Below are 57138 nucleotides of genomic sequence, written 5' to 3' on the forward strand. Positions count from 1 at the left end.
TTTGAGCAGGAACGGATTTGGCGCCGCCCATGGAGTCGTAGAGGAAGATGCCCGCAGCGATGTACGGGCGCTCCCACACTCGATGCGTCAACGGAAAGAGGAACTTCAGCGGTTTGACCAGATGTGGCGCGAGTGTGGAGAGCGAGAGCTCGCGCTCGTGCAACGCTTCGCGAACCAAGCCGAACTCGAGCTGTTCGAGGTAGCGCAGTCCGCCGTGGAACATCTTCGACGACCGGCTGGAGGTTCCCGAGGCGAAATCCCGGGCCTCGACGAGAGCCACCTTGAGACCACGCGTCGCCGCGTCGAGAGCTACGCCCGCACCGACGACACCGCCGCCGACCACTACCACGTCGAACTGCTCGGCCGAAAGCCTCTCCCACGCTGCTACGCGCGCCTGCGGACCCAGGAATGTGGTGTTCGATCGGTTGCTCAAGAGCTCACTCCCCATTCGGATCATTCGAAAGATCGTTCCTCGACGCTCGGTCAAGGCTACCGTTCGAGCGCGTGAGCCGCTCTCAACCGGCGAACCGCCTCCGCCAGAGCCGGGGTGGGCGAGCTTGCGAAGCACAGTCGCGCCGAGCTCGCGTGCAGTGCGTTGTCGGCAAACGCCCGTCCGGGTACGAAGGCGACACCGTGATCGAGCGCACGTGGGAGCAAGGCGGTGGTGTCCGTTCCGTCCCCGAACGTCATCCACACGAACATGCCACCGTCTGCGGACGACAGCTGTGCACGATCACCGAAGGCGTCGACGAACTCGTGGCAAAGGGCGCGAGCACGGTTGCCGTATTCGGCTCGCACAGTGTTCAGATGCGCGTCGAGCCACACGGAATCGGCCAGCATCTGCGTCGCCATCTGCTGTGTCAGGGTCGATCCACAGAGGTCTGCGCCTTGCTTGAGCAGTTCGACGGCCTTGCACACCGGCTCGGGAGCGACCAGCCACCCCACCCGAAGTGCAGGCGCGAGAATCTTCGACGCACTCGACAACCGGACGACGCGATCGGAGTACGAGGCGATCGGCGGGGGTGGCGGCGTGTCGAACCAGATCTCCCCGTACGGATCGTCTTCCAGGATCCAGAACCCGTACTGCTCGGCGAGAGCTGCCAGATGACGCCGTCTCGAAGTCGACATCGTCACCCCGCGGGGATTGTGAAAGTTGCTCACGGTGTGCACGAGAGTGGGCCGCAGTCCGGCGCCGAGGCGTCGGGCGAGTTCGTCGGTATCCATGCCGTCGGCGGTGATGGGGATTGGGCGGATGTCGGCGTCGGCGATCGAGAACACCTGCAGGGCTCCGGTATACGCGGGCTCGTCGACGACGACGATCGCACCCGGGTCCAGCAGCGCTTGCGCAACCAGTGTCAGCGCCTGTTGTGATCCGTGGGTGATCACCACTTCTGTTGCGGCGATCGTCCTTTGCAGCAGCCGCGACTCACGCTGGGCGAGGACAGCTCGCAGCGCGCGCCAACCCGATGTCTCCCCGTACTGAACCGAGGACGATTGGGCGAGAACGTCCTCTGCTGCGCGTCGGATACGTTGCACGGGAATGAGATCAGTATCCGGCAGACCACCGGCGAGGCTGATGACATCGTCACGAGCGGTGAGAGCGAGCAGGTCGCGGATGGCCGAGCTGCGGACCGAATCGAGGCGTCGCGCCAACGAAGGAACCGAGGTGTTCACAGCAATCTCCCAGTGCGTCGGGTTACGGATGAAGTGCAAACCCGAGGATCGACTGGGGCGGAAGCGGGCCGGATGGTGTTCGGCTCGTTCCACTATCGCATGAGCGTCCGAGATCTGGAACTACATTCTCACATCTCGAGAAACGGGCCGCGGTGCGCGGACCGCGGTCAGTCGAGGTCGTCGTGACGCATGAGCTGACGCGCGGCCTCGGTGATGGACCCGGTGAGCGACGGGTACACCGAGAACGTGGCAGCGAGATCGTTGACCGAGAGATTGTTCTGCACTGCCATTGCAATCGGCAGGATCAACTCCGATGCCGTGGGCGCGACGACGACGCCGCCGATCACCACGCCGGTGGCGGGGCGGCAGAATATCTTGACGAATCCGCGCTTGAGCCCGGACATCTTGGCACGGGGGTTGGTGCTCAGCGGGAGCATCACGGTACGGGCCGGAACCTCGCCGCTGTCGATCGCCGACTGACTCACCCCGACCGACGCAATCTCCGGGCGCGTGAACACGGCCGAGGCGACAGTCTTGAGCTTGATCGGCGTCACCGCCTGGCCGAGCGCGTGGTACATCGCGATGCGCCCCTGCATCGCGGCCACCGATGCGAGCGGGAGCAGCCCGGTGATGTCACCGGCAGCATAGATTCCTTGAATCGGGGTGCGCGAGACCCGGTCGACCCGCAGGAAGCCGCCGCGGTCGAGTTCGATTCCGACGTTCTCCAGCCCGAGTCCGGAGGTGTTGGGAACGGAACCGACGGTCATCAGTGCGTGACTGCCCTCGACGGTGCGGCCGTCGGACAGCTTGACGATCACACCGGTCTCGGTGCGCTCGACCGAGTCGGCACGAGCGTGTTTGGCGAGAGTGACGCCGCGTTCGTTGAATGCGTCCTCGAGCACGAGCGCTGCATCCTCGTCCTCGTGCGGAAGGACACGATCGCGACTCGACACCGCAGTCACCTTCACTCCCATCTCGGTGTAGGCCGAGACGAACTCGGCGCCTGTCACACCGGACCCGACGACGATCAAGTGCTCCGGTAGCGCGTCCAGGTCGTAGAGCTGCCGCCAGTTCAGGATCCGCTCACCGTCCGGCTCCGCACCCTTGATGACGCGCGGGCTCGCGCCAGTGGCGATCAACACCACATCGGCGTCGAGAATGCGCTCGGAACCGTTGGCGAGTGTGGCGCGAATCCGATGGGCGGCCATGCCGAGCTGAGTATCGATCATCTCGCCTCGACCCGCGATGAGCTCGACGCCGACCGAACGCACCCGCGCGGCGATATCAGCGGACTGATCCTGCGCGAGACTCTTGACCCGCGCGTGAATCTGAGGGAGCGCAACGGCGGCCTGTGATGGATCGATTGCGATACCGAGGTCGTTGGCACGTCGCATCTCGGTTCGGATGCCGGTGGAGGCGATGAACGTCTTCGACGGCACGCAGTCCCACAGAACACAGGCACCGCCGATCCCATCCGAATCGACCAGAGTCACCGTTCCCCCGTGCTGCGCCGCCACCAGTGCCGCCTCGTATCCTGCGGGTCCGCCACCGATGATCACGATCCGGGTCATTGATCCTCTTTCGAATTCGAAGGGCATATCTGGGGCCTGCGAGCCCAACGCTATTCCAGTGACACGCGTCATGCACCGGTTAGGTTTGCTTCACCTGCTCTCGACCAGGGCGAACACCGCCGGTGCGGGTCGCACCGCGACCGCGAGCGGGTCGACAGTTTAGGCTGGCCGACGTGCCAATCTATGCCGCCTACGGATCGAACATGCATCCGGAGCAGATGTTGCAGCGTTGCCCGCACTCTCCCCTGTCCGGAACGGGATGGCTGCACGGGTGGCGCCTGACCTTCGGAGGCGGCGATATCGGATGGGAAGGCGCACTGGCAACGGTCGCACCCGACCCGGACGAGAAAGTGTTCGTGGTCCTCTACGACGTATCCGTCGAGGACGAGCAGAGCCTGGATCGCTGGGAAGGCTCCGAGCTCGGCATTCACCGCAAGGTACGGCTGCGCGTCGAGACCGCGGACGGCCCGGTCCTCGCCTGGTTGTACGTGCTCGACGCCTACGAGGGCGGTCTGCCCTCCGCCCGCTACCTCGGTGTGATGGCCGAGGCCGCGGAGATCGCCGGCGCACCGGCCGAATACGTTCGTGGGCTGCGCACCCGCAACAGCCGCAACGTAGGCCCCGGCACCAGCTAGGTCCCGACACTGCCTGGTAGGGGTGGTCAGTGCGGGTCGAGCGCGATGCTCGTCATCACTTTGACGCCGACAGCGAGCGCGCGTTCGTCGAGATCGAACGTCGACTGGTGAATGTCCAGTTGGGGGCCGGTCCCCGACCAGACGCCCAGCCGAGCCATCGCTCCGGGGATGTTCTCGAGGTACCACGAGAAGTCCTCGCCACCACCGGACTGCGCGGTATCGGCCAGGGCGGCGGGCCCGACGCGTCGGATGGCGTTCTCGAACGTCCGGGTCACCGCCTCGTCGTTGACCACCGGCGGCACACCGCGACGGTAATGCAGCTCGAATCGCACGCCTGTGGGGGCGAGCAGGCCGGTGACGATCTCCCCCACCATCGGCTCGAGCAGCGCCCAAGTTTCGTGATCACCGGTCCGGACGGTGCCCGTGAGCATTCCTGTCTGCGGTATCGCATTGGGCGCTTGCCCTGCCACCACCGCGCCCCACACCATCACGGTGCTGGTCCGTGGATCGATCCGGCGACTGAGCATGCCCGGTAGCCCGGTGATGACGGTGCCGAGCGCATAGACAAGATCCGTCGTCAGATGCGGACGCGAGGTGTGCCCGCCGGGCGAGTCGAGACGCAGTTCGACGGTGTCCGCTGCCGAGGTGATGGGTCCGACGCGAACGCCGACCTTGCCCACCTCGAGTCGAGGATCGCAGTGCAGCGCGAAGATTTTCGTCACACCGTCGAGGGCGCCGGAGGCGACCACGTCCAGAGCGCCTCCAGGCATTACCTCTTCCGCGGGCTGGAAGATCAGCCGCACTCCGAAGGGCAGATGAGGCAACGACGCCAGTGCGAGCGCCGTGCCCAGCAGGACCGTGGTGTGGGCGTCGTGCCCACACGCGTGCGAGACGCCGGGCACTGTCGAACTGTAGGCCGCGCCGGTGAATTCCTGCAGCGGAAGAGCATCCATATCGGCACGCAGGGCCACACGGGGGCCGCTCGGGCCGATATCGCAGATCAGTCCCGTTCCGCCCGGAAGCAACTTCGGCACCAAGCCTGCGGCTTCGAGCTGCTCGACGACGAACGCAGTGGTCGCGAATTCCTGACGAGCAAGCTCGGGGTGAGCATGGATATGCCGACGCCACTGCGAGAGCAGATCGGTGTGAGCGACGATCCACCTGTCGACGAGGGCGAAACTGTCGGTCACCTCTCGGCCCGCGCTATCGGTCATCGTGCGGCCCGCGCTTCGACACCACTGAGGAGTCGTTGCCTGGCCTCGACGTCCACGGCAGCAGCTACCGTAGTTCGCGCCAGCAGTATCGCTCCGTCGACGAGGGCGCGATCGGCCGATTCGGTGATGCACGCTGCCGCGAACTCGGGCTGATGCGTGACCGATCCACCCGAGTCGAGGCCGATCACGGGGTGTATCCCTGGCAGTACGTTGGTCACGTTTCCCATATCTGTGCTGCCCAGTGGGCGAAATCCTTCCAACTCGGGTGGCATCGGTGCGCGTCCGATCTTCTCGGCCTGGCGGCGGAATTCGGAGACGAGCCACCCGTCTGGCGTCAGTTCGGTGTACGTCGGCGAGACGGTGCGAATCTCGTGTGTACATCCGGTGGCGACGGCGCCGGCCTCGAAGCAGGCGTAGGCCTTGGCCGTCAGGGCTGCAAGTGATTCCGCCGACTGCGCGCGGAGGTAGTAGAGAAGTTCGGTGCGGCCGGGCACGATATTGGGGGCCAGGCCACCTTCGCTGACGATGCCGTGCAGTTGCTGACCGGGTGCCAGATGTTGGCGGAGCAGTCCGATCGCGACCTGACTGACGGTCACGGCATCGGCTGCGTTGATGCCCCATTCGGGTGCCGCCGAGGCATGCGCCGCTCGACCGGTGAACGCCACCGCGATATCCGAGAGCGCCAACGAGGTAGCGCCGATGATGTCGAACGGTCCGGGATGGACCATCATTGCCGCGGCGACGCCGTCGAACACACCACGTTCGAGCATCAGCACCTTGCCCCCACCGCTCTCCTCGGCCGGGGTTCCGATGACTCGAACGGTGATGCCCAGCCGGTCGGCAAGCGGCGCGAGTGCAATCGCGGCCCCCGCCGCCGACGCGGCGATGATGTTGTGGCCACAGGCGTGGCCGATCTCGGGCAGAGCGTCGTACTCGGCACAGATACCGACCGTCAGTTCACCGCTGCCATAGGTCGCGGTGAAGGCAGTGGGAATATCAGCGACACCGGATTCGACCTCGAAACCGTGTGCGGTGAGCACATCGCACACCTTGGCCGCACTGCGATACTCCTCGAAAGCCAGCTCGGGCTCGGAGTGAATCGAATGCGAGAGCTCGATCAGCTCCGGTGCGGCGCTGCGCACTCCTGCCTCGGTCTCATCGATCACCGGCCCAGTCTGTCACTACTGGGCGCCGAAGCTGAAGTTGCTCTCGCCGGTAGGAGTGTTCAACGCATCGAGTGCATCGGCGTGAATGCCGCGCTTGATTCCGGACAGGTTCTTTCCGCGGGTGCTCGTCAACGCCGCTGCACGCTCGATAGCCGACGAGAGGAGCTGATCGGCTTCGACGGCGGTATCGGCGATTCCGGCGGCCACCGCGTCGGGACCTCCGTAGCGGCGACCGGTGGTCATGGCCTCGACCGCGGTCTGCATCGGCAATCTACTGGTGACCAGCGCCGACATGCCCACGGTGAAGGGCATGTTCAGGTTGACCTCGGGCAGGCAGTAGAAGCCTCGGTCCACTCGGACGGTGCGGAAGTCGTGTGCCGTGGCCAGCATTGCTCCCGCGCCGAAGGCATGCCCCTGCACAGCTGCGATCGTGGTCATGGGGAAGCTGAGCAACCGGGTGTACACGGTGTGGACCCGGTCGAGGTAGCCGGTGATCTTGTCGAGATTGGCGAATACCCAATCGGTGTCGAGACCGTTGCTGTAGAACTTTCCGGTCGCGGTGGTGACCAGTGCGGCCGGGCCCTCGACTGCCTCGACCTCGTCGAGAAGTGCGTGTACAGCATCGATCCAGTCCGGATGGAACCGGTTCTCGTTGTTCTCGGGACCGTCCTTGTCGCCGAGGTAGAGAACGTGGACATCACCGCTGCGTTCGAGATATGGCATGAGCGGATACTACCCGGCGGTAACTTGCCGGGTCTCGTGGTTACCCTCGAGGGCGTTGAGCCTGAACCTGCACGCCGGCTGAGCCCAACGCGGTGGCCAGGTCGTCCAGGGTCGCGGCGCCGTGCAGCCAGGACGGTCGGACCAGTTCGAGTCGACGACGCAGTATCGCCCCGACAGACCAGGCAGCAACCACCGCTGTTGCGTAGGACTGGCTGCGTCCCGTCGCCCAGATAGAGCGGTCGTCGTTCGCACGCGCAACGATTGCCCAACGATCGCCGCCGCGCATCGACGTGGGTGAAAGCTTCGCAGCCCACGGCGCGTAGGTAAGCGCCCCGAGTCCCACCGTCATCATCCGCGAATCCAGCCTCAGATATGTTCTGACAGGTATGCCGAGTTCGTCGGTCAATCGATGCTGGTCAGCGAAATCTGCTCGTAGACATGCCCATCGACGGTATCCGGATTCCGGCGGGAACGGTATCGACTTGCGCGCAGTGAAGTTCTTGACCGAACTGCCGTCGGGGTCGACGAACCGGCGCCCGAGCAGGCCGTACGTCCATTCGGTTGCCGCCGCGCCGTGCTTTTCGCCGGCACCGAGCCCGACGGCCATGTCGATGGAGTCGGTCGTGGGAGTGAAAATTTCGCGGGCCAGGATGCCCGAGAGTCCGGGCGCAATCCCGACGCCGATGAGAATCGCACCGTCGAGCGCTTCGAGGGCTCGCGCGTAGGCGGTGGTAGCCGAGATTTCGACGAATGGCACCGAGGCCGATGCGGCGATCTCGGCCAATCTCGGGTCCTCGGCCCCCGAGGCGTTGACGACGCAGCTTGCCCCTGCCAAAGCCTGCGTGAACGCATCGTGGTTCGCGAGGTCGAGCCGCACATCGGCGCGAGCGGGGTCGCGGCCCACTGCAGCAGCCTCCCATCCGTCCGAACGCAGCAGATCGACGATGTGCCCGCCGACCGCACCGTAACCACCGAGAACCAGAACAGACATGACACGCCTCCTGTTGAAGTAGAACACTAGAGTCTCACTCTAGAGCTAAACTTGACAACATGGTGAACCGAACCGAAACGAGCGCGCGAAACAAGATCCTGACCGCAGCGCACAACCTATTCGTCACATCCGGATACGGATCGACAACGATCAAGCACATCGCCGGCGAAGCCGGGGTCGCAGTGCAAACCGTCTACTTCGTCTTCGGGAACAAGCGCGCCATACTCGAAGCTTTGCTCGATGTGACCATCGCGGGCGACGAGCTCGCCATCCCCACCCTCGAGCGCACCTGGGTCACCGATGCCAGGGCCGCCGAGGATCCGATGGAGCATCTGAGAATTCACGTTCATGCGGCACGGCTGATCTCCGAACGCGTCGCGAGAATTCTGTTGGTCGTGCGCGCGGGCGCCGACGCCGAGCCTGAAGTGGCCGAGTTGTGGCGAACCAATGTCGAGCAGCGCGTGACGGTGCTTCGATCCCTGATGAGTTCACTCGCGGAAAAGGTGGCCGGAATGGACGTCGATACCTGCGTCGATGTCGGGCTCGCTTTGCTCAGCCCGGAGTTGTACACGCTTTTGGTTCACGATCGAAGCTGGAGTCCGGAAAAGTACGAGGCATGGGTAGTCGAAGGTCTCGCGGCGTCAGCCCGGTGTAGTTGAACCACGTTCGGTCGGCAACCGACGCATACGTCGGAGGCATCTCCTACTGTTGCGTGCGTGGGAACAACAGACGCCGCGCAACCGACCGACCCGACCACCGACCCAGCCGGGGCCGCCGCAGCTGCTGCTGCCGCCATCGCCGAGGCGACAGGAGTCGCCCAGCATTCCGTCGCAATCGTCCTCGGCTCGGGTTGGCAAGCGGCCGCAGACCGATTCGGTGAACCCACCGCAACGATCCGCATGGCCGACCTCCCCGGTTTCGCACCACCTTCGGCCTCGGGACACTCGGGAACGATCACCTCGGTGAACGTCGACGGCACCCACACCCTGCTACTGCAGGGCCGCACTCACGCATACGAGGGGCACGAACTGCGAAGAGTCGTGCACCCCGTTCGCACGGCCATTGCGGCGGGCGCGGGCACGATCGTCCTCACCAACGCCGCCGGCGGAATCCGCGACGGCATGGCCGTCGGCCAGCCCGTTCTCATTGCGGACCATCTCAACCTGACCGCGAGGTCGCCGCTGATCGGTGCCGAGTTCGTCGATCTGGTCGACGCGTACTCCACGGAACTGCGTGATCTGGCCCGCAGCATCGACCCGTCGCTCGAAGAAGGCGTGTACGCCGGACTGCCCGGGCCCCACTACGAAACACCCGCCGAGATTCGTATGCTCCGCATCATCGGCGCAGATCTGGTCGGGATGTCGACCGTGCACGAAACCATCGCCGCCCGGGCCCTGGGGGCACGCGTACTGGGAGTGTCACTGGTGACCAACCTCGCCGCCGGAATGACCGGGGAACACCTCGACCACAAAGAGGTACTCGAAGCAGGAAAGGCGTCGGCGGCCCGGATGGGCGAGTTGCTACACCAGCTGGTATCGAAGCTGTGACGCGCACGCTCGCCCAGCAGGCTGCCGAGTGGATCGAGGGCGATCCGGACCCTGCCACCCGCGAGGAACTCGCCGAGTTGCCCGAAGCGGAAGTGGCGGAGCGCTTTCGAGCACCGCTGAGTTTCGGCACGGCAGGACTGCGCGGAGAGGTGCGGGCTGGACCGAACGGCATGAACGTCGCCGTGGTGATGCGAACCTCGGCCGGAATCGGCACGTGGCTGCAGAAGGGCGGACTGGGCGGGTCCACGGTCGTGGTCGGGCGAGACGCACGACACGGATCCGACACGTTCGCCACCGCAGCTGCCGAAGTTCTGGCCGCGCAGGGGTTCACAGTGGTCCTGCTCCCCCGACCGTTGCCGACGCCCGTTCTCGCCTTCGCCGTCCGCGCATTGGATGCCGAGCTGGGTGTCCAGATCACTGCCTCGCACAACCCTGCCGCGGACAACGGATACAAGGTGTATCTCCGCGGCGGCGCGCAGCTGATTCCACCCGCGGACACCGAAATCGAAGCCGACATTGCACAGGTTGGGCCGGCATCCGCGCTCGCTCGGGTGCTGGTGACGCCGAGCGGCTCCGACATCACCGCCCGCTACCTCGACACACTTCCGCGCCTCGCCCCCTCGCCCCACCGCGGCATCCGTATTGCACTGACACCACTGCACGGCGTCGGCGGCGAGCTCGCGCTCACTGCCCTGCGCGGGGTCGGCTTCAAGGATGTGCACTGCGTGGCAAGCCAATTCGAACCGGACCCCGAGTTTCCCACCGTCGCGTTCCCCAATCCCGAGGAACCCGGCGCGGCCGACGCCCTGCTGGCGTTGGCCGGTGAGGTCGACGCCGACCTGGCGATTGCGCTCGATCCCGATGCCGACCGGTGCGCCATCGGCGTGCCAACATCCGCCGGCTGGAGGATGCTCAGCGGAGACGACACCGGCGCACTCCTCGCCGATCACCTTCTTCGATCGGCGCCGCCAGACTCCTTGGTGGCCAACACCATCGTCTCCTCGCAGCTGCTCTCGGCATTGGCTCCTGCCCGAGGCGCGCGTTACGCCCGAACGCTCACCGGTTTCAAGTGGCTCGTCCGCGCCGGTACAGGCTTGGTGTACGCCTACGAGGAGGCCATCGGGCACTGCGTCGACCCGACGAAAGTCAACGACAAGGACGGCATCTCGGCCGCAATTGTCCTGGCCGACCTGGTCGCCTCCTGCAAGCACGAGAACCGAACGCTGCTGGACGTTCTCGACGACCTGCACGTCGAATTCGGGGTGCACGCAGGCGCCCAGGTCTCGGCCAGGGTCGAGGACCTGTCCGAGATCGCGGCGATGATGGAGCGCCTGCGCAGCGAGCCTCCTACGGAACTCGCGGGTCGTGCGGTGATCGTGAACGATCTGCTCGCCGAACACGGGCCGTTGCGCACCGATGCCGTCGAAATCTCTGGGGACGGCGTCCGCGTCATCGTGCGACCGTCCGGCACCGAGCCGAAAGTGAAGGCCTACCTCGAGGCTGTGGTTCCCGTCGAGAACAGGGAAGCGCTGGCTGCAGCTCGGACGAGCGCGGCTGCACTCCTCGACGACCTGAGGCAGTTCGCGCAGCGTCTGACCCGGCCGCGCTAGAACAGAGCCGCGCTAGAACAGAGCCGACTGCACTGCGGGCAACTGCGAGGTGTAGTCACCGAACCGCACCCGACGACCCTTCAGCTCGTGCAGATCGACGACGTACGAGTCGTTCGCGACCTCGACCACCGCTGCCTGCCCGATGCACGCGTCGACGGTGAAGCCGTGGCGTCCGGTGTGGATGTCGCTCGGGTACTTCAGCCGGTTTCCCGATGCGAGGTCGCGAAAGCCTGCCACCTGCCATGATTCGTCGACGGTCCGGTAGGTGGTTTCGTCGGCGGATGGCGCAATCATCTCTCGCACGCGGTCGGCCAGCGATGCGGTGGCGTCGTCGAGTCGGGTTGTGTCGATGGGGAGTGCGAGCGCAGCGGCCTTCGCGGACGAGCGCACGGCTTGGCGCACCTGCAAGTGCTCGGTCACCCTGTCTTCCAACACGCGCACGACCTTGCCGTCGACGGCGCGCGCTACGTATTGCGCGCAGATCGCGCCCTGTTCGGCGAGCCTGCCCCACTTGCGGGTCTCGGCTGCGGTGCCGACCTTGTGCACTCCGCTGGCGAAGGTCGCAATGTACAGCCAGTGCGGCTGCATGACGTGCGAATGGAGATCACGGGAGACGAAACCCCCGCGGTGGATGGTGTGCACGAACCGAAAAGGGTCCTTGGACTCGCACGCCTCGCACTGCGATCCTGCCTCGACCGGCAGCTGACCCGGACACGGGACGTATTCGGAGCCGTGGTCTTCCCGAAGCGCGACGCGGCCGGTGCACCATCGCTGCGGCCCCAACGCTTCGAAGCCCAGCCGTGCCCCGCGGAGCGAGGTTTGATCGACCTGCCGAGTATCGACATCGAGCACACGCAGCCGGGGATCGCCCTCGGTGGCCGGCCACGTGACCCCGAGGACGAGTGAGATGCTCAGCGCGGACCGAACTGTCGGTCACCGGCGTCGCCGAGGCCGGGCACGATGAACGCATCGTCGTTGAGTCCGTCGTCGATGCTCGCTGTCACCAGACGTACCGGCAGCCCCGAGGCTTCGAGGGCTGCAACACCCTCGGGTGCGGCGACGACGCAGATGGCGGTGACGTCGGCTGCGCCGCGTTCGACCAACAACTCGATGGTGTGCACCATCGACCCACCGGTCGCGAGCATCGGATCCAACACGTAGACGGGCGTGCCGGACAGATCGTCGGGCAACGACTCCATGTACGGAACCGGCTGGTGCGTGTCCTCGTCGCGGGCCATGCCGACGAATCCGACGCGTGACTGGGGAATGAGCCCACTCGCCTTCTCGACCATGCCGAGGCCGGCTCGCAACACGGGCACCAGTAGTGGCGGACAGGCAAGCCGGGTGCCCTGCGTGACGGCCACCGGCGTGGTGACGTCGAAGACGTCGACCGGGGCGTCCCGAGTGGCTTCGTAGACCAGCATGTGGGTGAGTTGGCGCAGTGCGGACCGAAATGTTGCGTTGTCGCTGCGCTCGTCGCGCATCGTCGTCAACAGGGCTGCGGCCAGTGGGTGTTCGACCACGTGAGTTTCCATGCGAGAAGGATAATTGCCGGGAACCGATCGGCCGTCACGTGCGTCAGATGTTTGTGTAGGACCTTTCGTGCTTGTTGATCGATCGTGGAGGACATCGATGGCAGAGGTAGCGGCAGCATCGGCCGGACTGCAGGCGTACTCGTCGACCGCGGCGGAGATGGCGGCGGAGATGGGCGCGGCGGCCGCAGCCACGACCGCGTGCGGACCGGCGGTACTGGCGCCCGTGTTCGGTGTCATCGGCACCGAGTTTCTGGCCGCCTTCACCGGAGCGCACGTCGCGCATGCGGCGGCCATCGGCCGGCTATCGGAGGTGGTGGCCAGCATCGGGGTCGCGGTGGCGTCCTCGGCGCACGAGTACGAGGCCACCGATGCGCAGACCGCAGCGAGCCTCACGTGATCGATCTGCTGGCCAAACCCATCACCGACCTGCTCGGCGCGTTCGGTTCGGGAGTCGTACCCGTTGGCGGTCCCGCCGATGTCCTTCGCACCACGTCCATCGCTCTGGAATCACTGCAGCGTGTCGGCGGCGCTGCCGTCTCGGAACTCGCTGCCACGTGGAGCGGACGCGCTGCGGAGCAGGCGATCGGCCATGCCGAGCAAGCTCACACGAGCGCAATCGGTTTGGCCGATCACGGCAGCGACATGGCCGCTGTCGTCGACCGTGCCTGCGAAAAGGTGTATGCGGGCCTGGTGGAGCTGCAGGCGATCGCGCAGTCCTTCATCTCCATCGCCACCGCGGCCGCACCGATGATCTTCACTCCGCCCGGTCAGTCGATGCTCATCGCGGCTGCCATCGAACATCTGCAACGAGCGCTCGCAGTCGTGGCTCGCGTGCGTGCCGAGCTTGCCGGGCACACGGGCGAGATCGGCGCGCTCAGCGCTGCGCCTCCGATTCCGGAGCCCGCCGGCACGGCACCGTCGACAGTCCCCGCTTCTGCAGTACCGACGGCGGCGCCGGGGAGCGACCCGGGTAGCCAGTTCGGGCAGAACTTTCTTCGCACGGTGTCCTCGTCCGCATCCTCGGTGCTTCCGGACACGTCGTCTCTCCCGACCGGTCAGAGCGCGGCGTCCGGTGGCGGCAACGGAGTACTGCAGAACGGTGCGTCGATGTTCGCCGGCGCCCCGCAACGTTCGTCGGCCGAGGTCGCGCCCTCCGGCCGCGGCGTACAGGTCGCCCTACCCGACGGCACTGTCGCGATCGCGCCCAACGAACAGGCCGCGGGCGCGGTCCGTAGTGCACTCACCCAGCAGGGCACCCCGTACGTGTGGGGCGGCAATGCGCCTGGCCGAGGCCTGGACTGCAGCGGACTGACGCAGTGGGCGTACGGCGAGCAGGGCGTCGATCTTCCACGTTTGGCGCAGGAGCAGAACGTGGGCACATCGGTCGGCCCCGAGGATCTGATGCCGGGCGACCTTGCGGTGTGGGACGGTCACGTGGCCATGGTCATCGGGAACGGCCAGCTCGTCGAGGCCGGAGACCCCGTGCAGGTGGGCGAGATCCGCACCACGAACAGCGGAATGGCCTTCAAGGGCTTCTACAGGCCCACCGCATGACCGAGATTCAAGCGTGGGCGGCCTCACGCACCGACTCCGTTCGCGTGCACGCCGGCGAATCGGGATTGCCGGTCTCGATCCAGATCGATCCCGGTGAACTGCGTTACAGCGGAGAGGAATTGGCGCGTACCATCCTGGATCTGTGCGGGCGCGCAACCTCGGCGGCCCGAGCCGAACGACGCACCCGACTCGAACAAGACGGGATGGATCCGGATGTCCTCGACAGACTGGGTCTGCCCACTGCAGCAGCCGTCGCCGAGGCCGAGAACGAACGGCTCGACAACGAGACCGGACGCACAGGCTGGATGAACTCCCTATGAACAGTGTCCTGAAATGAACAACGCCCTCGACGACCTAGTGACCCGCGCCGACCGTGCGCTCGGCGCCATGCACGACGCATCAGAGAAGCTCACGGACCTCCGACTCACCCGGCGATCGAGCAACGGACTCGTGGTGGTGACGGTCGACGGTGCCGGCGCTCTGATCGGGCTCGAGCTAGCGTCCGACCTGTCTCGAACCTCGGCTGCAGAGCTCGGCGCAACCATCGTCACCACCGCATCGGAGGCGGCGCAGGAGGCTCTCGAACAACGAGCGTCCGTCCTGATGCGGATGCAGAGTTCACTCTCGGAGACCTGAGATAGGCTTCCGGCCATGGCTGGCGACATCATCCCTATCGAACTCGGTCTCACTCGCGGCGACTTCGTCACCCTGTGGGCTCCGGAATGGCGCGAAGGCGATGACGAATGGGAGGCGTTCCTCGGTCACGAGGAAGATCTTTACGCCTTCGAAGCAGTCGCCCAGCTCGCCGCGTTCATCAGAACCGACGACGACAACGATCTCGTGGATCATCCGTCGTGGCCGGTCGTATCTGCCCTCGCAGCCAACGAATTGGAGCCGGACGACCTTCACCGCTTCGACCTGGTCGGCGTGCCGGAGCTCGTCGCCGAGGACCCCGACTCGGATACCCTCGCCGAGTTGGCCGCAACATTCGAAATGGTCCAGACCCTCGGTGATGTCTGCGAACTCGACAAGGTCACCGCCTTCTTCGCCAACAATCCTCACCTCGGCTCGGTCGGAATGGGCGTCGAGGCCTATGTCGGCAAGGACGGTCAGAATCTCTGGGACCGTGTCGGCGCGTCGATCGCCAAGAGCTGGGACACCGTCATCGATGCGCTGGATTCGATCGTCACATCGCCCGATGTCGACCCCTCCGCCGTCGACATCGCCGAAGCCGAACTGATCGCCGCGGCCGAGAACATCGTCGACATCGACGATGTCTCCGACGAGGACCCGGACGTCGAGACCGACGACGATGCAGATGACACCGACGATGCGGACGACATCGAGACCCCCGATCCGATCGCCGACGCGGCCGCCGAGGACACGTTCTGGGCCACCGTAGGCATCGATCCGATCAGAATCATCACCTCTGAGAACACGTACTACACACTTCGGTGCTACATCGACGACGATCCGATCTTCCTCGGTCGGGCCGGAAGCATCACGGTGTTCGGATCCGAACGCGCACTCGCTCGTTACCTTGCCGACGATCACGATCACGAACTCGCCAAAGTCAGCACCTACGCCGATGTGCAGACCGCAGCCGTGGACGGCTCGCTTCGGATCGAGGTCACCGAGGACAACGTGTACGTGCTACCCGGACTGGCCGACGATCTCGCCGACGGACCCACCACCGTCGATCCTGAGCAACTGGACCTCGCAGTCGAATTGTTCACCGATGCGGCGGACTTCGCGGACGACGACTCGGTCGAGACCGCTCTGGCCAGTTCCACGCCGCTCGGTTGGTATGTCTCTTACACCCTCGAACCCGATCCGAACAGGATGGCTCCAAGCGCTCCGTTCGACGCCGAAGCCGAGGCGTGGCGGGCTCTCGAGCGCGAGTTCGAGAGCCGCCTGCGCAAGGAGTGACCCGGCAAGGAGCGATCCGGCTCAGCCGACCAACACCGCGTAGCCCGGTTTGACCACGTTGTCGATGAGGTCGAGCCGTTCGTCGAACGGGATGAAGGCGGACTTCATCGCGTTGATGGTGAACCGCTCGAGGTCGGTCCAGGCATAGCCGAACGTCTCCGCCAGCTTGTGCATCTCACGGGTCATCGATGTGTCACTCATCAGCCGATTGTCGGTGTTGACGGTGACGCGGAACCTCGCCCGCGCGAGGAGGTCGAACGGGTGCTTCTCGATACTGTCGACGGCCCCTGTCTGCACGTTGGAGCTCGGGCACAGCTCGAGCGGCATTCGTTTGTCACGAACGTACCCCGCGAGCAGACCCAGCGTCGGCGTACCGTCCGCTGCGACGGTGATGTCGTCGATGATCCGCACGCCGTGGCCGAGACGATCGGTGCCGCAGAACGCGACCGCCTCCTGAATGGACGGTAGCCCGAAGGCTTCGCCGGCATGAATAGTGAAGTGTGCGTTGGATGCTCGCATGTACTCGAATGCGTCCAGGTGGCGAGTGGGAGGGAACCCTGCTTCTGCACCGGCGATGTCGAAGCCACCGACACCGCGGTCACGGAACCGTACGGCGAGTTCCGCGATTTCACGCGAACGCGCGGCGTGACGCATGGCGGTGAGCAAGCAGACGACGCGAATCTTCTTGCCGTTGACCCTCGCTGCGGATTCGCCGGCGCGAAATCCTTCGAGAACGTGTTCGACTACCTCGTCCAGGCTCAGGCCTCGGTCGAGGTGTTGCTCGGGGGCGAACCGAACCTCTGCGTAGACCACTCCGTCCTCGGCGAGGTCCTCGGCGCATTCACGGGCGACCCGTGCTAGCCCCTCCGGTGTCTGCATCACCGCAACGGTATGTGCGAACGTCTCCAGGTAGCGCTCCAGCGAACCACTGTCGGCGGCGTTACGGAACCACTCCGCCAAGGACGCCACGTCCGATGCGGGCAACTCATCGTAGCCGCAGTCGTCCGCGAGCTCGAGAACGGACTGCGGACGCAGTCCGCCGTCGAGATGGTCGTGCAGAAGGGCTTTCGGGGCGGTCTTGATGGATCGCAGATCGAGCGGCGTCGAACCGCTCGCTGTCGATGGGCTCTCGGCGGTGCTCATGAATTGACGGTAGCGTGATCGGGGCAGCCGCGCGGGTCTACAGCCGTCAACCGCCGATCCGTTCGATGACGATCGGTGACACATCTGGGGTTGCGGCTCCGATTGTCCACGCGCCGTCTATCGCCGCACGTGCGTAGTCGAACTTCTCCGGCGTATCGGTATGCAGGGTGGCCAGCGTCTGACCCGTCACCACTCGGTCACCCGGTTTCGCGTGCAACCGAACACCCGCGGCCGCCTGTACCGGCTCGCCCTGGCGCTCCCGCCCGGCCCCGAGCCGCCACGCGGCTACCCCGACCTGCATCGCATCCAGGGCACCGACCACCCCGTCCGCAGTTGCGGTGACCGTCTGGGTTTCGCGTGCCCTCGGCAGTGGAGCGTCGGGGTCGCCGCCCTGCGCTACGACCATGGCACGCCATCGGTCCATGGCCGTGCCGTCGGCGAGTTTGTCGGCGGGGTCGACGCCTTCGATCCCGGCCGCAGCGAGCATCGTGCGCGCGAGTGTGATGGTGAGTTCGACGATATCGGCCGGTCCCCCGCCGGCGAGCACCTCGAGCGATTCCTCGACCTCGAGGGCATTGCCCGCGGTGAGTCCGAGCGGGCAGTCCATGGCCGTGAGGAGGGCGACGGTTCGCACGCCCGCATCGTTGCCGAGATCGACCATCGCTCGCGCCAATTCTCTTGCGTCGTCGAGGTTCTTCATGAATGCGCCGGCGCCCACCTTCACGTCCAGCACCAACGCCCCCGTCCCTTCGGCGATCTTCTTGCTCATGATGGAGCTGGCGATCAACGGAATGGACTCGACGGTGCCGGTGACATCGCGCAACGCGTAGAGCTTCTTGTCCGCCGGGGCGAGGTCTGCGCCGGCAGCGCAGATCACGGCGCCGACGGCGGGGTCCGCCAGGATGGAGTACATCTCGTCGCCGCTGAGGTCGGCCCGCCAACCGGGGATCGATTCGAGCTTGTCGAGGGTGCCGCCGGTGTGTCCGAGACCGCGCCCGGACAGCTGTGGCACCGCGGCCCCGCACGCCGCCACGAGAGGTGCGAGTGGAAGCGTGATCTTGTCTCCCACTCCACCCGTCGAGTGTTTGTCCACGGTCGGCCGCGGCAAAGACGAGAAGTCCATTCTTCGTCCCGATCCGATCATCGCGGCGGTCCACCGACTCAGTTCACCTCGTGTCATCCCGCGCCAGAAAACTGCCATGGCGAGCGCGGACATCTGCTCGTCGGCAACGAGCCCTCGAGTGAACGCATCGATGACCCAGTCGATCTGCCCGGAGTTCAGCTCGTGGCCGTCGCGTTTGGCGGTGATGATGGAAACAGCGTCAGACATGGTTGCCCAGTCTGCCCGACTCGAGGTCGTCCGGCCCGAAGGCCGAAGGCAACAACGCTCCGAGCGGCGTTGGCCCGGCATCGGTGTCCACGAGGAGATCTGCGCCGCCGAACTCGAACAGCAACTGTCGACACCGTCCACACGGCATCAGCTTCGCCCCCCTGCTATCGCAACAGGCGAACGCGATCAACCGACCACCCCCGGTGGAATGGAGGTTCGAGACCAACCCACACTCCGCACACAGGCCCAATCCGTATGAGACATTTTCCACATTGCATCCGACGACAATTCTTCCGTCGTCCACCAACGCGGCTGCACCCACCGGAAAGTTGGAATACGGGGCATAGGCTTGCCTCATTGATCGATGAGCATTGTCTCGCAACGAGTTCCAGTCGATTTCGGGCATAGAAACAATCAAAGCACGGCCTCGACCGTCGCGCATCGTGATCCACTTGACCGATCACGAAGAATTGGGCAGGCAAACCTAAGATGCAAACACCGCCCGGTACGAACCAGTAGTCGAATTAGTTCCGGGTTTGCAATGGGTTTACAGTCGAGCTTGGCGGCTCTTCATAACCGACTGAGCCGGAGTTCGACAAATCGAGCCAGGTCCTTCTCCTCGTTACCGGGCTCGACGCGTCCACCATTGACGTTGGAGGCTTTGCACTCGATGAGTAGTACGACGGAAGTCGCTCCGGCGAAGGAGCGTAAGCGGTCTCTGTACCGCGGGGACCCGGGCATGTGGTCCTGGGTTCTGCATCGAATCACCGGTGTGTTGGTGTTCTTCTTCCTTTTCGTCCACGTTCTGGATACCGCGATGGTCCGGGTCAATCCCGAGACGTACGACGCCATCATCGACACCTACAAGACGCCGCTCGTCGGCCTCATGGAGATCGGTCTCGTCGCCGCAGTGCTCTACCACGCACTCAACGGCATTCGCGTCATGTTGATCGACTTCTGGTCACAGGGACCGAAGTACCAGAAACTGATGCTGTGGGTCATCGCCGCGGTGTGGATCGTGGTCATGATTCCCGGAGCGGGCCGAATCTTCTACAACATGTTCACAGCGGGCGGGCACTGATGGCAACCACTCACGGATCCGAGGCCAAGACCCTCGGCACGAACCACGACCGTCCAGCCAGCCTGGACAATCCGCGCTCGCCGAGACGCAAGTCGCGGAGCAACTTCGAGATGTACGCATGGCTGTTCATGCGTTTCTCCGGCCTGGCACTCGTCGTTCTCGTCCTCGGCCACATGTTCATCATGTTGATGCTCGACGAGGGTGTGCACCGGATCAACTTCGCATTCGTCGCAGGCCGCTGGTCGAGCCCGTTCTGGCAGTTCTGGGACCTGACGATGCTGTGGCTGGCACAGCTGCACGGCGGCAACGGTCTGCGCACGATCATCGCGGACTACTCACGCAAGGACTCGACGCGGTTCTGGCTGACGACGCTGCTCGTCCTGTCGATGATTCTCATCATGGGCCTGGGCACCTACGTCATCTTCACCTTCGATCCCAACATTTCGGCGAGCTAAGGGAACTGAAGCATCCATGCAGGAACATCGTTATGACGTGCTCATCGTCGGCGCCGGCGGCGCAGGTATGCGAGCGGCCATCGAGGCAGGGCCCGAGGCCCGCACGGCAGCACTGACCAAGCTTTACCCCACTCGCTCACACACCGGCGCAGCGCAGGGCGGCATGTGCGCGGCGCTGGCCAATGTCGAGGAAGACAACTGGGAGTGGCACACCTTCGACACCGTCAAGGGCGGCGACTACCTCGCCGATCAGGACGCGGTCGAGGTCATGGCCAAGGAAGCTATCGACGCTGTTCTCGACCTCGAGAAGATGGGGCTTCCGTTCAACCGGACGCCAGAGGGAAAGATCGACCAGCGCCGTTTCGGTGGCCACACACGCGATCACGGCAAGGCGCCCGTCCGACGGGCGTGCTACGCCGCCGACCGCACGGGTCACATGATCCTGCAGACGCTCTACCAAAACTGCGTCAAGCACAACGTCGAGTTCTACAACGAGTTCTACGCGCTCGATCTCTGCCTCACCGAAACCGAGAACGGCCCCGTCGCCACCGGCATCATCGCCTACGAGCTTGCGACCGGTGAACTGCATATCTTCCACGCCAAGTCGATCGTCTTCGCGACCGGCGGCTCGGGACGCATCTACAAGACGACGTCCAATGCCCACACCCTCACCGGTGACGGCATGAGCATCGTCTTCCGCAAGGGATTGCCCCTCGAGGACATGGAATTCCACCAGTTCCACCCGACAGGCCTCGCCGGACTGGGAATTCTCATCTCCGAGGCCGTCCGAGGCGAAGGTGGCATCCTTCGCAACGAGGACGGCGAGCGCTTCATGGAGCGGTACGCACCGACCATCAAGGACCTCGCGCCCCGCGACATCGTCGCGCGGTCGATGGTCCTCGAGGTCCTCGAAGGACGCGGTGGCGGGCCGAACAAGGATTACGTGTACATCGACGTCACGCACATCCCCGAGGAGGTCCTCGACGAGAAGCTCCCCGACATCATGGAGTTCTCGCGCACCTATCTCGGTGTCGACCCGGTCAAGGAACCAGTGCCCGTGTACCCGACGTGTCACTACGTCATGGGCGGTATTCCCACCAAGATCAACGGCGAGGTCCTGCGCAACAACGACGACATCGTCCCCGGCCTCTACGCCGCCGGCGAATGCGCGTGTGTTTCGGTGCACGGAGCGAACCGTCTGGGAACCAACTCCCTGCTCGATATCAACGTCTTCGGCCGCCGCGCGGGTATTGCCGCAGCGAAGTACGCCAACTCGGTGGACTTCACTCCGCTTCCCGAAGAGCCGGCCAAGATGGTCCAGGACTGGCTCGAGCTGATTCTCTCCGACCACGGTCATGAGCGCGTCGCCGATATCCGGTCCGAAATGCAGCAGTCGATGGACAACAACGCCTCGGTGTTCCGCACCCAGGAACGTCTCGAGACCGCGCTGAAAGACGTCCGCACCCTCAAGGAGCGGTACAGCCACATCACGGTGCAGGACAAGGGCAAGCGCTACAACAGCGACCTGCTCGAAGCCATCGAGCTCGGCTTCCTCCTCGAGATGGCAGAGGTGACCGTCGTCGGTGCCCTCAATCGCAAGGAATCGCGCGGCGGACACGCTCGTGAGGACTATCCGGATCGCAACGACGCGGAGTACATGAAGCACACCATGGCCTACAAAGAAGGGCTTGGCCTGCTCACCGACATCCGTCTGGACTACAAGCCTGTGATCCAGACCCGTTACGAGCCGATGGAGCGGAAGTACTGATATGAGCGCACCCACCCTCGACAAGCCAGATCAGTCATCGGAGCCGCCCGTGCCGAACGGCGCGGTCATGGTGACGCTCAAGATCGCTCGCTTCAACCCGGAGAGCGGTGACGGTCAGCGCTGGGACAGCTTCCAGGTACCGACGCTGCCGACCGACCGACTCCTGAACCTGCTCCACTACGTCAAGGGTTACCTCGACGGCACGCTGACGTTCCGGCGGTCCTGCGCTCACGGTGTGTGCGGTAGCGACGCGATGCGGATCAACGGCGTCAACCGTCTTGCCTGCAAGGTGCTCATGCGCGACATGCTGCCGAAGGACTCGTCGAAGACGCTGACCATCACGATCGAGCCAATCCGCGGGTTGCCGGTCGAGAAGGATCTCATCGTCGACATGGAGCCCTTCTTCGAGGCATTCCGCGCCGTCAAGCCCTTCCTCATCACCAGCGGCAACGAGCCGACGCGTGAGCGAATCCAGAGCCAGGCCGACCGGGCACGGTTCGACGACACGACCAAGTGCATTCTGTGTGCGTGCTGTACCACCTCGTGCCCCGTCTACTGGAGCGACGGAAGCTACTTCGGGCCCGCAGCAATCGTCAACGCACACCGTTTCATCTTCGACAGCCGCGATGAAGGTGCTTCCGAGCGACTGGACATCCTCAACGACGTCGAAGGAGTCTGGCGTTGCCGGACCACCTTCAACTGCACCGACGCATGCCCCCGCGGCATCCAGGTGACCAAGGCTATCCAGGAAGTCAAGCGCGCGTTGTTGTTCGCTCGCTAGACTCCTCCCCCTTCGGCATGAATGGGCCATTGCAACGGTTAGACAGTTGCAATGGCCCATTCATGCGTCCAGGGGACGGTCAGGATGCGTCCAGGGGACGGTCAGCCCACGCCCAACCGGACGTCCGGGGCGCCGAGCCGGGCTGCATCGGCGGTGTCGTCATCGAGTTGCTGCTGTGAATCCCGTTCTGCCAGCACCCGTAGCCGATAGTGCTCGATCTCCTCGGACACGTGCCGCTCGTCCCAGCCCAGGACCGGTGCCACGAGGCGCGCGACCTCAGCAGCTGCCGCGTCGCCGCGGTCCGGCACCTCGATGGAAATGCGGGTACGACGAGTCAGAATGTCGTCGAGATGCTGCGCCCCTTCGTGACTCGCCGCATAGACCACCTCGGCGCGCAAGTACTCGGGCGCACTGTCCAGAGGCTTGCCCAGCTCCGGATCTGCCTCGATCAACTCCAGCAGTTCGTTGATCAGCGTGCCGTACCGACCGAGCAGGTGCTCGATGCGTGAGACCCGCATGCCGGCGCGCTCGGCCGTCAGATTGCGCGAGTTGTAGGCACCGAGGTAGCCCTCGGCTCCGACGAGTGGGATGTTCTCGGTGACGCACTTGGGCACGTTCCGCTCGAGCCCGTGCACCGCTGCGTCGACTGCGTCCTTGGCCATCACGCGGTAGGTGGTGTACTTGCCACCGGCGATGACAGTCAGGCCACGTACGGGACTCGACACCGCATGTTCGCGGGAGAGCTTACTGGTGGAATCGGATTCACCGAACAGCAATGGTCGAAGGCCCGCGTACACACCGACGACGTCCTCGTGATCGAGTGGGTCGGCCAACAATTTGTTGACGTGCCCGAGGATGTAGTCGATGTCGCTGCGGCTCGCAGCAGGGTGCGCCAGGTCGAGCTTCCAATCGGTATCGGTGGTGCCGATGATCCAGTGACTACCCCACGGAATGACGAACAGCAGGGACTTCTCGGTCCGGGTGATGATGCCGGTGGCACTGTTGATTCGATTGCGCGGCACCACCAGGTGGACGCCCTTCGATGCGCGGACCTGAAACTGTCCTCGGCCACCGACCATCTGCTGAACCTCGTCGGTCCACACGCCAGCCGCATTGATCACCTGCTTCGCCCGCACTTCGAAGGAGCGACCGGTTTCGAGATCGCACGCGAGGACGCCGACCACCTTGTCGTCCTCCCGCAGGAAACCGGTGACATGAGTGCTGTTGGCGCACAACGCTCCATATGCCGCTGCAGTGCGGGCGAGCATCATGGTGTGACGTGCGTCGTCGACCTGTCCTTCGTAGAACTTCACCGCACCGCGGATGGCCGAGCGCTTGCCGGACGGAAACGATTCGAGGGTCTTCTTCTTGCCGAGGTGCTTGTGGTGACCCGGTACGCCACGTCCGGCACCCATGACGTCGTACACACCGATACCGAGCCCGACGTACCCGCGGTCGATGATTTTTTCGAGCGGGTAGATGAAGGGAACCGGACGAGCCAGGTGCGGACACAACGTGTTCAGCACCAGCGAACGCTCCTTCAGTGCCTCGAACACCAGTGAGAAATTGAACTGTTCGAGGTACCGCAGACCGCCGTGGAAGAGCTTGCTCGAGCGGCTGGAGGTGCCGGCTGCGTAGTCACGAGCCTCGAGTAAACCGACCTTCAGCCCACGTGTCACAGCATCCAGCGCTGTGCCCGCGCCGACGACCCCGCCGCCGATGACCAGAATGTCGAGCTCCTCGGATTCCATTCGGGCGATGGACTCGGTACGTGCCGCCGGCGACAGCACCGTCGTGGTGAAACTCATTCTTCATCAACCCAATCCAAAGTTCGCGTTACTGCTTTCTTCCATCCGGCGTAGAGCTTTGCCCGTTGGTCCTCGTCCATCGACGGTGTCCAGGTCTTGTCCTCGGCCCAGTTCTCGCGAATGTCCTCCTCGCTCGCCCAGTAGCCGACGGCCAGTCCGGCAGCGTATGCCGCTCCGAGAGCCGTGGTTTCGGCAACCACGGGCCGCACCACGTCGACACCCAGAATGTCCGCCTGAAACTGCATCAACAGCTCGTTGACGACCATGCCGCCGTCGACCTTGAGTACTTCGAGATCGACACCGGAGTCGGCATTCATGGCTTCGATGACCTCACGCGTCTGATACGCGGTGGCCTCGAGAACCGCCCGTGCGAGATGGCCTTTGTTGACGAAGCGAGTCAAACCCACGATGGCCCCGCGCGCGTCGGCCCGCCAGTGCGGTGCGAACAGGCCCGAGAACGCGGGCACGAAGTAGGCACCGCCGTTGTCCTCCACCGAGCGGGCATCGGTCTCGATGTCTGCAGCGTCGGAGATCATGCCCAGGTTGTCGCGAAGCCATTGCACCAATGAGCCGGTGACGGCGATGGACCCTTCGAGTGCGTACACCGTCGGTTGGTCACCGATTTTGTAGCAGACCGTCGTCAGCAGTCCGTTCTTGCTCATCACTTTTTCGGTACCGGTGTTGAGGAGCACGAAATTGCCTGTGCCGTACGTATTCTTGGCCTCACCCGGGGAGAGGCACGCCTGGCCGAATGTTGCTGCCTGCTGATCGCCCAGGATGCCTGCGATGGGTACATCACGGAAGGGTCCACGTTCGCGGCCGGTGCCGTACACCTCGGAACTGGACTTGATCTCGGGCAGCATGGAGAGCGGGATACCCATGTCGGCGCAGATGCCCTCGTCCCACTGCAGGGTGTCGAGGTCCATCAGGAGGGTGCGAGAGGCGTTGGTCGGATCGGTGTAGTGCAGTCCCCCGTCCGTGCCGCCCGTCATGTTCCACAGGACCCAGGTGTCCATGTTGCCGAAACAGAGCTCGCCCGCTTCTGCCTTGTCGCGGGCACCGTCGACGTTGTCGAGGATCCACTTCACCTTCGGTCCGGAAAAGTAGGTGGCCAAGGGGAGTCCGGTCGTGGCGGTGTACTTGTTGGCGTCACCGCCCCCGAGGGCCGTCGCGATTCGGTCGGTACGGGTGTCCTGCCAGACGATGGCGTTGTAGATCGGCTTACCGCTCTTGCGGTCCCACACCAGCGCCGTCTCGCGCTGGTTGGTGATACCCACGGCGGCAATGTCCTTGCCCGTCAGGTCGGCTGCAGCCATGGCACCTGCCGCAACGGCCCGTACGTTGTCCCAGATCTCCGCAGCGTCGTGCTCGACCCACCCTGCCTGCGGAAAGATCTGTCGATGCTCTTTCTGATCGGAGGCGATGACGGTGCCCGCGTGATCGAAGATCATGCAACGTGAGGACGTCGTCCCCTGATCGATCGCGGCGATGTACTGCCCTGTCGTGTCGGTCATAGCTTCTCTCCTGATGTCTGAGCGACTGCGGGTTCCGGGAGTCGAGACGGCGCCTCGGGCGTCGCACCTAGTTCTTTGCGCAGGTTCTTTCCGATGAGCAGGTCGTACAGGAACACTCCTATCGGCCCGCCCACGAGTGGCCCGAGGATCGGGACCCAGAAGTACAGGCTTCCGTATTGATCACGCCACGCCCCACCGTATCCGGTGAAATACGACGCGAGGCGGGGTCCGAAATCTCGGGCGGGATTGATCGCGTAGCCAGCATTGGTGGCCCAGGCGAATCCGATGGCGACGACGATGAGTCCGACGATGAAGGGCGCCAGGTTCGCCCTCGGTGCGGTGCCGAGCGAATCCGTCACCGCCACAATCAGGAACAGCAGTATTGCTGTGCCGATGATCTGGTCGATCAGCGCCGAGCTCACGCTGACCGGCAGCGTGCCGTTACCGGGAAGCGTCGAGAAGATCGTCTGCGTGGCGGTGGTGTGACCGGGGTCGATCGCATTGATCATGTCGTTGTAGTTCCAGCGGACGAGTAGGGCTGCGACGAACGCACCCGCTGTCTGCGCCAGAACATAAGGTGCCACCCGCCACCACTCGAAACCGCGGAAGAGCGCGAAGGCGAACGTCACGGCGGGGTTCAGGTGTGCGCCCGTGATTCGACCCGCGACGTAGATGCCGAACATCACTCCCAGGCCCCATCCCCACGCGATGGAATCGTGTCCGCCGAGGCTGCCGTCGGCGCCGCCCGAGACAACCTGTGCGACGACACCCGCGCCGAAAAGAATCAGAATCATCGTGCCGGCGAACTCGGCGGCCATCTGCGCCGGCAGTCCCCACTCCGCGTCCTTACCCGTCATCTTCGAGCCTCCAAGAATTGGTGATGCACGCCACATTGGGTGCAAATGCCACGGTAGATCGCTTGCACTATCTTTCAAAGCTGGTGCACATATGTGCAAGGCGGACCTACACTGATCCTTGTGTCCGAGCCAGGCCCTCTACCGGAAACCGATCTGCGGATCGGCCATGCCACGCAGGCCGCTCGGCTGTACTACTTCCAGGACATGACGATGGCGGCAATCGGCCGCGAGCTGGGCGTATCTCGTTCGACGGTGTCGCGGCTCATCACGTTCGCACGAGCGTCGGGACTCGTGGAAATCAAGGTCTCCACACCTCTCGGGCAGGCACCACGCATCGAGCAAGCATTCGCCGATCGGTACGACATTCGTGCACACGTCGTGCCTGTCTCGGAAACCGTCGACGACTTGCAGCGTCTCGACCGCGTTGCCACGTTCGCCGGTCGATTGCTGACGTCGTACGTCGAGTCGGACATGGTCATGGGAGTCGCCTGGGGAACCACCGTCAGCGCGGTCAGCCGCAAGCTCGCTCCCAAACGCACCCACAACTCCCACGTCGTTCAACTCAACGGTGCGGCCAACACCCGCACCACAGGGGTGTCCTACGCAACCGACATCATCAGGACTTTTGCAGACGCGTACGGCGCTGCGGCGCAGGGATTTCCCGTACCGGCGTTCTTCGACTACCCCGAGACACGCGCACACCTGTGGCGCGAAAGAAGCATCAAACGCGTCCTCGAGCTACAGGACCGCATGGATCTGGCGGTGTTCTCCATCGGTGTCGTCGGCGGCGCGGTACCCAGTCACGTCTACAGCGCCGGCTACCTCGAACGCGGCGATCGCGCCGAACTCGAGCGCGACGGCGTCGTCGGCGACATCGCGACGGTATTCCTGCGGTCCGATGGCAGCTACGACCGCATTGCCCTCAACGCCCGATCGAGCGGCCCCAGTCTCGACCGACTCAAAGCAGTCCCCCGCCGTCTCTGCATCATCGCCGGCGAGTCCAAGATCGATGCGCTGAACGCGGCGCTGAAAGGCGGCTTGATCACCGACCTGGTGATCGACGACATCAGTGCCGCGGCGTTGGTGATGCGCTCACTGTGAGTTCCCGGCGCACAATCAGGTGGTGCGGCGAAGGCCCGCGCTGAGCCATCCCGATATGCGTGGAACGACGGCGACCAGATCCGGCGCGACTTCGGTGTCGAGAAGGTCCGAGGCCAGCTGGCGCGCAGCGTAAACGGATGCGACGAAGACTTCCGCAGGCAGGTCTGGATCCAACGTGGCGTCGGTGTCGCACTGGCGTCGATGTTCCGCATGCAGAACTGCAGCGAGCCCATGGAGAGCGGCGCGGCGACGATCACGAGCGATTTTTCCGGCGGCATCCATCTCGACCTGGAAGGCCCGCGCAACCACCAGGTCACTCTGCAGCGTCGTCAAATAGCCGATGAGGATTCGAGTGACGTCGGCTTCGATATCGCCGTATGCCAGATGGGCAATCATTTTCTGGGTGAGCACGGTGATGAACCGCTCGTAGGCCGCGTCCGCGCACTGCTCCTTGTCCTCGAAGCATTCGTAGAACGACGAGCGAGAGACCTTCGATCGGGCGACCACTTCCTTCACGCCGGTAGCTGCGTACCCGTGCGCGGCCACGAGCTCGGTGAACGCGATCATCAAACGCTCGCGATTGATATCGAGTACCGCCTCGCGGTCGAGTCCGTGCGGTCCACGGGGCAGCTTCGGTGGAACGGTGAAAAAGATTCCGTCGGTGATGGAGGGAATGTGCTCGGAGTTGTGCAATTGCTGGCGGATCGGACCATCTCCTAGTAGCGTACGTTCGCGTACTTAACTCACTGTCACACCGAATCGAGGAGAAGCTGTGCAGCTTCGTCGTTCGATAATGCCCGCCACAGCCATAGCGCTCACGGTTGCGGTCACGTCCCTGCTTGCACCCGTCACCGCGGCCGGGGACCCAACCTGGCCACTGAGCACCGATTCGATCATGAGCACCGTCACCGACCTTACCGAAATGGCCCCCGCGCGCAACCGGTTCACCGGGTGGAGCCCGCGCCGCTGACTATGTTCAGGAACGTTTCACCGCTGCCGGCCTGCAGGTACACGTCGAGGAAAACTCTTCATACGATTGGATTGCCTCCGATCATGCCTTGCACGTGGGCGCGTCCCGCATCGACGCCAATCCCGTCTCGCACTCGTTCATCGGTGCCGACGCTCGCGCGAGCTACCGCACCACCGGGCCGGACGGGCTCGAGGCCGAGGTCGTCGACATCGGCCGCGGAGACGGATCCGGCGTCGACATGAGCGGCAAGATCGTTCTTTTCGACCTGTCCTTCTATCTTCCCCTGATCGGTCTACTACCGCTCGCCGAACACATCAACGACCCGGACGGGATGCGCTTCGACCCCGACACCCTGCTGTCCGCCAACCCCTACCTCACCTCGCTCGAATCGACGGTACGCACCGCCATGGCGGGAGGCGCTGTCGGTTTCATCGGCGTACTTGCGGATTACTTCGATTCCAACCGCTACCACAACGAGTACTACCGCAGACTGGCGGTCACCCTGCCCGGAATGTGGGTGACGGCGAAAGACGGTGCAGCATTGCGTACCTCGCTGCCCGGCAACGGCAATCGAGCGCGGATCGATCTCACCGTCGATCGCCGTGAGGTGACGGCACGAACGGTGGTCGGCATGCTCCCGGGCCGCACGAACGACACCGTCATGGTTCAGTCCCACCACGATTCGGTAGGACCCGGTGCCGTAGAGGATGCCACCGGAACAGCTGAGGTGATCGCCTTGGCCGAACACTACGGTGCCCTTGCCACACAACCCGGCTACGAGCCACGCGAGAAGTCGCTGATGTTCGTCACGTTCGACACCCACTTCACCGGCTATCAAGCGCATATGGCGTTCGTGGACAAGTACATCACGTCGCCGAGTACCCCCTGGCGCATCGTCGCGAACGCAACGATCGAACACGTGGGCAAACATGCCCGTAAGAACGACGACGGCACCCTCGTCACCCTCGACGTCCCCGAGCCGAAGGGAGTCTTCGAAACCGTCAACCTGGGCCTGAAACTCGACATGGCCGACGCGCTTGCACGCAATGACGTGCGGGCGACGACGATGCTCAACGGCGCTCCCTTCGACTATTTCCGCCTGGGTGTTCCCACTGACGCCTCGTTCGTTCTCGCCGCAGGCATTCCCACCATCAGCTTCATCGCCGGCCCGCTCTACATGTACGACGACGCCGACACCATCGACAAGGTCGATCGCAGCCAACTGACTCCCGTCGCACTGTTCTTCCGCGACATGATCGACCGGATCGACCGCGAGCCGAGCGACTCCATCGGACTCATCCCTGCGGGGATACGGTGAGGCACACGGGGCGCGCACTCTCAATCGTGATGTGTATGGCGGTGGCGATCGCGGCACCCGTCGCCGCCTCGGCGGATGACTTCGACTCGACAGGGGTGCCTCGCATCGTCCGAGCGCAGGAAGTACATGAGGGTCCGGTCGCTCTCCCCGGCGCAGCGAAGACACTCGTAGTCACCTACGAGTCGACCTCGGTGGCAGGCCACCCCACCCCGATGACGGGATCGCTGCTACTGCCGTCGACGCCACCACCTCCCGGGGGATGGCCGCTCGTCGTGTGGAGTCACATGACCACCGGTGCCGCCGATCGGTGCGCCCCGTCCACCGCGTCGTACGGTGACCCCGAGCTGGCCCGAATGACCAGCGGTGACGCCATCGTCACGGGCCTGCTCGACTCCGGATTCGCCGTCGCCAGGCCCGACTACGAAGGCATCGGCGGACCGGGAACGCACCCGTACCTCATCGGGTCATCGCTCGCGCGCTCCGTGGTCGACATAGCGCGCGCCGCGCAGACCTACTATCCCGATATCGGCACCGATGTCATCCTCGCGGGCCACTCCGAGGGCGCGGTCGCATCCCTGTGGGCCGCCGCGCTCCCGGTCGAACAATGGGGCGGATTGTCCCTGCGTGGTGTCGCCGCGCTCACCCCACCGACCCAGATGGGGACGATCGTCACCCGGGCGAGCGGTATCCCTTGGGCGGGACCCGGCATTGGTGACCTGGTGGGCCTGGCCGCACTGATGATCAACGGTGCCTCGGCCGTCGACGAGGATTTCCACACGCTGACCACCGAGGGTGGACTGAGCGCTCGAGCATCCGAGGCAATGGCCGAGATCGACACGTTGTGTTACGGCGAGCTGGCATCGGCGCAGTCGATCGGAGCGCTCGCCCCCAGCGAGTTGCTCGGCCCCCGCGGCGAGGAGGCCCTGGGGCGTCTTGCCGCGATCACCGATGCGAACGACGTCGCTCACCTGTCCATCGATACCCACATCCCCGTGCGAATCGATGCCGCACAGTTCGACGCCGTCGCACCCCTCCCTGTCGTGGTCGGTCTCGCGGAGAGCTACAGACGAGCGGGGAACGAGGTGACCTTCGCGCACCATCCCGGTGGTCATACGGACGTCGCCACCCGTCCTGGAGTCGCGGCACAGATCGTCGACTGGACCAGACTGGCGTTCGACCGACATCGACCGCTTCCGTCGCCCGCTCCAAGCACTGCGAAAGAATCTCAGAATTCCTCGTACGTGTCCGGGTCTTGATCCCAGATTCGGCCACGCTCGAGCCCGGAGATAGCAGTGACCTCGTCGTCGGTCAGTTCGAATCCGAAGACGTCGAGGTTCTGGCGCTGACGGTCGGGATTCGACGATTTGGGGAGCGGTATCGCACCGAGTTGGACGTGCCAGCGCAGCACGACCTGTCCCGGCGTGACGCCGTGCGCCGCCGCGGCGTCGGCGATCGGGGCGGCCGCAAGTAGTTCGGAGCCGCGGCCGAGTGGGCTCCAGCTTTCGGTGACGATGCCGTGTTCGGCGTGGTAGGCGCGCAACTCGGCCTGCGGAAAGTACGGGTGCATTTCGATCTGGTTGACGGCGGGCACCACCGAGGTCTCCGACGCGAGCCGGTCCAGATGCTCAACCGTGAAGTTGGAGACGCCGATCGACCTGACCTTTCCTTCCTGTTGCAGATCGATCATCGCGCGCCACGTGTCGACGTACTTGCCGACCTTGGGCAGCGGCCAGTGAATGAGCAGTAGGTCGATGTAGTCGACCGCCAGGTCGTTCAGCGACGTCCGTGCCGACCCTTTCGCTTCGTCGTAGCCATGGAAGCGACCCGGAATCTTGGTCGAAATCGAGATGTCCTCACGCGCGACCAGCGAGCTGGCCACAGCCCGACCCACTCCGCTTTCACTGCCGTAACTCAGGGCGGTGTCGATCAGGCGGTATCCGGCGTCGAGTGCCGACGTGACCGTCGACGCCATGTCCTCACCTTCGGATTGCACGGTCCCGAGGCCGAGGAGCGGCAGGACGTGCCCATCGTTGAGTGTGATCGTGGGCGTCATAGGGGTCCTTTCAGAACTTCAGCCAAAGAATGAAAGCAGTCAGTGCGAACTGTGGGGTGCATTGAATCGTGTCAGGATCTGGATCGGAGATCGCTCGCCCTCCACACCGCCGACTCCCCCACCCTCCTGCATCAGGATTCTGCATGCCAGCCTGGCGTCGGCTCGCAGATCGTGATGGAGGATGGCCGAGACCGACCCGGACCGCAACAACCGACGGTTGTCACTGTCGAGATCGTGGCCGACGAAGACCCGGCAGCGTCGACCCAAGCGCTCGAAAGCTCGCACGGCGCCGGTGTTTCCGCCGCCGATCGAGTACACCGCTTCCAGACGATCGTGCTCGGCGAGGGCGTGCTCGACGAGTAGTTCCACTGTTTCGTCGAGACCCTCGCTGTCGGTGATCTCCACGACGCGCCTACCCGCCGTGCCCCGTTCACTGCCCAGCGCGCGCAGCGTGCTGCGAAAGCCCATCTCGCGCTCGCCTTCGTTGCGAAAGATGTTGCTGGTCGAGACGATGAGAACGGCGGCGTCGCCGTCAGCGAGCCAGCTGTCCACCAGGTAGGCCGCAGTTGCTCCAGCCGCTCTGTTGTCGATTCCGACGTAGCTGGATCTCTTGCTGTCCGGCACATCGGTCACGTACGTGACGACCGGGATGCCGACCTCGACGAGATGATCGATCGTGGCAACCACGTCCGGATCGTCGGGTGCCTTGACGATCACCCCGTGCGACCCTTTGGCGGCAATCCTCGTCAGGTCCTCGACCATCCTCGGCACCGATTCGGTCTCCCGGAGGTGAAATCGACACCTGACCACGGCCGGCGACAGCATCGGCAGCTCGGCTTCCAATGCCGACCTGAATTCCGTCGAGAACCGCGCCGGTGTTTGCATCACGACGTCGAACAAGAACTTGCGGCCGTTCAGCTTGAGCTGTGTCCGCTGCTTATCGAGGTCTGTGATCGCCTGTTGGACTTCAGCTCTCGTGTTCTCCCGGACCCCTGGCCGATCGTGCAGCACTCGATCTACCGTCGCTTCGCTCAGGCCCGCCTGCTGGGCGATCTCGCGAACCTTGTAGCGATGCGTCACGCCCGGACTCCTGAGGTATTTTTGACGGCTTTTCGACCTTGATAGTACGGCAGCGCGAGTACAGACTCGTGACTGTCACCTCAGCTTCATCATTCGTTAGGACACTCGCAATGGGCGTTATCCTCGGCGTAGTCGGCCTCGGCCGAATCGGCGCGTTCCACACAGCCACACTGAGCACCCTGCCCGGTGTCGACGGACTGGTCGTCACCGACGAACGTCCGGCGGTCACCGCGGCCGTTGCCGCCGAGTTCGGCGCGAAAGCCGTCGACAGCGCGGCTGAACTGATCGCGTCGGGCGTCGACGGGGTTGTCGTCGCCGCAGCGACACCCGCACACGCCTCGCTGGTCCTGGCCTGCGTCGATGCCGGAATTCCGGTGTTCTGCGAGAAGCCACTCGCCGCGACGCCAGGTGAGAGCGTCGCCGTCGTCACCGGCATCGAATCCTCCGGCGTGCCGGTTCAGATTGGTTACAACCGCCGCTTCGCCCCGGCCTTCGCTGCCGCCAAGAACGCGGTGACCTCCGGCGAGCTCGGGTGGCTGCACACCGTCCGTTCGACGACTCTCGATCCCGCGCCCCCTCCGATGGACTACGTCGCCGTCTCCGGTGGCATCTTCCGCGACTGCAGCGTGCACGACTTCGACACCGTTCGCTGGATCGTCGGCCGCGAGGTCGTCGAGGTCTACGCGGCGGGTTCCAACCAGGGCGATCCGGCTTTCGCCGCCGCAGGCGACGTCGACACCGCAACCACCACACTCACTTTCGACAACGGCACCATCGGCGTGGTGTCCAACACCCGCTACAACGCGCGCGGCTACGACTGCCGACTCGAAGTGCACGGCAGTGAGGATGCCGTCGTGGCCGGATGGGACGAGCAAGTTCCCGTCCGCAATCTGGAAACGGGCGCCACCTTCCCCACCGGGACTCCACACAGCTTCTTCATGGATCGCTTTGCTTCCGCCTACCAGCTCGAATTGGGTGCGTTCGTCGACGTCGTCGAGGGCCGTCTCGCATCTCCCTGCACGCCGCGAGATGCACTCGAAGTCGCCTTCATCGCAGAGGCCGCGACACTGTCCCTACAACAGCACCGCCCGGTGCGAATCGATGAGGTACGACTGTGACCACTACGAAGAACCAGACCGACATCCGTATCGCCGGAGCACCGATCTCCTGGGGCGTCTGCGAGGTACCCGGGTGGGGTCACCAGATCGCGCCCGCCCGCGTGCTCACCGAAATGCGCGACGCCGGGCTGACCGCGACGGAGGTCGGACCGGAGGGATTTCTGCCCGCCGATCCGACCGAGCTCGCCGCCACCCTCGACGAGGTCGGGCTCACATCCGTCGGCGGCTTCGCCCCCGTGCTTCTACACGACGCCGATCACGATCCGGTCCCCGGCATCGCACCGCTCCTCGACGCTTTCGTCGCCTCGCGAGCCGAGGTCATCGTGCTTGCCGCCGTCACCGGGACCGACGGCTACGATTCTCGCCCCGAGCTCGATGAGAATCAGTGGAACACATTGCTGCGCAACTTGGATCGCCTCGAACTGGCGGCTGCCGATCGTGGCATCCGAGCGGTGCTGCATCCCCACGTCGGCACCATGGTCGAGCAGCGGGACGAGGTGTACCGGGTACTCGACGGTTCCGCCATCGGACTGTGCCTCGACACAGGTCATCTCCTCATCGGCGGAACCGATCCGCTGGACCTCGTCACCTCGCACGCCTCTCGGATCACCCACGCGCACCTCAAGGATGTCGATGCCGCGCTCGCGGCGCGGGTGCAATCGGGCGAACTGACGTACACCGAGGCCGTCGCCAGCGGCATGTACACCCCGCTGGGCACAGGTGATGTCGACATCGAACGTGTTGTTCTGGGATTGCTCGACGCCGGATTCGACGGTTGGTTCGTGTTGGAACAGGACACGATTCTCACGGCCGAACCGACCGACGCCGGACCCGTGATCGACGTCATCGCCAGTGTCGCCTACCTTCGTGAAGTGGTGAAAGCCCGCGTACCGTCCACGGTATGAGCGGGCTACGAATCGGCGTTCTCGGTGCGTCGCGAATCGCCGAGAACGCAATCGTCGAGCCGGCCCGCATGCTCGGCCACCGCCTCGTTGCCTGTGCCGCACGGGACCGCGGTCGAGCCGAAGCGTTTGCCTCGAAACATGGAGTGGAACGCGCCCTTCCGTCGTATCAGGACCTCATCGACGACCCGGATGTGGACGTCGTCTACAACCCGTTGGCCAACTCTCTGCACGCACCCTGGAATCTTGCGGCAGTCAGAGCAGGAAAGCCCGTGCTGACCGAGAAGCCCTTCGCTCGCAACCGTACCGAGGCCGCGCACGTCGCGGAAGTCGCTTCAGCACAGGGCGTCACCGTGATGGAGGGGTTTCACTACCTCTTTCACCCGGTCACGCGACGGCTGCAGCAGTTGCTGAGCGAGGGCACCCTCGGTGAGCTCCGGCATGTCGAGGTGGTGATGCGAATGCCGACTCCCGCGCCGACCGATCCGCGTTGGTCGCTCGAACTTGCCGGTGGAGCACTGATGGATCTGGGCTGCTACGGACTGCACTCCCACCGGCTCCTCGGACGTTGGGCAGGAGGATCTCCTAGGATCGTCGAGGCACGCGCTGTCGAGCGGTTCCCAGGAATCGACGAAACCTTCGACGTCGACCTCGAATTCCCGAACGGGGCGACCGGTGCGTCCCTGAATTCGATGATCCATCCAGCCCACCAGTTCACGCTGACACTGTTCGGATCGAAGGGCCGAGCATGTGCGCACAACTTCATCAAACCGCATCAGGACGATCGAATCACCGTCACGATCGGTTCGGACACCACGATCGAGAACCTCGGCACACGGTCGTCGTACACCTATCAGTTGGAGACCTTCGCCGAGCATCTGACCGAGGGAACGCCACTGCCGATCGACGCTGACGACGCAGTTGCGAACATGACCATGGTCGACGAGGCTTATCGCGCCGCCGGAATGTCACCTCGCTGAGTTCTGCGTCGAGCGTTCTGCTTCACGCGCCGGGCGCGACCCACCTTCCGGAGTCGACGGACTCGGTCATGGCGTCCAGAACCTGGGCGCTGCGCACGGCGTCCCACACCGTGGCGCCGATCGGCTTGCCCTCGGCGATGGACCGCAGGAAGCGTTCGGCTTCGATGACCTTGAGGTCGTCGTAACCCATCGAGGACGCCGAGCCCGGTTGAAAGGCCCCGTATTCGCCCTGGTTCGGTCCCACATAGATGGTCGAGACCGGCTGATCCTGGTACCTGCCTCCGAGGCTGACCGCGAGTTCGCCGAGGCGCCGGAAATCCCAGAAGACCGCGCCTTTGGTGCCGTGGATCTCGAATCCGTAGGCGTTCTGTTCGCCGACCGACACGCGGCTCGCTTCGAGTGTTGCCCGTGCGCCCGAGGCCAACCGAATCTGACTGCTCACGAAGTCTTCGTTCTCGACCGGACCGAGTTCACCTCCGGTGGCGAGTGCGTGTCCGCTGGTCGCCCCGAGCGGCTTGGCCCGCTGTGGCACGAAAACCGCGGTGTCCGCGACGAGAGAATCGATGTCCCCCAGGAGGTACCACAGCAGATCCGCGCCGTGCGAGGCGAGATCACCCAGCACTCCGTTACCTCCGCGAGCCCTCTCGAACCGCCAACTGAGGGCGCCGTCAGGGTGCGCTGCGTAGTCACTGAAGAATCGAAAACGAGCGTGGGTGACGGTACCGAGCTCGCCGGAGTCGATGAGTGCCTTGGCTTCCTCGACGGCGGGTGCATTGCGGTAGTTGAATCCGACGGACGTCTGCACTCCCGCCTTGTCCGCGGATAGGGCCACAGCACGCGCATCGTCGGCGGACAAGCCGACTGGCTTCTCGATCCAGATGTGTTTGCCCGCCTCGGCCATCGCAGTTCCGATGCTGCGGTGCAGGAAGTTCGGGGCCGTGATGGACACAGCGCCGATGGCCCGATCCGCCTCGATGTCGTGCCAGTCGGTGGTGGACCCTTCGAAACCGAATTGCGCGGCCGCTTCCTCGGCCCGTCCCGGGACCTCGTCGGCGACACTCGCGAGCGTCGGAGCCAGAGCGAGGTGCGGGTAGTGATGCCGGATGCGGGCGTAGGCCTGCGTGTGCACGCGGCCCATCCAACCGAAACCGGCGACGGCGACCCTGATTCCCTGCGGTGAACTCGTGCCGTGCGGTGAACTCACTGGTGTGTCTCCTCGAAAGCTGGAAGAAGGTGCGAACCGACCGGCGCCCACGAACGTTTTGGACCGGTCCAATCCGAGCTCAGTCTTGCCGATCCAACGCAGGCGTGTCAACACCCCTGCGCCTGCTAGCGTCGTCGAGACACCGCCCCTCTCGCACGAAAGGACCCCACGTGGCGCAGCCGACCATTCGTACCGTCGCCGCCCATGCCGGGGTATCCAAATCGCTTGTTTCACTGGTACTTCGCGGATCGAGCTCAGTCAGCGACGAGAAACGCGAGGCGGTCGAGAAGGCCATTCGCGAGTTGGGCTACCGCCCCAACCTCAGCGCACGTAGCCTCAGCCAGCGCCGAACGAACATCGTGGGAGTGCTTCTCAACGACCTGCGCAACCCATGGTTCGTCGACTGCCTCGAAGGGATGAACTCGGTTCTGCAGCAACATGATCTGAAAATGTTCCTCGCCGATGGCCGACTGGACCGCAGCTCCGACGAGTCCTTCGTGGAAAGCTTCATGGATCTGCGGCTCGACGGCCTGGCTCTCGTGGGCACTCGAAACCCCACGCCGGCGATCGCTGAGGCCGCCGCATCCATGCCTACCGTGGTCGTCGCGAGCCGCGATCTCGACTTTCCGGGCGTCGACATCGTTGCCAGCGACGACGAGCTCGGAACCCAGCTGGCGGTAGGCCACCTCGTCGACTTGGGACACAGCGCAATCGCGCACGTCGCGGGCCTGGGCGCGGTGGCCGACATCCGCGCCGAGAGCTATCGAACGGCGATGGCGGCGCACGGACTCACCCGTCACATCCGTGTGGAGGAGAGCGACATGACCGAGGACGACGGGCACCGCGCAGGGACCCGGCTGCTGCAGACAGGTCGACCCAGCGCGATTTACGCCGTCAACGACCTCGTCGCGATCGGCGTCATGACCGCCTGCCAGGACATGGGTCTGGCGGTCCCGGCCGACGTGTCGGTGGTGGGATACGACAACACATCCATCGCGCAACTACGACATGTGCGGCTGACGAGCGTGGAGAACGCGACCGTCGAGCTCGGACGGCGGGCGGCTACCGCGCTGGTGGAGCGTATTGCGGACCCGTCGGCTGCAGGCTCACTGCAGCTCGTCCCGCCCGCCATCCAGGTGCGTGGGTCCACCGCCGCGACTGGCGCCTGACGGCCGGCTCAGCGGTCGACGACGGTGGTGTCGAAGTAGTAGCGCGAGGCGCGGTAGGCGTGCGAGCCGAACTCCACGACGCTCCCCGAGTCGTCGAATGCCGTTCGGTGCATCGTCAGCAGTGGTGCCTTGAACTTCTCATCGAGCAGTTGCGCCTCTTCACGATCGGCGGCTTTCGCACCGATCCGCTGCCGGGCGAGCCGGATGTGCACACCCCTGGTTCGCAGCGATTGATACAACCCGTGCGATTCGAGCTCTTCCGGGTCGGGAGCGATTGCCGACGGCAGGTGATTGGTCATCAATGCCAATGGCTCGCCGTTCGTGCTCCTGAGTCGGCGAATGGTGACCACTTCGACGTCGTCGGCGAGATTGAGCTCACGTGCGACCTCGGCCGTCGGGATACCGACGTGGTAGTCGAGCAACTTGGTGGACGGACTCTGCCCCGCCCGAGCGAGGTCGTCGAACAAGCTGGTGAGTTCTACGGGGCGATGGACCGGACTCTGCACCACCTGGGTACCGACGCCTCGCTTCCGAACCAGCAGCCCCTTGTCCACCAGCTCCTGGATGGCACGCCGTGTCGTGGGACGCGAAAGGTTGAGTCGCTTGGCCAAGGCCAGTTCGTTCTCGAATCGATCACCGGGGGCCAGCAGCCCGCCGAGTATCGCCGACTCGATCGCTTGGGCGAGTTGGAAGTACAGAGGAACCGGGCTACCGCGGTCCAGCTCGACGGACAATGGCGTCGCCACCGATGATCGCACCGTGGACTTGGCGTCGCCCGTGGACGTGTTCGAGGCAGTCACAGTCCGGCTCCGTATCTACTTCAGGGGCAGTCGTTTCGATGCCCGGTTTGATCGAAGTGTAGGTGAACACTAACATCGCCTTGACTTGAAGTAAGAATGTCAGGACAAAGTATTGACATGAACCTGTGAACTAGCGCACAGTAGAACTCGACAAAGCCGTGTGCACGTGTCACCTCTCCGTCGTACATTCCCGAAACCCTCTGGAGTCGATCTTGACCACCTCAGCCGATGCGAACACCACGGCCTTCGACGTCCTCGCCATCGGGCGCAGCGGCGTCGACATCTACCCGCTGCAAACCGGCGTCGGCCTCGAGCTCGTCGAGTCCTTCGGCAAGTTCCTCGGTGGAAGCGCAGCGAACGTCGCCGTTGCCGCAGCACGCCTCGGGTGCACATCGGCCCTGATCTCCGGCGTCGGCGACGATCCCTTCGGCCGGTATGTCTCCGGTGAGCTCGTTCGCCTCGGTGTCGACAATCGATTCATCGTCGTCGACGAGACGTACGCAACGCCCGTCACCTTCTGCGAGATCTTTCCGCCGGACGACTTCCCGTTGTACTTCTACCGCAAGCCCTCCGCGCCGGATCTGCAGGTCCGACCCGAGAACATCGACTCGGCCGCCGTCCGCAGCGCCCGCCTGTACTGGTCGACGGTGACCGGCCTGTCCGAGGAGCCGAGCCGCAGCGCCCACTTCACCGCCTGGGAAGCACGCGAACGCGCTCCGCTGACCGTGCTCGACCTCGACTACCGACCGATGTTCTGGCACTCCCCCGCCGCCGCGACCGAGCAGGTTCAGCGCGCACTTCGGCACGTCACCGTTGCAGTCGGGAACAGAGAGGAATGCGAGATCGCCGTCGGCGAGACCGATCCACACGCTGCTGCCGACGCGCTCCTCGACCTCGGCGTAGAGCTGGCCATCGTCAAGATGGGGCCGAAAGGGGTCATGGGCAAGACCCGCTCGGAGACCGTCACCGTCCCACCGAATTTCGTCGACGTCGTCAATGGCCTCGGTGCGGGCGACAGTTTCGGCGGTTCACTGTGCCACGGCCTCCTGGCCGGCTGGCCACTCGAGAAGATCCTCCGCTACGGCAACGCTGCCGGCGCGATCGTCGCCTCTCGCCTCGAATGCTCGACCGCGATGCCGACCGCATCCGAGGTCGCCGCCCTTGCGGAAAAGTCCGCCACCGAAGAATCCGACAACGAGGCCGTCAATGTCTGAGACCACCCTGACCCCTGCTGCCGCGTCGACGTACGCTGAGGTGACCGCGCTGCGCGCGACCAACCCGCAGGCGATCGACCGAGCCTGGGCCACTCGGGTCACCCGCGACACCGTCCGCGGCAACGGTCGATTGATGATCGTCGCTGCCGATCATCCCGCCCGCGGCGCACTCTCGGTCGGGGCCGATGCCACCGCGATGAACAGCCGCACCGAACTGCTCGATCGGCTCCGCACGGCACTGGCCAACCCCGGCGTCGACGGCGTTCTTGCCTCGGCAGAGATCCTCGACGATCTCGTGCTGCTCGGAGCGCTCGAGGACAAGGTCGTCTTCTCGTCGATGAATCGCGGGGGGTTGGCCGGCGCGTCGTTCGAACTCGACGACCGAATGACGGGAGCCACCGCTGCGTCGACCGCCAAAGCGCGCATGAACGGAGCGAAAATGCTCACTCGGATCGCGCTCGAGGACCCCGGGACACTCGAGACCATGACCGCCTGCGCTCGGGCCATCGACGAACTCGCCGCCGAAAACCTCATCGCGATGGTCGAACCGTTCCTGTCCAGCCGTGTCGACGGCCGCGTCGTCAACGACCTCAGCGCCGACGCCGTCATCAAGTCGATCCACATCACCCAGGGCCTCGGATCCACCTCCGCGTACACCTGGATGAAACTGCCTGTCGTCGACGAAATGGAGCGCGTCATGGATGCGACCACCCTACCTACGCTGCTACTCGGGGGCGACCCTCAGACTGCACCGGACGAGACCTACGCCAGCTGGGCGAAGGCGCTCGAGATTCCCGCGGTGCGCGGCCTGATCGTCGGACGCACGCTGCTCTACCCGCAGGACGGCGACGTCGCGAAAGCAGTCGGCACCGCCGTGGACATGGTGAGGTGAAAGATGAACTCCGAGTACTACATCAAAGCAGGAACCGGCGGCCAGGACCACTTCGACGTCGTCGTGACGCCCGAGACGGCCGGCAGGAGTGGAGCCGGCGGAACGACCCGATCAGGCAGGAGTGGAGCCGGCGGAACGACCCGATCAGGCTGGACGGAATCGAGCCTGTGGACGTTGAGCCTTGCTGCCGGGAAGTCCGTGAACCTCGAGTCCGGTGCCGACGAGATCATGATCGTCCCACTGTCCGGTTCTGCGACAGTCACCAGTGACGGTACGAAGTTCGAATTACAGGGCCGCACATCGGTGTTCGACGGACCGTCGGACTTCGTCTACGTCGGCAAGGATTCCTCGTACACGGTCGCCAGCACCGACGGCGGGCGCTTCGCGCTGTGCGGAGCTCGAGCCCAGAACAAGCTTCCCCTCCGGTACGTGGCAGCAGCCGATGTCGCGGTCGAGCTGCGCGGTGCCGGGAACTGCAGCCGGCAGGTACACAATTTCGGAACCGCCGACAGATTCGAAGCCGACTCGCTCATCGCTTGCGAGGTCATCACCCCCGGCGGCAACTGGTCGTCCTACCCGGGCCACAAGCACGACGAGAACACCGCGAGCGAGACTGCGCTGGAAGAGATCTACTACTTCGAGATCGCGCCCGGCCCGGGCGAGCGCGCCGGCTTCGGCTACCACCGCGTATACGGGACGCCGCAGCGGCCGATCGAGGTCCTCGAAGAGGTCCGCACGGGCGATGTCGTCCTGGTTCCGCATGGCTACCATGGCCCGTCGGTTGCGGCCCCCGGATACCACATGTACTACCTCAACGTCATGGCCGGACCGGGCCCCGAACGCGCCTGGAACATCGTCGACGACCCCGAGCACACCTGGATCCGCGGTACCTGGGAAGAGCAGGCCGTCGACCCTCGTCTTCCCTTGAACGGCCTTACCCTCGACCCCGCTTCCGAAGGAGCATGACCGTGGTGTCCACTGCGCCGATCTCGGCGAACAAGACCGAGAATACCGAGGACACAGTTCACCTCACCGTGAGCCAGGCCGTCGTGAAATTCTTGGCAAACCAGTACGTCGAGCGCGACGGCACACGCACCAAGTTCTTCGCCGGCGCATTCGGCATCTTCGGCCACGGCAACGTCGCCGGCCTCGGGCAGGCGCTCCTGCAGGCCGAGATCGACGCCGTCGAAGGCGGCAGCGAACCGGAATTGCCGTACGTCCTCGGACGCAACGAGCAGGCCATGGTGCACAGTGCCGTCGCCTACACACGTCAGAAGGATCGAATGCAGACCTGGGCTGTCACGGCCAGCGTCGGCCCCGGCTCGACGAACATGCTGACAGGTGCTGCCCTGGCGACGATCAACCGCTTGCCTGTCCTGTTGCTGCCAGCGGACACGTTCGCCACCCGCGTGAGCGCCCCGGTGCTTCAGGAGCTGGAACTCCCCTCGAGCGGCGACGTCACGGTCAACGACGCGTTCAAGCCGCTCTCGCGGTACTTCGACCGGGTGTGGCGTCCCGAACAGCTGCCCGGGGCTTTGCTCGGCGCGATGCGCGTGCTGACCGATCCGGTCGAGACCGGCGCTGCCACCGTCGCCATCCCGCAGGACGTGCAGGCAGAGGCGTTCGATTGGCCGGAGTCGCTGTTCGCACCGCGTACGTGGCACATCGCCCGCCCGCTGCCGGAAAAGTCGGTCATCGCACGCGCAGCCGAGGTCATCCGCAGCGCGCAGAAGCCGATGATCGTCGCCGGCGGCGGGGTCATCTACTCCGGCGCCACCGCCGCACTCGCGTCGTTCGTCTCGAAGACCGGAATACCCGTCGGCCAGAGCCAGGCCGGCAAAGGGGCTGTGCCCTACGACCATCCGCAGTCGGTGGGCGCGGTCGGTTCTACCGGCACCACTGCCGCGAACGCCCTCGCCACCGAAGCCGATGTCATCATCGGAATCGGCACTCGCTACAGCGACTTCACCTCCGCCTCGCGTACCGCCTTCAACAACCCGGACGTGCGATTCGTCAACATCAACGTCGCGTCCATCGACTCGGTCAAGCAAGGCGGCATCTCCGTCGTCTCCGACGCCCGGGAGGCGCTCGAAGCCCTCGAGGCCGAGCTGGCCGACTACGAGGTACCGGCCGACTACCGCACCCTTGTTTCAGACCTGGCGACCCCGTCGGACGCGACGGTTTCCTCGGTATACAAGATCGAGGATCCGACTGCGCCGTTGAACCAGAATCAGGTGATCGGCCTCGCGAACACGCTGTCCGATCCGCATGATGTCGTGGTCTGTGCCGCCGGATCGATGCCAGGCGACCTGCACAAGCTCTGGCGCACAAGAGATTCCAAGGGATACCACGTCGAGTACGGATTCTCGTGCATGGGCTACGAGATCGCCGGCGGGATCGGCGCGAAGATGGCCGAACCGGACCGCGACGTGTTCGTCATGGTCGGCGACGGCTCGTACCTGATGATGGCCACCGAGCTCGTCACCGCCGTTCAGGAAGGCGTCAAGATCATCGTGATCCTGGTGCAGAATCACGGCTTCGCCTCCATCGGATCGCTCTCGGAGTCGCTGGGTTCGCAGCGATTCGGAACCGACTATCGCTACCGCGGTGAACAGGGCCGTTTGGACGGTGAGATTCTGCCCGTCGATCTCGCAGCCAACGCGGCCAGCCTGGGAGTGGAGGTCGTGCGGGTCGAGAACGGTGCCGAGTTCACCGACGCGGTCAAGACCGCCAAGGCGAGCCAGACGAGCACGGTCATCCATGTCGAGACGGACCCACTCATCGGGGCGCCGGATTCCGAGTCCTGGTGGGATGTTCCGGTCAGCGCGACGTCGACGCTCGAGTCCACCCGGTCCGCGTACGCCACCTACGAGAAGTGGAAAAAGATCCAGCGCCCCTTCCTCCGGCCGTCCGGTAACTGACACTCCCCATGTGCGTGGAAATACATAGCAGGCTATGTATTTCCACGCACATGCGCGAAGCGCCTAAGGTGGTTCGCGATGAGAACGATTCGTGGGTTCGTGGTGGCGTCGGCGTCTGTTGTACTGGTGCTCATGGGCTCGGCGCCGGTCGGCGCTCAGCCACCCGAGCCACCGCCGACCACCACACCTTTCGCGACGCCGGACACCGACAACTGCCCGTTCGCGACGTCGCCGCCACCTGCGATCGACCTGTCGGAGGTGCCTGAGCCAGGACAAACCACCCCTCCTGCCCTTCCCGTGCCTGCTGAAGCTATCGGCGGTGACGCTCTCGCCGAGTGCGGCACCGTGACACCCGACGGGGCTCCCCCGTTGCCTGCGGACATCTCGGCAACCGGTTGGGTGCTCGCCGATCTCGACAGCGGCGACGTTCTCGCGGCAAAGGATCCGCACGGGCGCTACCGACCCGCCAGCATCATCAAGATTCTTCTCGCCCTCGTCGTACTCGATGAGCTCGATCTGAACAGGACCACCGTCGCCACTGCTGAGGATGCCGGTATCGAAGGCAGCTCCGTCGGACTAGGAAAGGGCGGCGTCTACACGAACATGCAGCTGATGCAGGGTCTGGTGATGGCGTCCGGGAACGACGCCGCGCACGCGCTGGCCGCGCAGCTCGGTGGCAACGAGGCCGCGGTCGAGAAAATGAACGCGAAGGCAACTTCGTTGGGTGCGCTCGACACGAGGACGGCGAGTCCGTCCGGTCTCGACGGGCCCGGGATGTCGAGCTCGGCCTACGACATGGCGTTGATCTTTCGTTCCGCGATGGCGGACCCGACGTTCGCGGAACTGATTTCCACCGAGATGGTCGATTTCCCGGGCTACCCCCGAGATCCCGCCATCACCGAGGACGTGGACCGGCCAGGATTCGCGCTGTCGAACGACAACCAGTTGCTGTACAACTACGATGGCGCGCTCGGGGGCAAGACAGGATTCACCGACTCTGCCCGACAGACCTTCGTCGGCGCCGCCGCCCGCGACGGCCGACGACTCGCCGTCACGTTGATGCTGGGTGACGTCCTGCCTATTCGTCCGTGGGAGCAGGCAGCGCGGCTGCTGGACTACGGCTTCGCGCTACCCGTTGACTCGACAGTCGGTGTACTCGTGGACCAGGATTCCGCCGCACCGGTCACGAGCACCCGCCCCGCGGTGCCCACCCTGGCATCGCCGCCGACCGATCCTGCCGGGCAGACCGATCCCGCTGCCAGTGCGCGAGCCTCGGCCCTGAAGGCGGGCGGCGACACCGTGATTCGAATCGGTTTCGCGGTCATCGGCGCACTGATCGTGCTGGGTCTGCTGCTCTGGGCACGTCAACTGAATCGACGACGTTGATTCGCGCTGACCCATTCTGGGCCGGTCAACGGCGCCCCCACCGCCCCAGCACCGCTCCCGCGATCGCCCCCGCTCCAACCAGTGCGATGCCGCTCTTCACCGTCGGCCCCTCGTTGATCTCGACTCGAGGAGTGATGACTGCCGGTTCCGGTGGCGGCACGAACGCCAGCGCCATACTTTCCTCGGTGGTGGCAGCAAAAGCCGTCGACAGCAACAGGAATCGCGACGTGGTGAACACGAAGACCAGAAGACCGATGATCGGGCCGAACACCACCCCGGCGGGGCCGTTGGTGACCGACGCGAGGTAGATCGCCGCGATCTGCTTGAAGACCTCGAACCCGATCGCGGCGATCAGAGCGCCCTTCAGGGCGCTGTGAATCGGAACGGGTTCCCGCGGAAGCCGCGAAATAACCCAGACGAACACAGCCCAGGTAGCGACGACTGCCAGCACCACCGACAGGACGCGGAGCGCGATATCGACTCCAGGGACGCCGTCCAGGTTGACCAGTTCGAGCAGACTGCGCATCACCGAGGCACCGTTGAGCGCCGACAATCCCAGCGACACTGCAAGAGCGGCACCGAGCCCGAACAGTGCCAGGAGATCCTTGAACTTGGTAGCGAGGAAGCTGCCATCCTCGTGCACGGACTCCCACATGGCCGTCAGAGCCTCGCGCAGTTTCGCCATCCACCCCAATCCTGCGTAGAGCGCGCCGAGGATACCGAGGATGCCGACGCTCGTCCTCGACTCGATCGCAGTGTCGACGAGAGTGTTGATCGTTTCGCCCAGACTTCCCGGAACGTTCTGCGTGATCTGGTCGCTGATCTCGTCGAGCAATTGAGGTTGGCCCGCCAGCACGAATCCGGCTGCCGCAAACGCCACCATCAGGAGCGGAAAAAGCGCCAGCACACTGAAGTAGGTCATCGCGGCGGCGTAATAGTCGCCATTCTGCGATTTGTACCGCTGCGCCGCGCGGACCGTGTGATCGAACCACGGCCATTGCTCGCGGCGCCGCTGCAAGATTGCTTTGAAGTCGGGAACGACGATCACCCTCTCGATGTCTGCCCCTCGAAGCTCGGGACCCGGTGTGAGTTCCCTGCTGTCAGGAAAGCGGTGCCAGGAACCCCACCCGTTCGTACACCTGCGCCAACGTTCGTGACGCTACCTCCCTCGCCCGGTCTGCGCCGTCTGCGAGGATGCGATCCAGCTCGGCGATGTCGGCCATATAGCCATCGACGGCGGCTTTCAGCGGGGTCACGAACTCGATCAGGACATCTGCCGTGTCCGACTTGAGATCGCCGTAACCCTTGCCTGCGTATCCCTCGACGAGGTCGTCGATCGCGCGGCCGGACAATGCCGACTGAATGTTGAGCAGATTGCTGACGCCCGGCTTGTTCACCGGGTCGAAGGCTATGTCCCGGTCGTTGTCGGTCACCGCCGAGCGAAGCTTCTTCGCCGTCACCTTCGGATCGTCGAGAAGGTTGACGATGCCGGCCGGGTTCGACCCCGACTTGCTCATTTTCGCCGTCGGCTCCTGCAGATCGAAGATCTTGGCGGTGCCCTTCACGATGTGTGCGTCCGGAACGACGAAGGTCTTCTTGAAGCGGGTGTTGAAGCGCTGCGCGAGATCGCGCGTCAGTTCAAGGTGCTGACGCTGATCTTCGCCGACCGGAACGAGATTGGGGCGGTAGAGCAGAATGTCGGCGGCCTGCAATACCGGGTAAGTGAACAGCCCCACCGTGGTCTGATCGCGACCTTGCTTGGCCGACTTGTCCTTGAACTGCGTCATCCGCCCCGCTTCGCCGAACCCGGTAATGCAGTTGAGCACCCACGCCAGCTGCGCATGCTCGGGCACCTGACTCTGCACGAACAGAGTCGAGCGCTTCGGGTCGATACCGACGGCCAGCAGCTGCGCTGCCGCGATTCTGGTGCGATGCCGTAGCGCTTTGGGATCCTGCGGCACCGTGATGGCGTGTAGATCTGGAATGAAATAGAACGCGTCGTAGTCGTCCTGCAATGCCACCCACTGACGCACGGCACCCAGGTAGTTGCCGAGGTGGAACGAGTCCGCCGTCGGCTGGATGCCGGACAGGACGCGCTGGCGCGGCCCCTGAGGTGTGTCGGATGATGCAGGAGAAGACATGCTCATGATCTTTTCACGACGCGAGAAGGTCTTTTCTTCCAGGCTCTAGCGATAACTGACCGTCACTGGCGAGTGATCGGACCATCGCTGGTCGTAGGCCACCGCACGCTCGGTGACCGCGTCTTTTGCGCGTTCGGCGAGAGCGTCGGTGACCAGGTGGTAGTCGATCCGCCATCCGGCGTCGTTGTCGAATGCCTTTCCGCGATAGGACCACCAGCTGTACGGGCCGTCCACGTCGGGATGAAGATCGCGCACGACGTCCCGCCAGGGTGCGCCTTCGGCCAGAAGCGCCGAGATCCACTCACGTTCCTCGGGGAGGAACCCCGAGTTCTTGCGGTTGGTCTTCCACGCCTTGATATCGCGCTCGGTGTGCGCGATGTTCCAGTCACCGCACACCACGGCATCGCGGTCCGCGGCCTGCGCTGTCGAGGCCAGCGCCGTCAGGTACGGGGCGAATGCGGCCATGAACCGCTCCTTCTCCTCCTGTCGCTCGGTACCGACCGCACCGGACGGTAGGTACAAACTCGCGACGGTGACGTCACCGAAATCGGCCTCGATATAGCGGCCGGCCTCCGCGAACTCGTCGGCACCGATTCCCACCCGCACGGCGTCGGGAGCCGTGCGGGAGAGAACAGCGACGCCGTTGCGTCCTTTCACCGACGGCGCGGCAGAGGCGAGGTGCCAGCCTGCGTCGAGTGCGGGGGCCAGGGCCTTGGTCAGCTCACCGTCGTCGGCGCGCGTTTCCTGAAGGCAGACCACATCGGCATCGGTCGCTTCCAACCACGGCAGCATTCCCTTGCGTGCGGCAGCACGGATTCCGTTGACGTTGACTGTGGAGACAGTGATAGGCACGGAAGGCACGGTAGCGGACGCGACCGACACACACGGAACAGTCCTTCACCGTCGGCGCTGAGGTTTGGCGCCTGGTTTGGGCGCAGTGACGGCGGATTGCGGCACGGGCAACGCTGCCTGCTCCCGGTCTATGCGCCGATACACAAGATGTTGTTGGACGTACGTCCACACGTTGTTGCTCACCCAGTACAGCAACACAGCTACCGGTAGCACCGGTCCACCGATCAGGACGCCGGCCGGCAGGATCCAGAGCATCATCCTGTTTGTCATTGCAGTCTGCGGGTTGCTGCGTGCCACATCGTCCTGGCGCGCTATCGAGGCACGAGCGTTGAAGTGCGTAGCCACACCAGCGATCACCATGAGCGGAACTGCCACCGCGGCAATGGCCCACGCCGACGGAATCCCGCCGAACTCGGCGAAGGACGCGAGAGTGTCGGCCGGATTGGTGATCGCCGCCGAGATCGGCGCTCCGAACAGGCGGGCGCCGAGAAACGACTGCACGTCGGTGGCGCTGAAGAAGTAGTTGGCCGTGCTCGCGTTGTCCTGCGCGGACATGCCGAGGTGACCGAAACCGGTGCCGGTGCGGTTGAACGACCTCAGCACGTGCAGCAGTCCGATGAACACCGGCGCCTGCACGAGCATCGGCAGACAACCGAGCAGCGGGTCACCCCGTGTTCTTTCTGCAACTTCCGCAGTTCTGCCCCTTGGCGAGCGCGATCGCCGGCATGCAGCTTCTGCAACGCCTTCATCTGCGGTTGCAGCGACTTCATGGCAAGTTGACGACGGATTTGGCCGACGAACGGTTTGTAGAGCAGAACACGGACGGTGAACACGAGAAACACCACGGCCAGTGCCCAGCTGATCCCGTTGTCGGGACCGAGCACCGAACCGAAAGCCGTGTGCCAGAACCAGAGGATTCCGGACACCGGGTAGTAGACGAAGTCGAGCATGGGAGCACCCCTTGGTGTGTTGTCGGTCGTGGAAATCTCGACCGGCAGCGCACTCCCCGAAGCGAGGGAAGGCGGACCGGTCAGGTGACCGGTCCGGGTGCTCTGGGCATAGGACGTCCCGGTGTGTCGGGACGGTGTTGGCGACGAAAGCTACCTCGTAATCGGGTGTCCTCGGCAGGAGCGCGCGAAGCCCTGGGTCCGATGCACGAGGCCGACGCCGAATGCAGTACCGCGAGCGCGACCAGAGCTGCGAGCGCGAGAGCGACGAGCGACGTTTGGCCACCGGGCTCGTGGTCGACGACGAGAAGAAACATCAGCGCGACGGTCGCCACTATGGACAGGACCGTGCTGATCGAACGCCGGGCACAGGCGAACGCAGGCAATGAGCTCATGAAGTACATGAAGGCGACTTCCGACGAAGGGCGGGTGATGTACCGCTGACGGTGTGTCGGGAAGCCCTGGTGCGGTGCTCTAGAGGGCCCCCACCAACGCGCCGGGAGCGCGGGGCATCGGCCTGCCTGCTTCGTTCGGACGGTCCTGACGGCGAAATGCCCCGCGCCGACGTCGATCTGCCGCAGGGCCGTGCGTGACGCCGAAGAGCATCGCTGTCAGCGAATCACGGCCTGTGGTGGCCACGACGGTGACCACCACTGCCGTCAAGACGAGGCCGAACGCGACCGCACCGGCGGTCGAACCAGGGACGGTGGCGAGCAGCAAAAGCAGAGCGAGATACGTCGAAATCGAGCTCATGTATCTCATCGCTGCTCCTTCCTGCTCATGCTCGCTCACTTTAGCGCCCAGGGAGGCACGACGCATTCGTCGACGCCCCGGTGTCGACACAGCTCCGGTACGGCTCGGGCAGTCGGTCCAGTTCGGGCGCGGCGTCGCTCGAAAGCCGGGAGAGATAGCCGACGTCGATCTTCCCTGTTTGCTCGAATCGTTCGACGCTGTGGCGAGCGATGTAGGCATCGGGGTTCAGCGCCGCGAGGCCGAGCACCGTCAACACCGCCCCCACACCCACCGCGCGCGGCAGCCATCGACCCGACATCCGGAGACCCGTGATCATGATCAGCACGAACACCGAACCCAGCCACAGCTCCACCGCGGTGACGAACAAGCGTAGCGTCGTGTATCCGTATTGCTGCTCGTACAACGACATCCGGTGCAGCGCCGAGGCGACCACCACCAAGGACAGCAGACACAGAGCGCCCACCAATATGCGCAGGGCCAGTCGATCCGCCGTCGAGATGCGCGGCGCCCTTCCGACCGTGACGGCAATGACCAGCAGAGTCAGTGCCGTCACCGCCAACAGCTGCCAGAATCCTTGCCTCGCGTATTCGGCGTTGGTGAGACCCGCGGTGACAATCACGTGTTCCTGACCTCCGAACAGAGTTCGGAGTTGCACGAAGACGAAGGCGCAGAACACAGCGACCAACGATCCCAGCGGAATCGTCCACTCCCACAACTCGAGCGTGCGACGTGGCCGAGGCGCTACCAGGTCGAAACGCGGCGTATTGACGGCAACATATGCCGCAGCCAGCGCACCGCCAGCGACGAGCGTGAAGACAACGAGTCGCCCGAATGCAGCGCCCAGATCCCATTCCGGAGTCAGCGAATCGACGAGCCGCTCGAACTGTGGGTCGGCACCGGCGAAGAGCGCCGCGAAGACAAGTACGAGCAACGATGTCACCGCAGCGACCAACACCAGTCGCCCCGGCTTCACGCTGCCGGTATCCAACCTGCGGGTGCCTCGCCTCGTCCATCGCAGAACCCGAACCGGAACGAACACCGGCGTCATTGCACCGAGAATGGTCCCGGTCCAGGTCCACGACGCCGACAGTACGACTCCGGTCACGACAACAGCCAGCCAGGTTGCCAAGGTCACCAGCCACTCGGCGTCGCGGAACACCGAAACCGAGGTGAGCGCGAGAACGGCAATCGCACCGAACGCATGCCACCACGTGAGCCGATCGGGACGCGCAGATGCCGCTACGACGAGCACCGCTGCGGCGACGATCGGGTACCCGATGCCGGGAGAACCAAGGACAGCCGCGCCGAGAAGGCCCGTGACGACGGCGCCGACCAGGGTGAATCGAGAGACAGCGGCATAGCGTCGCACGGGCCAAACCCTGCGCGGCCAGAGTGAGAGTCCGATGGGGGCTATCGGTGTTCCGGATGTCCGGTCTTGCGAGTGCTCAACGGTGGCCAAGACAGTCTTCTTTCCTCGTTCGGGCAGGACTGAAACCGACGCCACGACATGAAGACGTGCGTCGCGGGGATCGAGCGGACTCAGGAGTGTGGAATGGAGACTCTGATGTGACAACCGGTCGAACGATCGAGCACTTCGATCGTTCCGCCGTGCAGCTCTGTAGCCCAACGGGCAATAGCGAGGCCGAGGCCGGTTCCGCCGCCCGTCGCACCGCCCCGGGTGAACCGATCGAACACCGTATTGCGCTCGGCCGGTGCTATTCCCGGCCCGTCGTCTACGACGTCGAGGCTTATGCCATCGCGCGTCTCGACCGCCGACACCGTGATGTCGGTGCCAGAGGGCGCGTGCCGGACCGCGTTCTCGACCAAATTGGTGACCACCTGCGTCAACCTCGAGCGATCAGCACGGACGGCGAGGTCGACCGGGTGGACTTCGAGCGCGATGCGTGGTTGCCCAGCAGTGACCTCGGCGAGGAAATCGTGTACCCCGAACTGCTCGGGTTTCAGCTGCAGAACGCCACCTTCCAACCGGGAGAGGTCCAACAGTTCCGAGACGAGATCGCCCAGTTTTTCGGTTTGCCGCAGCGCCACCGCCAGTGTTCGGGGGTCGGGCTCGGTGACACCGTCGGCGATGTTCTCGAGGACGGCGCGCAACGCTGCGATGGGCGTCTTCAACTCGTGCGAGACGTTGCCGATCAGTTCGCGTCGGTAGGTGTCCGCCGCTTCGAGGTCGGTCGACATCGTGTTGAACGCCTCCGCGAGTTGGCCGACCTCGTCGCGTGAGGTCGCGCGGACACGCGTCGAATAGTCGCCCCTGGCCATGGCTTTGGCTGCCGCGGTCATCTCGCGCAACGGCGAGGTCATCCCGTGGGCGAGAACTTGCGTCGCGGCCAGCGACATCACCAAGGCGGCCAAGAGCGCGTACCGGAACTGCCAGCCGGCGCCGAACCAGAACGTGATGCTGGCGACTACCAACACGATGCCGACGATCAGAGACACCTTGAGTTTGAACGAGCTCAACGGATCGAGGGGTCGGGGCAACCTCCGGCCGAGGGCGGTCGGTGTCATCTCGGCACTTCCAGCGCGTAGCCGAACCCGTGCACCGTACGGATGAGGTCGCCACCGAGCTTGCGCCGCAGAGCTTTGACATGACTGTCGACGGTCCGGCTACCGGCCGAGTCCTCCCAGCCCCACAGGTGCGCGAGCAGTGTCTCGCGCGCCACGGCTTTGCGTGGGCGGTGCAAGAGGAACACCAGGATATCGAATTCCGTGCGCGTCAGATGCACTACACCGTCCGAGTTCGACACCGTGCGGGCGTCGTGGTCGATCCGTATCGGGCCGACGCTCGTTGCCGGTGTCGACATCGGCAGGTCGGCAGATAAGGCATTTCTGTCCGCGCGCCGAATGAGCGCATGTACGCGTGCAACGAGCTCACGCATGCTGAACGGCTTGGCCAGATAGTCATCGGCGCCGACCCCGAGGCCGACCAGCATGTCGGTCTCCTCGGATTTAGCGGTCAGCATCAGCACCGAGACAGGCCGGTCCGCCTGAATTCGGCGGCACACTTCCAATCCGTCGAAACCTGGCAGCATCACATCGAGCACGACCAGGTCGGGCGTGGTCCGCGCGCACTCTGCAACAGCCGAAGGTCCGTCTGCTGCGATGATCACATCGAAACCCTCGCCGCGGAGCCGTGCCGCGAGAGCATCCGAGATGGTCGGTTCGTCATCGACGACGAGCACGGTGCGGTTCATGCCTCCGACACTAGAGGGCTGCTGCGGAGGGATCCGGCAGGAAATGTGGAGGTTCGGTGGAGATCCCCCGCCGCTGCATCCGCATCGCGGTCGCCAGGACCACAAGACCGGCGACGGCGAGCACGGAGCCGACTGCGGCAGGCGCGGTGTATCCGAAACCGGCAGCGATCACTGCGCCGCCGATGGCAGCTCCTAGGGCGTTGGCCAGGTTGAAGGCTGCGTGGTTGAGCGAGGCCGCCAAGGTCTGCGCATCGTCGGCGACGTCCATCAGACGGGTCTGCAGACCCGGAATGACCGACGAACCCGAGGCGCCGATCAGGAAGATCAGAATCAACGCGGTGACGCCGTTGTGGGCTGCGGCCACGAACACGGCCAGGAACACCGCCATCGCGGACAGCCCGAAAAAGACGCCGCGGAGCATGAATCGGTCCGCCAGCCAGCCGCCGGCGTAGTTGCCGGCGACCATGCCGACGCCGTAGATCATCAGGGCGAGGGGCACGAACGCCCTGGCGAGACCAGCGACATCGGTCAGTGTCGACGCGATGTAGGTGTACACGGCGAACATTCCACCGAAACCGACGACCCCGACGAGGAGAGTCATCCAGACCTGGCTGCGTCGCAATGCGCCCAGTTCGGTGATCGGGTTCGTGGTGGGCATGCCGTCCAGTCGCGGCATCCACAGGATCAGCGCCGTCACCGTGAGCGCACCGATTACAGCAACGAGGGTGAACGCACTACGCCACCCGAATACCTGTCCGAGCCACGTCGCGACCGGCACGCCGACGACGTTGGCGACGGAAAGCCCCATCATCACCATGGCGACTGCTTTTGCTCGTTTGCCCGGCTCGGCCAGATGAGCGGCGACGAGAGCAGCGATACCGAAGTAGGCACCGTGCGGCAGACCTGCAACGAAGCGCGATGCCACCAGTTCGCCGAAGCTCGGCGCGAACACGGTCCCGAGGTTGCCCAGCGTGAACGCCACCATGAGGACGATCAGCAGCACCCGCCTCGGCACTCGCGCCGCGAGTGTCGCAATCAGAGGTGCACCGACTACCACTCCGAGCGCGTAGGCCGAGATCATCTGCCCAGCAACCGGTTCGGTGATGTTCATGGTCGCGGCCACATCGGGTAGCAACCCCATCGACGCGAATTCGGTGGTACCGATACCGAAACCGCCGATCGAGAGGGCAAGCATCGCCAAGCGTCGACGCGTCGACGGTGATCTGTCGCCGGCGACCATGGGGTTCGACATTCTGTCGCGCGCAGCGCTGACATTCTTGGCGAAAGCCGAATCGGTGACAGTCACAGCAGAACAACCTTCGTATCGAATGAATCGCCTCGAACGAGGCATGAAGTGGAACGAACCACCGTAGGGAACGCCCGTGGCTCCCATTTTCATCCCCGCGGCGACGAATGCGGCACCTGCGAAGCGGTGATTGTCCTCACTCGAGCAGGTGATCAGGTCCCCGGACACCGGAAGGGCAATGTCGCTGTTTGCTGCGGCGGAAGCTCCCGCTAGGATTCCCACCAGGTCATGAGTGTCAGCGTTCAAGCCCCGGCTTGCTGGCCGGCAACCCTCCAACCGCGGTGGGGTGCCCCGGGTGAAAAGACCTGGTTAATCGGTCACGCACCACCGCGTGGCCGGAGAACAAGCGCGGGTCCGCTCCGAGGATGGCAACCAGCCTCGACGGGCCCAATGACCGGGCACGACTTGGCAGAAGGCCCATGAGGAGGTTGACGATGTGTTGTTGTCTCGATAGACCCCGCCCGGCTCTCATGCGGGAGCCGATTCGAATCGACCAACATTCCTCGAAGACGGAGTTATCAGCACATGACCGACAACACCCCTGACGTAGTCGACGCAGCAGGCGCGCCTATCGAAGACCCCACCGCATCGTGGAGTTTCGAGACCAAGCAGATCCACGTCGGCCAGAACGCCGACGGTGTCACGCGGGCGCGCGCGCTACCGATCTACCAGACCACGTCCTACACGTTCGAGAGCACCGACCACGCCGCTGCACTGTTCGGGCTCGCCGAACCGGGCAACATCTACACCCGCATCATGAATCCGACGCAGGACGCCGTCGAGCAGCGCATCGCTGCCCTCGAAGGAGGCGTGGCAGCGCTGTTGCTCGCGTCCGGCCAGGCCGCCGAAACGCTCGCGATCCTCAACATCGCGGAGGCCGGTGATCGCATCGTGTCGAGCCCGCGCCTGTACGGCGGCACCTACAACCTGTTTCACTACACGCTCCCGAAGCTGGGTATCACGGTCGATTTCGTCGAGGATCCCGACGACCTCGAGCAGTGGCGTGCCGCGATCACCCCGGAAACGAAGGCGTTCTACGGTGAGACGATCTCGAACCCCAAGAACGACATCCTCGACATTCCGGGCATCTCGGCTGTTGCGCACGAAAACGGGATTCCCCTGATCGTCGACAACACCGTGGCCACGCCCTACCTGATCCAGCCACTCACGCACGGAGCCGACATCGTGGTGCATTCGGCCACGAAGTACTTGGGCGGGCACGGCACCGCTATCGCCGGCGTCATCGTCGACGGTGGCACGTTCGACTGGACACAGGGACGCCACGCGAATTTCACGACCCCCGATCCGAGCTATCACGGTGTCGTCTTCGCCGAACTCGGAGCACCCGCGTTCGCATTGAAGGCGCGCGTGCAATTGCTCCGCGATATCGGCGCCGCTGTGTCGCCGTTCAACGCGTTCCTCATCAGCCAGGGCCTGGAGACGCTGAGTTTGCGTATCGAGCGGCACGTCGAGAACGCGCAGAAGGTCGCTGCGTTCCTCGACGCCCGCGATGAGGTCGAGTCCATCAACTACGCAGGCCTCGAGTCCTCGCCGTGGTACGAGCGTGGCCAGCAGCTTGCTCCGAAGGGACAGGGCGCGATCATCGCGTTCGAACTAAAGGGCGGGGTCGACGCGGGCAAAAGGTTCGTCGACGGGCTGAGCCTGCACAGTCATGTCGCTAATATCGGGGACGTGCGTTCACTCGTCATTCACCCTGCCTCGACTACACACTCGCAGTTGACGCCGGAGGAGCAGTTGACCTCGGGTGTCACCCCAGGCCTGGTCAGGTTGGCTGTGGGCATCGAGGGGGTCGACGACATCATCGCCGACCTCGAACGCGGATTCGCAGCGGCGGCGTCTTGACCATCGGCTCTGTGCACGACGCCCGTCCGGACGCGGACTTTCCCGCGCCGGACGGGCGGCTCGGCAGTAT

Annotated in this window: 58 protein-coding genes, 1 pseudogene and 1 riboswitch (2 of these 60 cut by a window edge); of the genes and pseudogenes, 29 read left to right on the forward strand and 30 right to left on the reverse strand. The window is 64.6% G+C overall.

All coding sequences use genetic code 11. The annotated features are described in order from the left end of the window. The 3 genes from glpD to KVY23_RS11840 all read right to left on the reverse strand — a co-directional run. Positions 1-448, reverse strand: the start of a protein-coding gene (gene glpD, locus KVY23_RS11830) for a glycerol-3-phosphate dehydrogenase (RefSeq protein ID WP_230556591.1). Its footprint begins 1319 nt before the window's first position; the window shows 448 of its 1767 coding nt (coding positions 1-448); the start codon lies at positions 446-448; the stop codon falls past the left edge of the window. Between the two features lie 41 nt (positions 449-489). Next, entirely contained in the window at positions 490-1674 is a 1185-nt protein-coding gene (locus KVY23_RS11835; RefSeq protein ID WP_230556537.1) for a PLP-dependent aminotransferase family protein, read from the reverse strand. 167 nt (positions 1675-1841) lie between these two features. Beyond that, positions 1842-3245 (reverse strand): NAD(P)H-quinone dehydrogenase, encoded by a 1404-nt coding sequence (locus KVY23_RS11840; RefSeq protein WP_206511312.1) that lies wholly within the window; start codon positions 3243-3245, stop codon positions 1842-1844. Between the two features lie 173 nt (positions 3246-3418). Here KVY23_RS11840 and KVY23_RS11845 point away from each other — a divergent pair, with 173 nt between their 5' ends. Next, the gene (locus KVY23_RS11845; RefSeq protein ID WP_230556538.1) at positions 3419-3880 is read left to right on the forward strand and encodes a gamma-glutamylcyclotransferase; all 462 of its coding nucleotides are present in this window, start codon (positions 3419-3421) and stop codon (positions 3878-3880) included. A gap of 26 nt (positions 3881-3906) precedes the next feature. Here KVY23_RS11845 and KVY23_RS11850 read toward each other — a convergent pair whose 3' ends face one another. The 4 genes from KVY23_RS11850 to KVY23_RS11865 are packed head-to-tail and all read right to left on the reverse strand — an operon-like array spanning position 3907 to position 7974. Further along, positions 3907-5094, reverse strand: coding sequence for a M20 family metallopeptidase (locus KVY23_RS11850; RefSeq protein WP_230556539.1), 1188 nt, complete (start codon positions 5092-5094; stop codon positions 3907-3909). Continuing rightward, complete coding sequence (locus KVY23_RS11855) at positions 5091-6260, reverse strand: M20 family metallopeptidase (protein WP_230556540.1); 1170 nt, start codon at positions 6258-6260, stop codon at positions 5091-5093. Before KVY23_RS11855 ends, KVY23_RS11850 begins: the two co-directional genes overlap by 4 nt. A 15-nt stretch (positions 6261-6275) precedes the next feature. Then, a complete protein-coding gene (locus KVY23_RS11860; RefSeq protein WP_230556541.1) occupies positions 6276-6983 on the reverse strand; it encodes an enoyl-CoA hydratase/isomerase family protein in 708 nt (235 codons plus the stop codon). A gap of 40 nt (positions 6984-7023) precedes the next feature. Then, positions 7024-7974, reverse strand: coding sequence for an NAD-dependent epimerase/dehydratase family protein (locus KVY23_RS11865; RefSeq protein WP_230556542.1), 951 nt, complete (start codon positions 7972-7974; stop codon positions 7024-7026). A 59-nt stretch (positions 7975-8033) separates the two neighbouring features. Here KVY23_RS11865 and KVY23_RS11870 point away from each other — a divergent pair, with 59 nt between their 5' ends. Genes KVY23_RS11870 through KVY23_RS11880 form a run of 3 tightly spaced genes read left to right on the forward strand, consistent with a single transcriptional unit; the run spans position 8034 to position 11131 of the window. Beyond that, the gene (locus KVY23_RS11870) at positions 8034-8633 is read left to right on the forward strand and encodes a TetR/AcrR family transcriptional regulator (RefSeq protein ID WP_230556543.1); all 600 of its coding nucleotides are present in this window, start codon (positions 8034-8036) and stop codon (positions 8631-8633) included. A 57-nt stretch (positions 8634-8690) separates the two neighbouring features. Next, the gene (locus KVY23_RS11875) at positions 8691-9521 is read left to right on the forward strand and encodes a purine-nucleoside phosphorylase (RefSeq protein WP_206511317.1); all 831 of its coding nucleotides are present in this window, start codon (positions 8691-8693) and stop codon (positions 9519-9521) included. Then, complete coding sequence (locus KVY23_RS11880) at positions 9518-11131, forward strand: phospho-sugar mutase (protein WP_269418592.1); 1614 nt, start codon at positions 9518-9520, stop codon at positions 11129-11131. Before KVY23_RS11875 ends, KVY23_RS11880 begins: the two co-directional genes overlap by 4 nt. A gap of 12 nt (positions 11132-11143) precedes the next feature. On the opposite strand, the gene KVY23_RS11885 is transcribed toward KVY23_RS11880, so the two are convergent. Beyond that, positions 11144-11773, reverse strand: a complete 630-nt coding sequence (locus KVY23_RS11885; RefSeq protein ID WP_230556544.1) for a DUF2797 domain-containing protein — start codon at positions 11771-11773, stop codon at positions 11144-11146. On the opposite strand from KVY23_RS11885, the gene KVY23_RS25100 reads away from it, so the two are divergent. Beyond that, positions 11768-12037, forward strand: a complete 270-nt coding sequence (locus tag KVY23_RS25100) for a hypothetical protein (RefSeq protein ID WP_230556545.1) — start codon at positions 11768-11770, stop codon at positions 12035-12037. The genes KVY23_RS11885 and KVY23_RS25100 overlap by 6 nt on opposite strands. A 5-nt stretch (positions 12038-12042) precedes the next feature. Here the strand turns inward: KVY23_RS25100 and upp are convergent, their stop codons facing one another. Continuing rightward, positions 12043-12666: a uracil phosphoribosyltransferase gene (gene upp / locus KVY23_RS11895; protein WP_230556546.1), complete on the reverse strand. Its 624-nt coding sequence runs from the start codon at positions 12664-12666 to the stop codon at positions 12043-12045. Positions 12667-12763: 97 nt separating this feature from the next. Here upp and KVY23_RS11900 point away from each other — a divergent pair, with 97 nt between their 5' ends. From KVY23_RS11900 to KVY23_RS11920, 5 genes are read left to right on the forward strand one after another with little or no spacing between them, the layout of a single operon-like run. Continuing rightward, positions 12764-13063 carry a type VII secretion target gene (locus KVY23_RS11900; protein ID WP_230556547.1) on the forward strand — a complete coding sequence of 100 codons (300 nt, stop codon included), beginning with the start codon at positions 12764-12766 and terminating at the stop codon, positions 13061-13063. Next, positions 13060-14220 (forward strand): C40 family peptidase, encoded by a 1161-nt coding sequence (locus tag KVY23_RS11905; RefSeq protein WP_206511322.1) that lies wholly within the window; start codon positions 13060-13062, stop codon positions 14218-14220. The genes KVY23_RS11900 and KVY23_RS11905 overlap by 4 nt, the downstream gene beginning before the upstream one ends. Next, positions 14217-14540 (forward strand): hypothetical protein, encoded by a 324-nt coding sequence (locus KVY23_RS11910; RefSeq protein ID WP_206511323.1) that lies wholly within the window; start codon positions 14217-14219, stop codon positions 14538-14540. Before KVY23_RS11905 ends, KVY23_RS11910 begins: the two co-directional genes overlap by 4 nt. A 13-nt stretch (positions 14541-14553) precedes the next feature. Next, positions 14554-14856 (forward strand): YbaB/EbfC family nucleoid-associated protein, encoded by a 303-nt coding sequence (locus KVY23_RS11915; protein WP_206511324.1) that lies wholly within the window; start codon positions 14554-14556, stop codon positions 14854-14856. Between the two features lie 15 nt (positions 14857-14871). Beyond that, positions 14872-16149, forward strand: a complete 1278-nt coding sequence (locus KVY23_RS11920) for a primosomal protein (protein ID WP_206511325.1) — start codon at positions 14872-14874, stop codon at positions 16147-16149. A 21-nt stretch (positions 16150-16170) separates the two neighbouring features. Here KVY23_RS11920 and KVY23_RS11925 read toward each other — a convergent pair whose 3' ends face one another. The 3 genes from KVY23_RS11925 to KVY23_RS11935 are packed head-to-tail and all read right to left on the reverse strand — an operon-like array spanning position 16171 to position 19028. Further along, entirely contained in the window at positions 16171-17292 is a 1122-nt protein-coding gene (locus KVY23_RS11925; protein ID WP_230556548.1) for an adenosine deaminase, read from the reverse strand. 46 nt (positions 17293-17338) lie between these two features. Next, the gene (locus tag KVY23_RS11930; RefSeq protein WP_230556549.1) at positions 17339-18622 is read right to left on the reverse strand and encodes a thymidine phosphorylase; all 1284 of its coding nucleotides are present in this window, start codon (positions 18620-18622) and stop codon (positions 17339-17341) included. Further along, a complete protein-coding gene (locus KVY23_RS11935; RefSeq protein WP_075840736.1) occupies positions 18615-19028 on the reverse strand; it encodes a cytidine deaminase in 414 nt (137 codons plus the stop codon). Before KVY23_RS11935 ends, KVY23_RS11930 begins: the two co-directional genes overlap by 8 nt. A gap of 264 nt (positions 19029-19292) precedes the next feature. On the opposite strand from KVY23_RS11935, the gene sdhC reads away from it, so the two are divergent. The 4 genes from sdhC to KVY23_RS11955 are packed head-to-tail and all read left to right on the forward strand — an operon-like array spanning position 19293 to position 22707. Continuing rightward, positions 19293-19703, forward strand: a complete 411-nt coding sequence (gene sdhC / locus KVY23_RS11940; RefSeq protein WP_075840761.1) for a succinate dehydrogenase, cytochrome b556 subunit — start codon at positions 19293-19295, stop codon at positions 19701-19703. Next, positions 19703-20158, forward strand: a complete 456-nt coding sequence (locus tag KVY23_RS11945; RefSeq protein WP_075840737.1) for a succinate dehydrogenase hydrophobic membrane anchor subunit — start codon at positions 19703-19705, stop codon at positions 20156-20158. Before sdhC ends, KVY23_RS11945 begins: the two co-directional genes overlap by 1 nt. Positions 20159-20174: 16 nt before the next feature. Beyond that, entirely contained in the window at positions 20175-21926 is a 1752-nt protein-coding gene (gene sdhA, locus KVY23_RS11950; protein ID WP_230556550.1) for a succinate dehydrogenase flavoprotein subunit, read from the forward strand. A gap of 1 nt (position 21927) precedes the next feature. Beyond that, positions 21928-22707 (forward strand): succinate dehydrogenase iron-sulfur subunit, encoded by a 780-nt coding sequence (locus tag KVY23_RS11955; protein WP_075840738.1) that lies wholly within the window; start codon positions 21928-21930, stop codon positions 22705-22707. A 101-nt stretch (positions 22708-22808) separates the two neighbouring features. Here the strand turns inward: KVY23_RS11955 and KVY23_RS11960 are convergent, their stop codons facing one another. Genes KVY23_RS11960 through KVY23_RS11970 form a run of 3 tightly spaced genes read right to left on the reverse strand, consistent with a single transcriptional unit; the run spans position 22809 to position 26886 of the window. Continuing rightward, the gene (locus KVY23_RS11960) at positions 22809-24515 is read right to left on the reverse strand and encodes a glycerol-3-phosphate dehydrogenase/oxidase (protein WP_230556551.1); all 1707 of its coding nucleotides are present in this window, start codon (positions 24513-24515) and stop codon (positions 22809-22811) included. Further along, entirely contained in the window at positions 24512-26029 is a 1518-nt protein-coding gene (glpK, locus tag KVY23_RS11965; RefSeq protein ID WP_230556552.1) for a glycerol kinase GlpK, read from the reverse strand. The genes KVY23_RS11960 and glpK overlap by 4 nt, the downstream gene beginning before the upstream one ends. Beyond that, positions 26026-26886, reverse strand: coding sequence for an MIP/aquaporin family protein (locus KVY23_RS11970; RefSeq protein ID WP_075840762.1), 861 nt, complete (start codon positions 26884-26886; stop codon positions 26026-26028). Before KVY23_RS11970 ends, glpK begins: the two co-directional genes overlap by 4 nt. Before the next feature lie 120 nt (positions 26887-27006). Between KVY23_RS11970 and KVY23_RS11975 the strand changes: the two genes are divergently transcribed. Beyond that, complete coding sequence (locus KVY23_RS11975) at positions 27007-27987, forward strand: sugar-binding transcriptional regulator (RefSeq protein ID WP_075840739.1); 981 nt, start codon at positions 27007-27009, stop codon at positions 27985-27987. 15 nt (positions 27988-28002) lie between these two features. Here the strand turns inward: KVY23_RS11975 and KVY23_RS11980 are convergent, their stop codons facing one another. Beyond that, complete coding sequence (locus KVY23_RS11980) at positions 28003-28680, reverse strand: TetR/AcrR family transcriptional regulator (RefSeq protein ID WP_230556553.1); 678 nt, start codon at positions 28678-28680, stop codon at positions 28003-28005. 79 nt (positions 28681-28759) lie between these two features. On the opposite strand from KVY23_RS11980, the gene KVY23_RS11985 reads away from it, so the two are divergent. From KVY23_RS11985 to KVY23_RS11995, 3 genes are all read left to right on the forward strand, one after another. Beyond that, positions 28760-28957, forward strand: a complete 198-nt coding sequence (locus KVY23_RS11985; protein WP_230556554.1) for a hypothetical protein — start codon at positions 28760-28762, stop codon at positions 28955-28957. A 94-nt stretch (positions 28958-29051) separates the two neighbouring features. Continuing rightward, a complete protein-coding gene (locus tag KVY23_RS25105; protein WP_230556555.1) occupies positions 29052-30275 on the forward strand; it encodes a M28 family peptidase in 1224 nt (407 codons plus the stop codon). A 35-nt stretch (positions 30276-30310) separates the two neighbouring features. After that, positions 30311-31531, forward strand: coding sequence for a lipase family protein (locus KVY23_RS11995; protein ID WP_230556556.1), 1221 nt, complete (start codon positions 30311-30313; stop codon positions 31529-31531). Here the strand turns inward: KVY23_RS11995 and KVY23_RS12000 are convergent. Both KVY23_RS12000 and KVY23_RS12005 read right to left on the reverse strand, forming a co-directional pair. Continuing rightward, positions 31501-32328, reverse strand: coding sequence for an aldo/keto reductase (locus tag KVY23_RS12000; RefSeq protein ID WP_230556557.1), 828 nt, complete (start codon positions 32326-32328; stop codon positions 31501-31503). The genes KVY23_RS11995 and KVY23_RS12000 overlap by 31 nt on opposite strands. Before the next feature lie 39 nt (positions 32329-32367). Continuing rightward, the gene (locus KVY23_RS12005) at positions 32368-33408 is read right to left on the reverse strand and encodes a LacI family DNA-binding transcriptional regulator (protein ID WP_230556558.1); all 1041 of its coding nucleotides are present in this window, start codon (positions 33406-33408) and stop codon (positions 32368-32370) included. Positions 33409-33518: 110 nt separating this feature from the next. On the opposite strand from KVY23_RS12005, the gene KVY23_RS12010 reads away from it, so the two are divergent. The 3 genes from KVY23_RS12010 to KVY23_RS12020 are packed head-to-tail and all read left to right on the forward strand — an operon-like array spanning position 33519 to position 36408. After that, positions 33519-34526, forward strand: coding sequence for a Gfo/Idh/MocA family oxidoreductase (locus KVY23_RS12010; protein WP_230556559.1), 1008 nt, complete (start codon positions 33519-33521; stop codon positions 34524-34526). Next, a complete protein-coding gene (locus KVY23_RS12015) occupies positions 34523-35431 on the forward strand; it encodes a sugar phosphate isomerase/epimerase (RefSeq protein WP_230556560.1) in 909 nt (302 codons plus the stop codon). Before KVY23_RS12010 ends, KVY23_RS12015 begins: the two co-directional genes overlap by 4 nt. Then, positions 35428-36408, forward strand: coding sequence for a Gfo/Idh/MocA family protein (locus tag KVY23_RS12020; RefSeq protein WP_230556561.1), 981 nt, complete (start codon positions 35428-35430; stop codon positions 36406-36408). The genes KVY23_RS12015 and KVY23_RS12020 overlap by 4 nt, the downstream gene beginning before the upstream one ends. Positions 36409-36430: 22 nt before the next feature. Here KVY23_RS12020 and KVY23_RS12025 read toward each other — a convergent pair whose 3' ends face one another. Next, complete coding sequence (locus tag KVY23_RS12025; RefSeq protein ID WP_294638141.1) at positions 36431-37612, reverse strand: Gfo/Idh/MocA family protein; 1182 nt, start codon at positions 37610-37612, stop codon at positions 36431-36433. Between the two features lie 170 nt (positions 37613-37782). On the opposite strand from KVY23_RS12025, the gene KVY23_RS12030 reads away from it, so the two are divergent. Next, positions 37783-38781 (forward strand): LacI family DNA-binding transcriptional regulator, encoded by a 999-nt coding sequence (locus tag KVY23_RS12030; protein WP_230556562.1) that lies wholly within the window; start codon positions 37783-37785, stop codon positions 38779-38781. Between the two features lie 8 nt (positions 38782-38789). Here KVY23_RS12030 and KVY23_RS12035 read toward each other — a convergent pair whose 3' ends face one another. Continuing rightward, positions 38790-39527: a GntR family transcriptional regulator gene (locus KVY23_RS12035; protein ID WP_206511364.1), complete on the reverse strand. Its 738-nt coding sequence runs from the start codon at positions 39525-39527 to the stop codon at positions 38790-38792. Positions 39528-39781: 254 nt separating this feature from the next. On the opposite strand from KVY23_RS12035, the gene iolC reads away from it, so the two are divergent. The 5 genes from iolC (at position 39782) to KVY23_RS12060 (ending at position 45994) form a co-directional block, all read left to right on the forward strand. After that, on the forward strand, positions 39782-40795 hold the full coding sequence (iolC, locus tag KVY23_RS12040; protein ID WP_374108721.1) for a 5-dehydro-2-deoxygluconokinase: 1014 nt from the start codon (positions 39782-39784) through the stop codon (positions 40793-40795). After that, the gene (locus KVY23_RS12045; protein WP_206511339.1) at positions 40788-41687 is read left to right on the forward strand and encodes an aldolase; all 900 of its coding nucleotides are present in this window, start codon (positions 40788-40790) and stop codon (positions 41685-41687) included. The genes iolC and KVY23_RS12045 overlap by 8 nt, the downstream gene beginning before the upstream one ends. 3 nt (positions 41688-41690) lie before the next feature. After that, positions 41691-42653, forward strand: coding sequence for a 5-deoxy-glucuronate isomerase (gene iolB, locus KVY23_RS12050; protein WP_230556564.1), 963 nt, complete (start codon positions 41691-41693; stop codon positions 42651-42653). Then, a complete protein-coding gene (iolD, locus tag KVY23_RS12055; protein ID WP_230556565.1) occupies positions 42650-44608 on the forward strand; it encodes a 3D-(3,5/4)-trihydroxycyclohexane-1,2-dione acylhydrolase (decyclizing) in 1959 nt (652 codons plus the stop codon). Before iolB ends, iolD begins: the two co-directional genes overlap by 4 nt. Positions 44609-44686: 78 nt before the next feature. Continuing rightward, positions 44687-45994, forward strand: a complete 1308-nt coding sequence (locus KVY23_RS12060; protein WP_374108720.1) for a D-alanyl-D-alanine carboxypeptidase family protein — start codon at positions 44687-44689, stop codon at positions 45992-45994. A 25-nt stretch (positions 45995-46019) separates the two neighbouring features. On the opposite strand, the gene yhjD is transcribed toward KVY23_RS12060, so the two are convergent. The 10 genes and pseudogenes from yhjD to KVY23_RS12110 form a co-directional block, all read right to left on the reverse strand. After that, positions 46020-47042, reverse strand: coding sequence for an inner membrane protein YhjD (gene yhjD / locus KVY23_RS12065; protein WP_230556566.1), 1023 nt, complete (start codon positions 47040-47042; stop codon positions 46020-46022). A 52-nt stretch (positions 47043-47094) separates the two neighbouring features. After that, a complete protein-coding gene (gene trpS, locus KVY23_RS12070; RefSeq protein WP_230556567.1) occupies positions 47095-48135 on the reverse strand; it encodes a tryptophan--tRNA ligase in 1041 nt (346 codons plus the stop codon). Positions 48136-48180: 45 nt separating this feature from the next. Beyond that, the gene (locus KVY23_RS12075) at positions 48181-48987 is read right to left on the reverse strand and encodes an exodeoxyribonuclease III (protein WP_230556568.1); all 807 of its coding nucleotides are present in this window, start codon (positions 48985-48987) and stop codon (positions 48181-48183) included. Between the two features lie 60 nt (positions 48988-49047). Further along, a pseudogene (gene yidC, locus KVY23_RS12080) lies at positions 49048-49937 on the reverse strand (membrane protein insertase YidC); the annotation flags it as partial. Positions 49938-50017: 80 nt separating this feature from the next. Next, positions 50018-50329 (reverse strand): DUF6412 domain-containing protein, encoded by a 312-nt coding sequence (locus KVY23_RS12085; protein WP_230556569.1) that lies wholly within the window; start codon positions 50327-50329, stop codon positions 50018-50020. Positions 50330-50408: 79 nt separating this feature from the next. Next, complete coding sequence (locus KVY23_RS12090; RefSeq protein ID WP_230556570.1) at positions 50409-50696, reverse strand: DUF6412 domain-containing protein; 288 nt, start codon at positions 50694-50696, stop codon at positions 50409-50411. Positions 50697-50727: 31 nt separating this feature from the next. Continuing rightward, the gene (locus tag KVY23_RS12095; RefSeq protein WP_230556571.1) at positions 50728-52056 is read right to left on the reverse strand and encodes a DUF4153 domain-containing protein; all 1329 of its coding nucleotides are present in this window, start codon (positions 52054-52056) and stop codon (positions 50728-50730) included. Between the two features lie 170 nt (positions 52057-52226). Further along, positions 52227-53213 carry an ATP-binding protein gene (locus KVY23_RS12100; protein ID WP_230556572.1) on the reverse strand — a complete coding sequence of 329 codons (987 nt, stop codon included), beginning with the start codon at positions 53211-53213 and terminating at the stop codon, positions 52227-52229. Beyond that, entirely contained in the window at positions 53210-53899 is a 690-nt protein-coding gene (locus KVY23_RS12105; protein WP_206511349.1) for a response regulator transcription factor, read from the reverse strand. The genes KVY23_RS12100 and KVY23_RS12105 overlap by 4 nt, the downstream gene beginning before the upstream one ends. A 10-nt stretch (positions 53900-53909) precedes the next feature. Continuing rightward, a complete protein-coding gene (locus tag KVY23_RS12110) occupies positions 53910-55205 on the reverse strand; it encodes an MFS transporter (protein ID WP_230556573.1) in 1296 nt (431 codons plus the stop codon). Between the two features lie 224 nt (positions 55206-55429). After that, positions 55430-55560, forward strand: a riboswitch (SAM riboswitch). Positions 55561-55730: 170 nt separating this feature from the next. Here KVY23_RS12110 and KVY23_RS12115 point away from each other — a divergent pair. Beyond that, positions 55731-57068 carry a bifunctional o-acetylhomoserine/o-acetylserine sulfhydrylase gene (locus tag KVY23_RS12115; RefSeq protein ID WP_230556574.1) on the forward strand — a complete coding sequence of 446 codons (1338 nt, stop codon included), beginning with the start codon at positions 55731-55733 and terminating at the stop codon, positions 57066-57068. Next, positions 57065-57138, forward strand: partial view of a homoserine O-acetyltransferase gene (locus tag KVY23_RS12120; protein ID WP_268995011.1) — the 5' portion only. Its footprint extends 1066 nt past the window's final position; only the first 74 of its 1140 coding nucleotides appear in the window; the start codon lies at positions 57065-57067; its stop codon lies off the right edge, out of view. Before KVY23_RS12115 ends, KVY23_RS12120 begins: the two co-directional genes overlap by 4 nt.

It is taken from the genome of Rhodococcus sp. I2R (assembly GCF_020889545.1).
Classification (GTDB): domain Bacteria; phylum Actinomycetota; class Actinomycetes; order Mycobacteriales; family Mycobacteriaceae; genus Rhodococcoides.

Bases quoted from the DNA above. Each gene is read 5' to 3' on its own strand.
- KVY23_RS11840 (WP_206511312.1), bottom strand. From the start codon at position 3,245: ATGACCCGGATCGTGATCATCGGTGGCGGACCCGCAGGATACGAGGCG.
- KVY23_RS11850 (WP_230556539.1), bottom strand. From the start codon at position 5,094: ATGACCGATAGCGCGGGCCGAGAGGTGACCGACAGTTTCGCCCTCGTC.
- KVY23_RS11860 (WP_230556541.1), bottom strand. From the start codon at position 6,983: ATGCCATATCTCGAACGCAGCGGTGATGTCCACGTTCTCTACCTCGGC.
- KVY23_RS11865 (WP_230556542.1), bottom strand. From the start codon at position 7,974: ATGTCTGTTCTGGTTCTCGGTGGTTACGGTGCGGTCGGCGGGCACATC.
- KVY23_RS11870 (WP_230556543.1), top strand. From the start codon at position 8,034: ATGGTGAACCGAACCGAAACGAGCGCGCGAAACAAGATCCTGACCGCA.
- upp (WP_230556546.1), bottom strand. From the start codon at position 12,666: ATGGAAACTCACGTGGTCGAACACCCACTGGCCGCAGCCCTGTTGACG.
- KVY23_RS11900 (WP_230556547.1), top strand. From the start codon at position 12,764: ATGGCAGAGGTAGCGGCAGCATCGGCCGGACTGCAGGCGTACTCGTCG.
- KVY23_RS11910 (WP_206511323.1), top strand. From the start codon at position 14,217: ATGACCGAGATTCAAGCGTGGGCGGCCTCACGCACCGACTCCGTTCGC.
- KVY23_RS11915 (WP_206511324.1), top strand. From the start codon at position 14,554: ATGAACAACGCCCTCGACGACCTAGTGACCCGCGCCGACCGTGCGCTC.
- KVY23_RS11920 (WP_206511325.1), top strand. From the start codon at position 14,872: ATGGCTGGCGACATCATCCCTATCGAACTCGGTCTCACTCGCGGCGAC.
- KVY23_RS11925 (WP_230556548.1), bottom strand. From the start codon at position 17,292: ATGAGCACCGCCGAGAGCCCATCGACAGCGAGCGGTTCGACGCCGCTC.
- KVY23_RS11930 (WP_230556549.1), bottom strand. From the start codon at position 18,622: ATGTCTGACGCTGTTTCCATCATCACCGCCAAACGCGACGGCCACGAG.
- KVY23_RS11935 (WP_075840736.1), bottom strand. From the start codon at position 19,028: ATGCCCGAAATCGACTGGAACTCGTTGCGAGACAATGCTCATCGATCA.
- sdhC (WP_075840761.1), top strand. From the start codon at position 19,293: ATGAGTAGTACGACGGAAGTCGCTCCGGCGAAGGAGCGTAAGCGGTCT.
- KVY23_RS11945 (WP_075840737.1), top strand. From the start codon at position 19,703: ATGGCAACCACTCACGGATCCGAGGCCAAGACCCTCGGCACGAACCAC.
- sdhA (WP_230556550.1), top strand. From the start codon at position 20,175: ATGCAGGAACATCGTTATGACGTGCTCATCGTCGGCGCCGGCGGCGCA.
- KVY23_RS11955 (WP_075840738.1), top strand. From the start codon at position 21,928: ATGAGCGCACCCACCCTCGACAAGCCAGATCAGTCATCGGAGCCGCCC.
- KVY23_RS11960 (WP_230556551.1), bottom strand. From the start codon at position 24,515: ATGAGTTTCACCACGACGGTGCTGTCGCCGGCGGCACGTACCGAGTCC.
- glpK (WP_230556552.1), bottom strand. From the start codon at position 26,029: ATGACCGACACGACAGGGCAGTACATCGCCGCGATCGATCAGGGGACG.
- KVY23_RS11970 (WP_075840762.1), bottom strand. From the start codon at position 26,886: ATGACGGGTAAGGACGCGGAGTGGGGACTGCCGGCGCAGATGGCCGCC.
- KVY23_RS11995 (WP_230556556.1), top strand. From the start codon at position 30,311: ATGGCGGTGGCGATCGCGGCACCCGTCGCCGCCTCGGCGGATGACTTC.
- KVY23_RS12000 (WP_230556557.1), bottom strand. From the start codon at position 32,328: ATGACGCCCACGATCACACTCAACGATGGGCACGTCCTGCCGCTCCTC.
- KVY23_RS12010 (WP_230556559.1), top strand. From the start codon at position 33,519: ATGGGCGTTATCCTCGGCGTAGTCGGCCTCGGCCGAATCGGCGCGTTC.
- KVY23_RS12020 (WP_230556561.1), top strand. From the start codon at position 35,428: ATGAGCGGGCTACGAATCGGCGTTCTCGGTGCGTCGCGAATCGCCGAG.
- KVY23_RS12045 (WP_206511339.1), top strand. From the start codon at position 40,788: ATGTCTGAGACCACCCTGACCCCTGCTGCCGCGTCGACGTACGCTGAG.
- iolB (WP_230556564.1), top strand. From the start codon at position 41,691: ATGAACTCCGAGTACTACATCAAAGCAGGAACCGGCGGCCAGGACCAC.
- iolD (WP_230556565.1), top strand. From the start codon at position 42,650: ATGACCGTGGTGTCCACTGCGCCGATCTCGGCGAACAAGACCGAGAAT.
- KVY23_RS12060 (WP_374108720.1), top strand. From the start codon at position 44,687: ATGAGAACGATTCGTGGGTTCGTGGTGGCGTCGGCGTCTGTTGTACTG.
- trpS (WP_230556567.1), bottom strand. From the start codon at position 48,135: ATGTCTTCTCCTGCATCATCCGACACACCTCAGGGGCCGCGCCAGCGC.
- KVY23_RS12085 (WP_230556569.1), bottom strand. From the start codon at position 50,329: ATGAGCTCATTGCCTGCGTTCGCCTGTGCCCGGCGTTCGATCAGCACG.
- KVY23_RS12090 (WP_230556570.1), bottom strand. From the start codon at position 50,696: ATGAGATACATGAGCTCGATTTCGACGTATCTCGCTCTGCTTTTGCTG.
- KVY23_RS12100 (WP_230556572.1), bottom strand. From the start codon at position 53,213: ATGACACCGACCGCCCTCGGCCGGAGGTTGCCCCGACCCCTCGATCCG.
- KVY23_RS12105 (WP_206511349.1), bottom strand. From the start codon at position 53,899: ATGAACCGCACCGTGCTCGTCGTCGATGACGAACCGACCATCTCGGAT.
- KVY23_RS12115 (WP_230556574.1), top strand. From the start codon at position 55,731: ATGACCGACAACACCCCTGACGTAGTCGACGCAGCAGGCGCGCCTATC.